The 57671-nt window shown below is 65.1% G+C and carries 38 protein-coding genes (1 of these 38 cut by a window edge); 22 read left to right on the forward strand and 16 right to left on the reverse strand.

The genetic code is table 11. The features are described 5' to 3' along the window. The first annotated feature begins 141 nt into the window (after positions 1-141). From VFG17_RS10200 to VFG17_RS10220, 5 genes are all read left to right on the forward strand, one after another. On the forward strand, positions 142-2892 hold the full coding sequence (locus tag VFG17_RS10200) for a TonB-dependent receptor (protein WP_325029358.1): 2751 nt from the start codon (positions 142-144) through the stop codon (positions 2890-2892). Positions 2893-2958: 66 nt separating this feature from the next. After that, complete coding sequence (locus VFG17_RS10205; protein WP_325029359.1) at positions 2959-4467, forward strand: tryptophan halogenase family protein; 1509 nt, start codon at positions 2959-2961, stop codon at positions 4465-4467. Then, the gene (locus tag VFG17_RS10210; protein WP_325029360.1) at positions 4464-6257 is read left to right on the forward strand and encodes an alpha-amylase family glycosyl hydrolase; all 1794 of its coding nucleotides are present in this window, start codon (positions 4464-4466) and stop codon (positions 6255-6257) included. Before VFG17_RS10205 ends, VFG17_RS10210 begins: the two co-directional genes overlap by 4 nt. 48 nt (positions 6258-6305) lie before the next feature. Further along, a complete protein-coding gene (locus VFG17_RS10215; RefSeq protein ID WP_325029361.1) occupies positions 6306-7922 on the forward strand; it encodes an alpha-amylase family glycosyl hydrolase in 1617 nt (538 codons plus the stop codon). After that, the gene (locus VFG17_RS10220) at positions 7915-9957 is read left to right on the forward strand and encodes a glycoside hydrolase family 97 protein (RefSeq protein ID WP_325029362.1); all 2043 of its coding nucleotides are present in this window, start codon (positions 7915-7917) and stop codon (positions 9955-9957) included. Before VFG17_RS10215 ends, VFG17_RS10220 begins: the two co-directional genes overlap by 8 nt. 164 nt (positions 9958-10121) lie before the next feature. On the opposite strand, the gene VFG17_RS10225 is transcribed toward VFG17_RS10220, so the two are convergent. The 7 genes from VFG17_RS10225 to dgcN form a co-directional block, all read right to left on the reverse strand. Further along, positions 10122-11366, reverse strand: coding sequence for a dicarboxylate/amino acid:cation symporter (locus tag VFG17_RS10225; protein ID WP_325029363.1), 1245 nt, complete (start codon positions 11364-11366; stop codon positions 10122-10124). Between the two features lie 113 nt (positions 11367-11479). Next, complete coding sequence (locus VFG17_RS10230; protein WP_325029539.1) at positions 11480-12364, reverse strand: LysR family transcriptional regulator; 885 nt, start codon at positions 12362-12364, stop codon at positions 11480-11482. 72 nt (positions 12365-12436) lie between these two features. Continuing rightward, positions 12437-14011, reverse strand: a complete 1575-nt coding sequence (locus tag VFG17_RS10235) for an N-acyl-D-amino-acid deacylase family protein (protein WP_325029364.1) — start codon at positions 14009-14011, stop codon at positions 12437-12439. A gap of 14 nt (positions 14012-14025) precedes the next feature. After that, positions 14026-16857: a TonB-dependent receptor domain-containing protein gene (locus tag VFG17_RS10240; protein WP_325029365.1), complete on the reverse strand. Its 2832-nt coding sequence runs from the start codon at positions 16855-16857 to the stop codon at positions 14026-14028. An 82-nt stretch (positions 16858-16939) separates the two neighbouring features. Then, complete coding sequence (locus tag VFG17_RS10245) at positions 16940-18574, reverse strand: N-acyl-D-amino-acid deacylase family protein (RefSeq protein WP_325029366.1); 1635 nt, start codon at positions 18572-18574, stop codon at positions 16940-16942. A gap of 37 nt (positions 18575-18611) precedes the next feature. Next, entirely contained in the window at positions 18612-19601 is a 990-nt protein-coding gene (gene dgcA / locus VFG17_RS10250; RefSeq protein WP_325029367.1) for an N-acetyl-D-Glu racemase DgcA, read from the reverse strand. Continuing rightward, a complete protein-coding gene (gene dgcN / locus VFG17_RS10255; RefSeq protein ID WP_325029368.1) occupies positions 19559-20596 on the reverse strand; it encodes an N-acetyltransferase DgcN in 1038 nt (345 codons plus the stop codon). The genes dgcA and dgcN overlap by 43 nt, the downstream gene beginning before the upstream one ends. A gap of 284 nt (positions 20597-20880) precedes the next feature. Here dgcN and VFG17_RS10260 point away from each other — a divergent pair, with 284 nt between their 5' ends. Further along, positions 20881-22629 (forward strand): arylsulfatase, encoded by a 1749-nt coding sequence (locus tag VFG17_RS10260; protein ID WP_325029369.1) that lies wholly within the window; start codon positions 20881-20883, stop codon positions 22627-22629. An 89-nt stretch (positions 22630-22718) separates the two neighbouring features. Here the strand turns inward: VFG17_RS10260 and VFG17_RS10265 are convergent, their stop codons facing one another. Both VFG17_RS10265 and VFG17_RS10270 read right to left on the reverse strand, forming a co-directional pair. After that, the gene (locus tag VFG17_RS10265) at positions 22719-25397 is read right to left on the reverse strand and encodes a TonB-dependent receptor (RefSeq protein ID WP_325029370.1); all 2679 of its coding nucleotides are present in this window, start codon (positions 25395-25397) and stop codon (positions 22719-22721) included. 131 nt (positions 25398-25528) lie between these two features. Further along, positions 25529-26986, reverse strand: coding sequence for a sulfatase family protein (locus VFG17_RS10270; protein ID WP_325029371.1), 1458 nt, complete (start codon positions 26984-26986; stop codon positions 25529-25531). 93 nt (positions 26987-27079) lie between these two features. Here VFG17_RS10270 and VFG17_RS10275 point away from each other — a divergent pair, with 93 nt between their 5' ends. The 4 genes from VFG17_RS10275 to VFG17_RS10290 all read left to right on the forward strand — a co-directional run bounded on the left by VFG17_RS10275 (position 27080) and on the right by VFG17_RS10290 (position 32924). Further along, complete coding sequence (locus tag VFG17_RS10275) at positions 27080-28204, forward strand: hypothetical protein (protein ID WP_325029372.1); 1125 nt, start codon at positions 27080-27082, stop codon at positions 28202-28204. Positions 28205-28295: 91 nt separating this feature from the next. Further along, positions 28296-29876, forward strand: a complete 1581-nt coding sequence (locus VFG17_RS10280) for an arylsulfatase (RefSeq protein ID WP_325029373.1) — start codon at positions 28296-28298, stop codon at positions 29874-29876. Between the two features lie 22 nt (positions 29877-29898). Beyond that, the gene (locus VFG17_RS10285) at positions 29899-31020 is read left to right on the forward strand and encodes a hypothetical protein (protein ID WP_325029374.1); all 1122 of its coding nucleotides are present in this window, start codon (positions 29899-29901) and stop codon (positions 31018-31020) included. Positions 31021-31028: 8 nt separating this feature from the next. Continuing rightward, positions 31029-32924, forward strand: coding sequence for a family 43 glycosylhydrolase (locus VFG17_RS10290; protein ID WP_325029375.1), 1896 nt, complete (start codon positions 31029-31031; stop codon positions 32922-32924). A gap of 93 nt (positions 32925-33017) precedes the next feature. On the opposite strand, the gene VFG17_RS10295 is transcribed toward VFG17_RS10290, so the two are convergent. After that, positions 33018-33935, reverse strand: a complete 918-nt coding sequence (locus tag VFG17_RS10295) for a Gfo/Idh/MocA family oxidoreductase (protein ID WP_325029376.1) — start codon at positions 33933-33935, stop codon at positions 33018-33020. A 112-nt stretch (positions 33936-34047) separates the two neighbouring features. Here VFG17_RS10295 and VFG17_RS10300 point away from each other — a divergent pair, with 112 nt between their 5' ends. The 3 genes from VFG17_RS10300 to VFG17_RS10310 are packed head-to-tail and all read left to right on the forward strand — an operon-like array spanning position 34048 to position 37872. Beyond that, a complete protein-coding gene (locus tag VFG17_RS10300) occupies positions 34048-35859 on the forward strand; it encodes an IlvD/Edd family dehydratase (RefSeq protein WP_325029377.1) in 1812 nt (603 codons plus the stop codon). Then, positions 35859-36713 (forward strand): SMP-30/gluconolactonase/LRE family protein, encoded by an 855-nt coding sequence (locus VFG17_RS10305; protein ID WP_325029378.1) that lies wholly within the window; start codon positions 35859-35861, stop codon positions 36711-36713. Before VFG17_RS10300 ends, VFG17_RS10305 begins: the two co-directional genes overlap by 1 nt. A gap of 13 nt (positions 36714-36726) precedes the next feature. Continuing rightward, positions 36727-37872, forward strand: a complete 1146-nt coding sequence (locus VFG17_RS10310) for an aldose epimerase family protein (protein WP_325029380.1) — start codon at positions 36727-36729, stop codon at positions 37870-37872. 15 nt (positions 37873-37887) lie between these two features. Here the strand turns inward: VFG17_RS10310 and VFG17_RS10315 are convergent, their stop codons facing one another. Beyond that, positions 37888-38628: a FadR/GntR family transcriptional regulator gene (locus VFG17_RS10315; RefSeq protein ID WP_325029540.1), complete on the reverse strand. Its 741-nt coding sequence runs from the start codon at positions 38626-38628 to the stop codon at positions 37888-37890. Positions 38629-38753: 125 nt separating this feature from the next. On the opposite strand from VFG17_RS10315, the gene VFG17_RS10320 reads away from it, so the two are divergent. From VFG17_RS10320 to VFG17_RS10345, 6 genes are all read left to right on the forward strand, one after another. Beyond that, positions 38754-40349, forward strand: coding sequence for a sodium/sugar symporter (locus tag VFG17_RS10320; protein WP_325029381.1), 1596 nt, complete (start codon positions 38754-38756; stop codon positions 40347-40349). Continuing rightward, positions 40340-41218, forward strand: a complete 879-nt coding sequence (locus tag VFG17_RS10325; protein WP_325029541.1) for a 2-dehydro-3-deoxygalactonokinase — start codon at positions 40340-40342, stop codon at positions 41216-41218. Before VFG17_RS10320 ends, VFG17_RS10325 begins: the two co-directional genes overlap by 10 nt. Beyond that, positions 41215-41844: a 2-dehydro-3-deoxy-6-phosphogalactonate aldolase gene (locus VFG17_RS10330; RefSeq protein ID WP_325029382.1), complete on the forward strand. Its 630-nt coding sequence runs from the start codon at positions 41215-41217 to the stop codon at positions 41842-41844. The genes VFG17_RS10325 and VFG17_RS10330 overlap by 4 nt, the downstream gene beginning before the upstream one ends. Positions 41845-41870: 26 nt before the next feature. Beyond that, positions 41871-43295 (forward strand): sulfatase, encoded by a 1425-nt coding sequence (locus VFG17_RS10335; protein ID WP_325029383.1) that lies wholly within the window; start codon positions 41871-41873, stop codon positions 43293-43295. 192 nt (positions 43296-43487) lie between these two features. Continuing rightward, positions 43488-46301 carry a TonB-dependent receptor gene (locus VFG17_RS10340; RefSeq protein ID WP_325029384.1) on the forward strand — a complete coding sequence of 938 codons (2814 nt, stop codon included), beginning with the start codon at positions 43488-43490 and terminating at the stop codon, positions 46299-46301. 17 nt (positions 46302-46318) lie between these two features. Further along, the gene (locus VFG17_RS10345) at positions 46319-47407 is read left to right on the forward strand and encodes a glycoside hydrolase family 43 protein (protein ID WP_325029385.1); all 1089 of its coding nucleotides are present in this window, start codon (positions 46319-46321) and stop codon (positions 47405-47407) included. Between the two features lie 71 nt (positions 47408-47478). On the opposite strand, the gene VFG17_RS10350 is transcribed toward VFG17_RS10345, so the two are convergent. From VFG17_RS10350 to VFG17_RS10360, 3 genes are all read right to left on the reverse strand, one after another. Next, on the reverse strand, positions 47479-49044 hold the full coding sequence (locus VFG17_RS10350; RefSeq protein ID WP_325029386.1) for a sulfatase: 1566 nt from the start codon (positions 49042-49044) through the stop codon (positions 47479-47481). A gap of 2 nt (positions 49045-49046) precedes the next feature. After that, positions 49047-49967: a formylglycine-generating enzyme family protein gene (locus VFG17_RS10355; RefSeq protein WP_325029542.1), complete on the reverse strand. Its 921-nt coding sequence runs from the start codon at positions 49965-49967 to the stop codon at positions 49047-49049. A gap of 97 nt (positions 49968-50064) precedes the next feature. Continuing rightward, positions 50065-51495: a sulfatase-like hydrolase/transferase gene (locus tag VFG17_RS10360; protein ID WP_325029387.1), complete on the reverse strand. Its 1431-nt coding sequence runs from the start codon at positions 51493-51495 to the stop codon at positions 50065-50067. Between the two features lie 197 nt (positions 51496-51692). On the opposite strand from VFG17_RS10360, the gene VFG17_RS10365 reads away from it, so the two are divergent. After that, positions 51693-52424, forward strand: a complete 732-nt coding sequence (locus VFG17_RS10365; protein WP_235211465.1) for a FadR/GntR family transcriptional regulator — start codon at positions 51693-51695, stop codon at positions 52422-52424. A 1-nt stretch (position 52425) separates the two neighbouring features. Here the strand turns inward: VFG17_RS10365 and VFG17_RS10370 are convergent, their stop codons facing one another. Then, positions 52426-53367 carry a family 43 glycosylhydrolase gene (locus tag VFG17_RS10370; RefSeq protein WP_325029388.1) on the reverse strand — a complete coding sequence of 314 codons (942 nt, stop codon included), beginning with the start codon at positions 53365-53367 and terminating at the stop codon, positions 52426-52428. After that, positions 53364-54518 (reverse strand): 1,4-beta-xylanase, encoded by a 1155-nt coding sequence (locus VFG17_RS10375; RefSeq protein ID WP_325029389.1) that lies wholly within the window; start codon positions 54516-54518, stop codon positions 53364-53366. The genes VFG17_RS10370 and VFG17_RS10375 overlap by 4 nt, the downstream gene beginning before the upstream one ends. Positions 54519-54660: 142 nt before the next feature. On the opposite strand from VFG17_RS10375, the gene VFG17_RS10380 reads away from it, so the two are divergent. Both VFG17_RS10380 and VFG17_RS10385 read left to right on the forward strand, forming a co-directional pair. After that, entirely contained in the window at positions 54661-55998 is a 1338-nt protein-coding gene (locus VFG17_RS10380; RefSeq protein WP_325029390.1) for an MFS transporter, read from the forward strand. Positions 55999-56030: 32 nt separating this feature from the next. Then, on the forward strand, positions 56031-57671 hold the 5' portion of the coding sequence (locus VFG17_RS10385; protein ID WP_325029391.1) for a glycoside hydrolase family 2 protein. It continues 363 nt past the right edge of the window; only the first 1641 of its 2004 coding nucleotides appear in the window; the start codon lies at positions 56031-56033; the stop codon falls past the right edge of the window.

Raw genomic sequence — 57671 nt, forward strand, 5'->3', positions numbered from 1 at the left:
ATGGCGGCACGCCGCGATTGGTTTCAATTGCGAGGCTCAAGATGGGAAAGCCCACGCATCGGAGAGGAGCCTGACGGACGCTTCGCGTCCCCGGTCCGATGCACGGGTCAAGACCGCCCGTCCGTGCCAGGGGAGCCACATATGACCATGCCGACCAAGTTTCGCCGGGATGCCAGCGCCATCGCGCTCGGCCTCGCTCTGTCCGTCTTCGTACCCGGCGCCGCGATGGCGCAGGATGCGGACACCGCACCCGTTGGCGAAGTACCGGCCGAGGACGCCATCGTCGTCACCGGCATCCGCGGCGCGATCAACAATTCGGTGCAGGCGAAGAAGGCGAACACCTCGATCGTCGAAGTGATTTCGGCCGAGGACATCGGCAAGCTGCCCGACCTGTCGATCGCCGAATCGCTGTCGCGCCTGCCGGGGCTCGCGACGCAGCGGCTCGACGGCCGCGCCAATGTCGTCTCGATCCGCGGTCTCGCCCCCGACTTCACCACGACTTTGCTCAACGGCCGCGAACAGGTTTCGGCGGGCAACAACCGCGGCGTCGAACTCGACCAATATCCATCGGAGCTCCTGAACGGTGCGGTCGTCTACAAGACCCCCGACGCGTCGCTGATCGGGCAGGCGCTCGGCGGCACGATCGACATGCGGACGGTGCGTCCGCTCGCTTATGGCCGCCGCGCGATCGCGGCGGGCGCGCGGTTCGAGGTCAACGACCTCGGCAAGCTCAATCCCGATATTTCGAACAAGGGCTATCGCGCCAACATTTCCTACATCGACCAGAATGCCGACGGCACGCTGGGCTGGGCGATCGGCTATGCGCGCATGCAGTCGCCGACCGCCGAGGAACGGTTCAACGCCTGGGGCTATCCCGAGGTCACCGACGGAACCAACACCGCCTTCCTGATCGGCGGCGCCAAGCCCTATGTGAAATCGAACGAGCTCAAGCGCGACGGCGTGATGGCGGTCGTCGAATGGGAGCCCAGCGACCGTTTCCACACGACGATCGACGCCTATTGGTCGAAATTCAAGGATGACCAGCGCCTGCGCGGTATCGAACTGCCGCTGGCGTGGGGTAATTCGACGCTGCAGCCCGGCTTTACCGTCGAAGACGGTCTGGTGACCGAGGGCGTCTGGACGGGCACCGAAGCCGTGATGCGCAATGACGTTGTTCATCGCACCTCGACGATCATCGCTGGCGGCTGGAACAGTCAGTTCAAGCCCAACGACCGGCTGACGCTCGAACTCGATCTCGGCTATTCGCGGCTCAAGAAGACCGAGGAAAATCTGGAAATCTACCTCGGCACCGGCCGCGGCGCGGGTGTCGGCGCGCGCGAAACCGCGCTCGGGTTCCAGCTGCGGCCGAAGGGCGGCATCATCCTCGATCCGTCGCTCGACTATGCCGATCCGAACCTCTTCCTGATCACCGATCCGCAGGGCTGGAATAGCTGCGGCGGCGCGGTTCCCAACTGTCAGGACGGCTTCGTCAACACTCCGAAGATCAAGGACGAGCTGAAATCGCTGCGCCTGCAGGCGACGCAGGAACTGGACGGCGTGCTCAGCAGCATTCGCGTCGGCGCCAATTATTCGGACCGCGAAAAGAGCCTCGACGATCGCGGCTTCGTGCTGACCGGCAATGATTATCCGGCGAACACCGCGGTGCCCGCCGATTATCTTTACGATCCGGTGTCGCTCGACTTCATCGGCATTCCCGGCATGGTCGCGTTCGACAGCTGGCGCTACTACAACGACGGCAACTATGTGCTCACCGACGAAGCCGGCTGGACGCCGGGGCGCATCTTCAACGACTATAACGTCCGCGAAAAGGTGCTGACGGGCTTCATTCAGGCCAATTTCGACGCCGACACGGGCAGCACGCCCATTCGCGGCAATGTCGGCATCCAGATCGTCCACAGCGACCAGTCGGCGTCGAGCTTCTATGCGCAGGTCGTCGGCGGGCAGGTGCAATCGACGCCGGTGACCGACGGCGCGACCTACACCGATTTTCTGCCCAGCCTGAACCTGACGGTCGAATTCGCCGACAACACCTTCCTCCGCTTCGGCGCCGCGCGCATGCTGGCGCGGGCGCGCATGGATCAGCTGAAGCCGGGCGGCGGCGTCAATTTCGATGCGTCGAAGCGCAACAACACCGACATCGAAGCGTCGCCCTGGTCGCTCGATCTCGGCAATGCGAAGCTGCGGCCGCTGATGGCCGACACCGTCGACGTCTCGCTCGAGAAATATTTCGGTCAGGGCGCCTATGTGTCGCTCGGCGGTTTCTACAAATATCTCGAAAATTACATCTACCGCCAAAGCGACGCGTTCGACTTCACCGGCTTCGAAATTCCGGACGGCGGAACGGTCGCGACCTATCAGGGGTTGGCCAACCAGTGGCGCAACGGCAATGGCGGGCGCGTCTATGGCGCTGAAGCCGCGCTCTCGCTGCCCTTCGCGACCTTCACCCCGGCGCTCGACGGCTTCGGCGTGCTGGCAAGCGGCTCCTATACCAAGAGCCGCGTCCGCGAAGGCAGCGCCGACCCGATCGCGATGCCCGGCCTGTCGCGCTGGGTCGTGAACGGCACCGCCTATTTTGAAAAGGCCGGTTTCCAGGCACGCATTTCGGGACGTTATCGCTCGAAATTCCTCGCCGAAGTGTCGGGCCTCAGCCTTAAGCGCGACCTGGTGACGGCCAAGAGCGAAATGGTCGTCGATGCGCAGATCGGCTATACTTTCCAGAGCGGCGCGCTTGAGGGGCTAGGCATCCTGCTCCAGGCGTCGAACCTCACCAACGAGCCGTTCGTGACCTATTACAACAATGATCCGCGCCAGATCCGCGACTATCAGAATTATGGTCGCAACTTCATGGCCGGTGTCACCTACAAGTTCTGATCCGATGCGCGGGCCGGCACGTCCGGCCCGCTTGTCGAAGGCGTCGGACGAGAGGGAAGGAACAGCGTGGGCGATAGTCGCATCACGAAGGTGGTGATCGTCGGAGGCGGCACCGCGGGCTGGATGGCCGCCGCGGCGCTGTCGCGGACGATGGACAATCTGTCGATCCGGCTCGTCGAGAGCGACGAAATCGGCACCGTCGGCGTCGGCGAGGCGACGATCCCGGCGATCCGCCTGTTCAACGCCCTGATTGGCATCGACGAGGATGAATTCGTCCGCGAAACGCGCGGGACGTTCAAGCTCGGCATCGAATTTCGCGACTGGGGACGGATCGGCGACGTTTATATGCACGCCTTCGGGCAGATCGGACGCAGCCTCGGCATGCTCCAGTTTCCGCAATATTGGCTGCGCGGCCGTGCAGAGGGTGTTGCGGGGCGGCTCGGCGATTATTCTCTGAACGGTACCGCGGCGCATCAGGGCCGCTTCGCGCGGCTGCCGCAGATCCCGAACACGGGCCTCGACGGTATCGCCTATGCCTTTCATTTCGACGCCGCGCTCTATGCCGCCTATCTGCGCAAGGTTGCAGAGGGTGCAGGCGTCGTGCGGACCGAGGGCAAGATCGAAAGCGTCAAACGCAATGGCGCGAGCGGCCATGTCGAAGCCGTTGTCCTCGAAAATGGCGAGGAAATCGGCGGCGAGCTTTTCATCGACTGCTCGGGCTTTCGCGCGCTGCTGATCGAGGAGGCGCTCGAAACGGGCTTCGAGGACTGGACGCACTGGCTTCCGTGCGACCGCGCGATCGCGGTGCCGAGCGAAAACGCCGGTCCGGCGCGGCCCTATACGCAGGCCATCGCGCACCGGAGCGGCTGGCAATGGCGCATCCCGCTCCAGCATCGAACCGGCAACGGCCATGTGTTTTGCAGCGACTTCATCAGCGAGGACGAGGCGACTGCGATCCTGCTCGCCCATATCGAAGGGCGTCCGCTCGCCGAACCGCGGACGCTGCGCTTCAAGACGGGCATGCGCAAGCAGGCCTGGAACGCCAATGTCGTCGCGCTCGGGCTCGCTTCGGGTTTCCTCGAACCGCTCGAATCGACGAGCATCCATCTGATCCAGAACGGCATCGCCAAGCTGCTCGCGCATTTTCCGGACCGCGATTTCGATGCCGCCAATATCGACGCCTATAACCGCCGGGTCCGCTTCGATTACGAGCGCATCCGCGACTTCATCATCCTCCACTATCACGCGAACGAGCGCACCGACGCGCCCTTCTGGATCCGCTGCCGCGAGATGGGCATGCCCGAAACGCTCGCGCACAAGATCGCGCTGTTCCGCGGTCAGGGCCAGATCGTTCGCGAAGCCGACGAGTTGTTCGTCGAAATCGGCTGGTTCCAGGTGCTGACCGGACAGAATGTCGAGCCCAAGACCTATCATCCGATGGCGGACCAGCTGACGCGTGAGGAACTCGCGGGCTTTTTCGCCGACATCGAAACGATCGTCGCGCGCACCGCGTCGCATCTGCCCACCCACGACGATTTCATCGCGCAGCATTGCGCGGCAGGAGTGCCCGCATGAGCCTGTTCGCCTCGTTGATCGCGCTGAGCCTCGCCGGCGCCGCGTCCGCCGCCGATTACCGCGAGCGCCCGCCCGAGGAGGAAATCATCTATTTCGTCCTCCCCGACCGCTTCGAAAATGGCGATCCGAAGAATGATAAGGGCGGGCTGAAGGGCGATCGGCTCGCGACGGGCTACGACCCCACGGCCAAGGGCTTCTTTCATGGCGGCGATCTTGCGGGCCTCACCCAGCGGCTCGACTATATCGAGGGACTGGGCGCCACCGCGATCTGGTTCGCGCCGATCTTCAAGAACAAGCCGGTGCAGGGCCCGAAGGGCGAGGAGAGCGCGGGCTATCACGGCTATTGGGTCACCGACTTCACGCAGGTCGATCCGCATTTCGGCACCAATGAAGAATTCAAGGCCTTCGTCGACGCCGCGCACGCGCGCGGGATGAAGGTCTATATGGACATCATCGCCAACCACACCGCCGACGTGATCCGTTATGCGGAGGACGAGGCGGGCGGCTATCGCTATCGCGGCCTCGCCGACTATCCCTTCGCGCGCCGGGGCGGGACGGACGGCGCGCCGATCAATCCGGGCTTCGCGGGCGACCATATCCCGGACGCCGAAAACTGGACGAAGCTGACCGACCCGGCCTTCGCCTACACCCCCGTCGTCCCGAAGGGTGAGGAGAAGGTGAAGGTCCCCGCCTGGCTCAATGAGCCGATCTATTATCACAATCGCGGCAACAGCGACTGGGCGGGCGAGTCCGCGCTCTACGGCGACTTTTCGGGGCTCGACGATCTCGCGACCGAACATCCGCGCGTCGCCCAAGGCTTCATCGACATCTACGGCCGCTGGATCGACGAGTTCGGCATCGACGGCTTTCGCATCGACACCGCCAAGCATGTGAACCCCGAATTCTGGCAGGCGTTCGTGCCCGCGATGCAGGCACGGGCGAAGGCGCGCGGCATCCCCAATTTCCACATCTTCGGCGAAGTCTATGTCGACGCGGTCGATCCGGGCGCGCTCGCCTGGTACACGCACGCGGCGGGGCTGCCCGCGGTGCTCGACTTCGGCTTCGCGCGTGCCGCGATCGATGCGGTGAGCGGCACGACGGGGACGGATCAGTTCGCGAAGCTGTTCGAAGGCGACGCGCTATACAAGGGCGGGACCGGCGCCGCGCTCGGCCTGCCGACCTTCCTCGGCAATCACGACATGGGCCGCTTGTCGATGTTCGTGAAGGCCGCGAACCCTCAGGCGAGCGAGGCCGAACTGCTCCAGCGCGTGATGCTCGGCCATGCGATGCTGCTGACGCTGCGCGGCGTGCCGACCATCTATTATGGCGACGAGCAGGGGTTCGTCTCGGACGACAAGGATCAGCTCGCGCGCGAGGACATGTTCGCCTCACAGGTCGCGGCCTATAACGACAACGATCTGATCGGCAGCGACGCGACGACCGCGGCCGCCAATTTCGATCGCGCGCACCCGCTCTATCGCCATATCGCGGTGCTCGCCGAAATCCGGCGCAAGACCCCCGCGCTCGCTCGCGGCGCCACCAAGGTCCGCGCTTTCTCGGACAAGCCCGGCCTGCTCGCGGTGTCGCGCTTCGACCCCGACACCGGGCGCGAAGTCCTGCTCGCCTTCAACACGTCGGCGGCGCCGCTGTCGGCGAATATTGCCATCGATATGAAAAGTGCGGGCTTTACCGCACTCCACGGCGATTGTCCGGCCGCACCCGCCGCGCCGGGCAGCCTCCATCTTTCTCTCCCCGCCTTCGGCACGATCATCTGCCAGGCCAGCGAATAAGCGAAAGCACGCGTGACGACGAACAGCCCCCTCGTTCAGGACCAGCCCATGACCGCCGCGGCGACCCCGCCATGGTGGAAGGGCGCGGTGATCTATCAGGTCTATCCGCGCAGCTTCGCCGATTCGAACGGCGACGGCATCGGCGACCTCGCCGGCATCACCGCGCGGCTCGACTATATCGCCTCATTGGGCGTCGACGCGATCTGGCTGTCGCCCTTCTACCCCTCGCCGATGGACGATTTCGGCTATGACATCGCCGATTATCAGGGCGTCGACCCGATCTTCGGCACGCTCGCTGATTTCGACGCGCTGGTGGCGCGCGCGCATGCGCTCGGGTTGAAGGTCACCACCGACCTCGTCTTCTCGCACACCTCCGACCGCCACGTCTGGTTCGCGGAAAGCCGCGCGAGCAAGCACGGCGACAAGGCCGACTGGTATGTCTGGGCCGATGCCAAGGCCGACGGCTCGCCGCCGACCAACTGGCAGTCGGTGTTCGGCGGTCCCGCCTGGACGTGGGACGCGCGGCGCGGCCAATATTATCTGCACAATTTCCTCGGCACCCAGCCGCAGCTCAACGTCCATAACCCCGACGTGCAGGACGCGCTGCTCGATGTCGTGCGCTTCTGGCTCGACCGCGGGGTCGACGGCTTCCGCATCGATGCGATCAACTTTTCGATGCACGACCCCGAACTGCGCGACAATCCGCCGGCACCGCCGTCGAACAAGCCGCGCACCCGGCCGTTCGATTTCCAGCAGAAAATCTACAACCAGTCGCACCCCGACATTCCGCTGTTCCTCGAACGGATCCGCGCGCTGACCGATCAATATCCGGGCCGCTTCACCGTCGCCGAGGTCGGCGGCGACGATGCGGCGCGCGAGATGAAGCTGTTCACCGCGGGCAACCGGCGCCTCAACAGCGCCTATGGCTTCGACTTCCTCTATGCCGACCGGCTGACGCCGCAGCTCGTGCGCGAGGCGGCCGAGGGCTGGCCCGACGCGGCGGGGATCGGCTGGCCGAGCTGGGCGTTCGAAAATCACGATGCGCCGCGCGCGCTGTCGCGCTGGACCCCCGAAGGCGTCGCGCCCGCCGCCTTCGCGCGCATGAAGATGGCGCTGCTCTGCGCGCTGCGCGGCAATATCATCATCTATAATGGCGAGGAGCTCGGGCTCGATCAGGTCGAGATTCCGTTCGAATTGGTGAAGGATCCCGAGGCGCTCAAGAATTGGCCGCTCACCCTGTCGCGCGACGGCGCGCGGACGCCGCTGCCCTGGGCGGCGGGCGAAAATCACGCGGGTTTTTCGAGCGTCGACCCGTGGCTGCCGGTCGGCGCCGCGCATAGCGACCTCGCGGTCGACCGGCAGCACGACGACCCCGCCTCGCTGCTCAACCTAACGCGCCATCTGGTCGCGCTGCGCGCGGCGCACCCGGCGCTGCGGCTGGGCGCCAACGCGAACTGGATCGCCGAGGGCGACCTGCTCGGTTTCGATCGCGTCGCGGACGGCGAGCATGTCCGCTGCCTCTTCAATCTCGGCGGCACGGCGATCGACATCGCCTCCCATGGCGCCGGCGCCGAACCGATCGTCGCACTGAACGGCGCCGATCCGGCGCACCTGCCGTCCTGCGGCGCCCTCTGGCTGAAACTCGAAGGAAAAAATGATGCGTAGCCTGTTCGTCGCCCTCCCGCTGCTCGCCGCCGCGGTTCCCGCCGCGGCGCAGGAAACGCGGCCGGAGCAGACCGCCGCGTCGCCCGACGGCAGCATCGTCCTCACCGTTTCGACCGACAACGACCAGCGGCCGACCTGGTCGCTGTCGCGCAAAGGCAAGCTGCTGATCGCGCCGTCGAAACTCGGTTTCCTGCTGACCGACGGCATCGCGCTCCAGCGCGGTTTCGCGATCGAGAGCGTCGAGCGCGCGAAGAGCGACACGCGCTGGGAACAGCCGTGGGGCGAGCGGCGCTTCGTGCGCGATCGCCACAATGAACTGCTCGTCCGCTTCCGTCAGAATGAAAGCTGGGGCGGGCATGCGATGAACGTGCGCTTCCGCCTGTTCGACGACGGCATCGGCTTCCGCTATGAACTGCCCGAGCAGGCGGGGCTCCAGACCGCGAAGATCGCCGACGAAATTACCGAATTCGACATCGTGCCGAAGGGCACCGCTTGGTGGATCACCGGCGGCGAATGGAACCGATACGAACAGATTTACCAACAGACCCCGATCGACGCGGTGTCGACCGCGCACACGCCGATCACGATGCGCCTCGATGACGGCACGCACCTCGCGTTCCATGAAGCTGCGCTCGTCGATTATGCGGGCATGTGGTTCAAGCGCGTCGAGGGGCGGAAGTTCCGCGCCACCCTGTCGCCGTCGTCGCAGGGGCCGCGCGTCGTTCGCGACCTGCCGTTCGCGACCCCGTGGCGGACGATCCGTATTGCCGATAATGCGGCGGGCCTCGTCGAAAGCGATCTCGAACTCAACCTCAACGAACCCAACAAGCTGGGCGATGTCAGCTGGGTTAAGCCGATGAAATATATCGGCATCTGGTGGGGCATGATCCGCGGCCCATGGAGCTGGGCCGAAGGGCCGCAGCATGGCGCGACCACCGAACGCACCAAGCAATATATCGACTTCGCGGCAAAGCACGGCTTCGGCGGCGTGCTCGTCGAGGGCTGGAACAAGGGCTGGAACGGCAATTGGTTCGGCCATGGCGACGAGTTCAGCTTCACCGAGGCCTATCCCGATTTCGACCTGAAGGCGGTCACCGATTACGCGCGAAAGAAGGGCGTGACGCTGATCGGCCATCATGAAACCGGCGGCAATATCGCGGTATACGAAGCGCAGCTCGACGATGCGATGAAGCTTTATGGGCAGCTTGGCGTCAAGGCGGTGAAGACAGGTTATGTCGCCGACGCCGGCGGCATCATCGCGCCGGGCGACGCACCGGGCGAAACGCGCATGGAATGGCACGACGGCCAGCGCCAGGTGCAACACCATCTGAAGGTCGTCCAGACCGCCGCGAAGTACAAGGTCGCGGTCAACCCGCACGAACCGGTCAAGGACACCGGGCTCCGCCGGACCTATCCGAACTGGGTTGCGCGTGAGGGTGCGCGCGGCATGGAATATAATGCCTGGAGCGATTTCGGCAGCGGCCCCGACCATGAACCGACGCTCGTCTACACGCGCATGCTCTCGGGACCGATGGACTATACGCCGGGGGTGCTCAGCCTCGAAGGCTCCAACAAGGCCCGCTTCGCATCGACGCTCGCCAAGCAGCTCGGCCTCTATCTCGCCATTTATTCGCCGATCCAGATGGCGGCCGACTTCATCGAGAATCTCGAAGCGCATCCGCGCGAGCTCGAATTCATCAAGATGGTCCCGGCCGACTGGTCCGAAAGCAGGCTGATCGCGGGCGAGGTGGGCGATTATGCGATCTTCGCTCGCAAGGACCGCAAAAGCGCCGACTGGTATGTCGGCGGGGTCAACGACGCGACCGCGCGCACGCTGACGCTGACCTTCGATTTCCTCGATCCGGGCAAGACCTATACGGCGACGATCTGGAAGGATGGCGACGGCGCCACCTATCTGACCGACGCGCGGCACCGCATCGCCTATGAAACGATCAAGGTGAAGAAGGGCGACACCTATGAACTATGGCTAGCCCCGGGCGGCGGCGCCGCGATGCGCGTCGCGCCGGGGAAATAGGCGGGCAAACCGCGGAGCATCATCTTTGACTAAATAAGCCGTGTGCTCCCGCGAAGGCGGGAGCCCATCACCGACCGGCGCTATTTCGAGCCGGCAGGAGATGGGTCCCCGCCTTCGCGGGGACACGGGGATTTATCAAATGCTTCAGCCCAACCCAACCACCTCTAGCGCCGGGGCGGCGCGCGATAGACCGCCTGATCGAGCTCGCCCTCCCACCGCGCGACGGTGGTCGCGACGGTCAGGTTGGCGCTGGCGCTCGGCACCGTGCGCGTCATGTCGAGCAACCGGTCGAAGGGAAGCACGAAGCCGACGATCAGCGCGGTCTGTTCGGGCGGAACGCCGACCGCCGAAAGCACCGCGGCGAGCATGAAGAGCGACGCCGACGGCACGGGGGCGGTGCCGAAGGCCGCGAGCGCGCCGGTCAGCAGCACGATCGCGAGCACGCTCGCGTCGATCGGCACACCGAAGGCTTGCAGGCTGAAAATGCTGAGCAGCCCGACATACATGGCGGTGCCGTCCTTGCCGATGCTCGCGCCGAGCGGCAGCACGGTCGAATAGACGCTCGATGATATGCCGAGGTTCTTGCCCGCGACGGTCATCGCGACGGGCAGGGTCGCCGATGAGGAGGCGGTCGAGAAGGCGACGACGAGTGCGTCGACGATACCGCGAAAGAAGGTGAGGACCGGCAGGCGCGCGAGGAGCCGCAGAATGAGGCTGTGGACGAGGACGATCTGGATCGCCGAGCCGAGGACGACGGCGAGCGCTAGCCAGCCGATATTGACGAAGACCGCGGCGCCGTTGGCGGCGACGGCGTTGGCGATCAGCGCGAACACGCCGATCGGGGTCGCCTCCATCACCAGCCCGACGATCTTCAGCAGCACCGCAGACAGCGACTGCAACAGGCCGGCAAAGGGCTTGCCCGCCTCGCCGGTCAGCACGGTGCCGACGCCGACGAGGATCGCGACGAAGATCAGCGCGAGCATGTCGCCTTTCGCCAAGGCGTCGACGATGTTGAGCGGGATGATGCCGACGAGCTGGTCATAGAGCGGCACCGGGTCGCCGAGCGCCTTGGGCGCCGCGGTGCCGACGGGGGCGGCGACGCCGGGCTCGACGATCAGCGCGACCGCCATGCCGACCGATACCGCGATCGCCGTCGTCAGCGCGAACAGCCCGACCGTCCGCCCGCCGAGCGGCCCGAGGCGTTTCGGATCGGCGAGCGAGGTGATCCCGGCGGCGATGGTGACGAGGACGATCGGCGCGACGAGCATCCGGATCGCGCGCACGAAAAGATCGCCGAACACCGCGACCTTCGGCGCCGCTTCGGGCCAGACGAGCGCGAGCAGCAATCCGAGGACAAGGCCGCCGAGCACGCGCTTCCACAGCGGGATGGCGAACCAGCGGCGCATCATCGCCCGGCCGTCCGTCGGGCGGGGTGGGAGGAAAGACAAATCATGGCCCGCAAGCCTAGTCGGAGGTGCGGCCCCAACCGCATAGCATATGTGCCTCTATCCATAACCCGTCGCTATATCCCGTCGATGACCTCCGCCACGACTTTCAGGAAATCGGTCGTCAGCGCGGTGGGGGGGCGGTTGTGATAATACATCGCGTAAAGGTCGAAGGTCAGCGGCGGCGTCAGCGGACGGATCGCGAGGCCCGGCGCCAGCGCGGCCTGCGCGGTAAAGCTGTCGACCACTGTCAGCCCGACCCCCGCGCGAACGAGCGCGGTCGCGATATAAAAGGTGCGCGCCGACATCGCATGGTCGAACTCGAGCCCGAGCCGGCGCTGTTCCTCGACGAATATCTCGCCGATCGGTCCGCTCGCCGCGACGCTGATAAAGCGATGTTCGCGTAAGTTCCCGAGCGCGAGGCGCGGCGGCGCATCGGGCAGGTCGGCCTCGCGATAGAGGACGACCAGTTCGCCCTCGCCGAGCCAGCGGCTGCCGATCGGCGCGTTCTGCGGCACCTCGACCGCGATCGCGATGTCGGTTTCGCGCTCGTGGAGCTTGCGGACCAGATCGTCGTGGTGGACCGTCTGCAGGTCGAAATTGACGTTGGGATGGCTGGTGAGAAAGCGCGCGACGGCTTCGGGCAGGACGCCGAGCGCCAGCGACGGGAGCGCCGAGATGCGCAGCTTCATGCCCGCGCCGCGCCGCAGGTTGCGCGCGCCTTCGCGCAGCGCGTGGACGCGGTCCTGGATTTCGCTGACCTCGGCGAACAGCGCGTGCGCGTCGTCGGTCGCGACAAGGCGTCCGGCCGAGCGTTCGAACAGCGGAAAGCCGAGGATCGATTCGGCGTGGCGCAGCGTCTTCGACACCGATGGCTGCGAAATATTGAGCGCGCGCGCGGCGGCGCTGACCGACCCGTTGGTGTAGACCGCGTGGAATATCTCGATATGGCGCAGGTTCATCCCCGCCATGGTTAGCCGCGCCCCGCCCGGCGGCAAGATGTTTCGCATCGCGGCAAGGCGGGGCTCCCGGCGTCAGCGCGGCCGCAGCAGCACGCGGCCGTGGCGATCGGCGGTGGGTTTGCCCTCCGCCAGCGCCGCCTTTCCGTTGACGAAGACGTAATCGACTCCGACCGAATAGGCGTGCGGCCGTTCATAGGTCGCAAGGTCGCGGATGGTTTCGGGGTCGAAAACGATCACGTCGGCGAAAGCGCCTTCGCGCAGCAGGCCGCGATCGGGGACGCCGAGGATTTTCGCGGGCAGACCGGTCGCGGCGTGGATCGCCTGCGCCATCGGGATCACCGGCTTGTCGAGCACATAATTGCGCAGCTTGCGCGGGAAGGCGCCATAGGCGCGCGGATGCTCGGACGTCTTGCCGAAATGCGGCAGCCCGCCGTCGGTCGAGGTCATCGTCCACGGCTGGCGCATGAAAGCTTCGACATCGGCATCGCTCATGTTGAACGAGACCGTCGGCGCGCCGCCCGCGATCAGCATCTCGATCGCGGCGTCGAGCGGGTCCATGCCCTTGATCCGCCCGACCTCGTCGAGCCTCTTGCCCTCGAGCGACGGATCGGGCGCGAAGCTGCGGATCATCAGCGCGTGCGGCCCGGCGCGCCGTTCGAGGTTCGGCACCATCTCCGCCCGGATCTTCGCGCGCATCGCCGGATCCTGAAGCCGCTTGGCGAGCGCCGCCGCGCCGCCTTCCTGCGCCCAGCCGGGGACGAGCGAGGCCATCAGGCTCGATCCCGAGGCCGAATAGGGATATTGATCGGCCCAGATTTCAAGCCCCTCGGCGCGTGCCTGGTCGATGCGGGCGATGACGTCGGCCGACTTGCCCCAGACCTGCGGCCCCAGCACCTTGATATGGGTGACGACGCCCGGAATTTTCGCCTCGCGCGCGACGGTGATGACCTCGTCGACCGCGGCGACGACGCCGATGTCGTAATTGCCCTCGTCGCGGATATGGCTGATGTAGAAGGCGCCGGGGAAGCGCGCCGCGGCCTTCGCGAGCCCGACGATTTCGGCGGTGTTCGAATATTTGCCGGGAATGTAGAAGGGGCCGTCGGACATGCCATAGGCGCCCGCCGCCATCGCCGCGGTGACGAGCCCTTCCATTTTCGCCTGCTCGTCGGCGGTCGCGAGCCGTGCGACGTCGCCCATCACCGCGCGCCGCACCGCGTTGTGACCGATCAGCGGGATGACGTTGACCCCGGGGATGTTGGTATTGAGGTCGGCGATCTGCGGGCCGAGTTCGGCCGGCCCGCCGCCGTCGGGATTGATCGCCAGCGTCGTGATCCCCTGGTGCAGCATCGGCAGCGCGGCGGCGAGTTCCTTCGTCTGGATATTCGGCGCCGCGTGCGAATGGGGGTCGATGAAGCCCGGCGCGACGATCCGGCCGGCCGCATCGATCAGCGTCGTCGCGGTGGCGCCGTCCGGGATCGATCCGACCGCCGCGATGCGGTCGCCCGCGATGGCAACGTCGGCGGTGCGGGCGGGACCGCCCGTTCCGTCATAGAGCGTGCCGCCGCGGATCAGCACGTCATAATGCTGGGCGAGGGCGGGCGCGGTGGTGGTGAGCAATGCGCCGATTGCGAGCGTCAGGCGTTTCATCGACCGTCCTTTCGTCACAGCTTGAAGCGGATGCCGACGCGATAGGTGCGCCCGAGCAGGTCATAGAGCGACTGGTTGGTCGCCGGCGTCGCATAGGCGCTGCCCGCCGGCCCCGGCGCGACGATCGCCGGATCCTTGTTCAAGAGGTTGTTCACCGCGAGATAGAATTCGAGCTCCTTGCCCGCCATCGCGACGTCGAAGGTCAGCGAGGTGTCGAGATAGAAGGCGCCCGCGATGTGATTGTCGTTGATCGTCCGGTTGGTGACCGTCGAGGCAGGGCAGCCCGAGGTGCATTCGACGAAGCTATTGTCATAGACCCCGCTCGAAATGCCGCGCCCCGTCAGGTTGAAGTTGAAGTCGTCGGTCGCCCAATTGGCCTGGATGCGATACAGCCATTTGGGCGTTCCGCCGGGCGCATTCTGCCCCACCGTGTCGGTCGGCGCGTCGATGCCATTGTCGAAATAATTCTTGATATAGCGCGTCGCCATCGCGCGGAGCGTCAGGTCGCCGCTGCCCACGGGCAGGCGATACGATCCTTCGAAGTCGATCCCCGTCGCGCGCTGGACCGCGAAGTTGAACGGGCTTTCGAAGACCTGCAGATTGTTGCCGAAATCATTGGGGCCGCGCACGACCGCCGAGCAAAAGGCCTGCACGCCTTCGGCGCAGCGGTCGACGATCGTTTGCGCCGCGACGGTGCCGATCGCGCCGTTGATCTTGATGTCATAATAGTCGGCCGAGAACGCGAGGCCGGGGATGAAACGCGGCTGCAGCACGACCCCGACGCCCCATTGGTCGGCCTTTTCGGGGTCGAGCAGCGGGTTGCCGCGCGTCGTTCCGGCGAATTGCACCGACGCATCATTCTGCGTCGGGTCGATCAGCACGTTGATGCGCGTCGATCCCGCGGTGAACAATTCGCCCAGATTGGGCGCGCGGATGTCGCGCGACCGCGTCGCGCGGAAGCGGATATCGGGAATGGGTTCCCAGGTCAGCCCCGCCTTCCACGTCGTGACATAGCCCGACGTCGAATAGTCGGTGCCGCGGATCGCGCCGTTGAGGTCGAAGCCTTCGAACACCGGAACCGCGAGTTCGAGATAGGCCTCGCTGACATTATAGGAGCCGAAACTGGGCAGGAAATTGCCGACGAACCAGCCCGTCTGAAATTCTTCGTCAACCTCGCCCGACACTTTCTCGCGCCGGTGCTCGCCGCCGATCGCGACCGACACCGGACCTGCGGGTAGCTCGAAGGCGTCGAACGACAGGTTCGCGGCGAACACGTCCTGCTGGAATTTCTGGCGGCGGAACGGGTTGCCGATCACATAATCGAGCCCTTCCTGGCTCGCGGTGCCGATGCCGATGCGGTTGAACGGCACGCAGCCATTGTCGGGGCTGGTGAGCGACGAGCGGCAGACGATCGTGCCCTCGGGCACGCCGAGCGCATTGCCCGCGGGAGCGAACACCGCGTCCTGCGCGAGCGCGAGGCGCGCATTGTTACTGATGTCGCGCGCCATTTCGCGCGTGCGGCTGATCCCCTTCTGATAATAGACGTCCCAGCGCGCGCTTGACCCGAAAAGATCGAACTCGCCGTTGGCGCCGACGACATAGCGTTGCAATTCGCGCCGCGTGTCATTCTTGCGGACCGGCAGATTGGCGTTGGTGGTGCCGAGCTTGAACTCGTCGATACCCCGCAGCGCCAGCTCGTCGCGCACCGACTGCGGCAGGAAGGCATTATCCGACTGGATCGTGACATTCGCCTGGTTGAGCTGGATGCCGAGGTTGCCGAGATTCTTCGACTTGGCGTAGGACGCCTGGACGAAGAGGTTGAGCCCGTCGGAGACCTCGAAGCTGAGGCGCCCGAACAGGCTCTTGCGGTTTTCGGCCGGGTCGAGCGACTGGAAGCTGTTCACTTGCGTCGATTCCCAGTCGCCGCCGATCATCCACGGGTTGCGGACGGTGCCATAATCGAACTGGCCGACCGCGCCGCCGGGGCCGAAGACGGTGCCGCGCAGCGCGGTATCGGTTATGATCCCGCCGGGCGTCGCGAGGCTGAGGCCCGCACCCGACACGACGAGCCGTTCGGGGGCGCCGTTGCCCTCCGCATAGGCGGGGTTGTTGATCATGTACCAGCCCTGCTGGTTCCATTCGCGCGGCACGCTGTGCAGCCCGTCCTTGATCGCGATCTCACCGTTGAGCAGCAAATGCCCGCGTCCGCCGGCAAAGGCGGTGCCGGCGGTCAGCGTCGCGCGATAGCTGGGCGCGTCGCCATAGGTGGTGATGCCATATTCGGCCGATCCCTTGATCCCCGTATAATCCTTGTCGAGGATGAAGTTGACGACCCCCGAAACGGCGTCGGAGCCATAGGCGGCCGATGCGCCGCCGGTGACGATCTCGACGCTCTTGATCAGGCCTTGCGGAAAGGTGTTCACGTCGACGAGCCCGGTCATCGTCGATCCGACCGAACGCTGGCCGTCGAGCAGCACAAGCGTGCGCGCGGTGCCGAGCGCGCGCAGGTTGAGCGCGTTGACTCCGGCGGTGCCCGCGCTGATGTTGAGGTTCGAGCTGGCCGGCGTGACGCTGCCGACGAGCGAGGGGATGTCGTTGACATAGTCGGCGATATTCGCCGGCGCCGAGCTTTCGATATCCTCCGAATTGAGCACGGTGAGCGGGGTCGGGGCGCGGAAACCGTCGCGCTGGATGCGGCTGCCGGTCACGGTGATTTCGGCGTCGGCATAGGTCTCGGCGGTTGGCGCCGCGGGCGCGGGCGGCGCGTCCTGCGCCAGCGCGGGTGCGCTCCAGAGCAGCGCGGTGGCGAGCGCCGCGGTCGATACGATCGGCGTTGATCTGGTCATCTGTCTTACCCCTTTGTTTTGTTTGTTATTGTGCGTGAAGGACGCCTCCGTTTCGCCGGCGCGGCCGGCGCATTTTCCCTGATTATTTGCAGCTTCCCGCCGCCGGCGTGCGCGGCAGCGGCGTCCCGCCCGCGGCGCCGGTCGGCTCGCCGTTCTCGAGCGCGAGCACCCCGTTGACGAGAACGAAGCGCATCCCGGTCGAAAAGAGCGCGGGATGCGCATAGTCGGCGCGCGGCGCGAAGGTCGCGGGGTCGAAGGCGATGACGTCGGCGAAGGCGCCCGCCTTGAGCTCGCCGCGCCCCTCCAGCCCGAACAGGCGCGCGGTGACCGTCGTGCTCTGCGCGATGAAGCTCTTGAGGTCGAGCACGCGCTTGTCCTTCACATAGGTCGCATATTTGCGCGCGTAGGAGGCGTAGTAACGCGGGTGGCCGCGCGAGGCGTCCGAACTGGTGACGACCCACGGGCGGGTCATGAAGGCCGCGATGTCGGCCTCGGTCTGGTTGAATGAGGCGACCCCGGCTTCGCGCTGGCGGAGTATCGCGATCGCGGCATCGACGGGATCGACGCCGCGTTCCTTGGCGACGTCTTCGAGCGTCTTGTTCTCGACCCCGGCCGGGCCCGAGGTGATCAGGAGCGATGCGGGGCCGCCGCGGCGGCGCAGATTTTCGGCGATCTCGGGCCGCATCCGCGCCATCGTCGCGCTGTCGTCGAACCGCTTCAGCATCGCCGCGCGCCCGCCGTCCTGCGCCCAGCGCGGGAGGAGCGCGGCGGACAGGCCGGTGCCCGACGCCGACCAGGGATATTGGTCGGCGTGGACGATCTGTCCGGCCTTTTGCGCCTTCTCGATCTGCGCGATGATCGCGGGCGCCTGGCCATGGACATCGACGCCGAGCGCCTTGATATGCGCGATATGCACCGGAATGTTCGCGTCGCGGCCGATCGACAGGGCTTCGTCGACCGCGGCGGTCAGGCCGATCGTATAGCTCGATTCGTCGCGCAAATGGCTGTCGTAGATGCCGCCCTTGGCCGCCGCGGCCTTGGCGAGCGCGACCACTTCGTCGCGCTTGGCGAAGCTTTGCGGAGCGTAAAAAAGCCCGGTCGAAAGGCCGAGCGCGCCATCGCACATCGCCTTGTCGACCAGGCCGGTCATCTGACCGAGTTCGGCGGGCGTCGGCGCGCGGTCGGCGGCGCCGATGACTTTCGAACGCACGGCGCCGAGGCCGACAAAGGCGGCGAAATTGATCCCGAAGTCGCGCGTCGACTGGCCGAGGCCCGCTTCGCCTTCGCCGCCCGCGCCCGCCTTTGCGGTGCCGAAGGTGCGGGCGATGTCGGGATCGCCGCCGCCATCGACGCCGATGAACGCGGTGGTGACGCCCTGCGTCAGGAAGGGGAGCACGAGCCGCGCGGCGGGATCGGAGGAGGCGAGCGCCTCGCCCACATGGGTATGCGGATCGATGAAGCCGGGCGCGACGATCAGCCCGGTGGCGTCGATCGTTCGCGTCGCGGTTCCCGGCGCCTTGGGGCCGACATAGGTGATGCGGTCGCCGCGGATCGCGACATCGCCGCGAAACGGTTCGGCCTCGCCGCTATAGATGGTGCCGCCGCGCAGGATCAGGTCGGCGGCGCCTTCGGACTGCGCGGCACCCGGCGATACCATGGCGCCGCCCGCAGCGAAAAGCGCGGCCACCGCGGCTGTTGTCCTCAAAGAACGGATCATGTGCGACACCCCTTTTTTACTTACATGGCTAAGGACTTTATGCCGTTCCCCAAAAGCCTCGTGCGGGCGGCGTCAAGACACCTGTGCCGTGTCCGACGCCGCCCGGCCGATCGTTCGCCAGCCACAACGGGCCGTCGAGATCGACGAAGGCCGATCGCGCCGCGATTATCAACGCGGGCGCGATCGACAGGGACGAGGAAATCATGCTGCCGGTCATCACGCCGAGCCCCGCGGCGGTGGCGGCATCGGCGAGCGCGAGCGCGCCGGTCAGCCCGCCCGTCTTGTCGAGCTTGATATTGATGACCTGATATTTCTCCGCGAGCGCGCCGACGTCGCCCGCGACATGCGCCGATTCATCGGCGGCGATCGGGACGAGCGGGACGAAGCCGGCAAGTGCCGCGTCGTCTTCGGCCGGCAGCGGCTGTTCGAGAAGATCGATCCGCAGCTCGGCGAGCAGCGGCTGGAGCCGCTCGACCTCGGCGAAGGTCCAGCTTTCATTGGGGTCGACGATGACGCGCGGCGCGGGTGCTGCATTGCGCACGGTGCGAATCTGCGCTTCGGGATCGCTGCGGTCGACCTTGATCTTGATCAGCGGGGAGCGGGCGAGCGCGCGGGCGGCGGCACCCATCGCGGCGGGATCGTCGAGGCTGACGGTGATCGCGGTCGGGGTGGCGCCAAGCGGCGGGCGGCCGAGGCGGTCGGTGACGCTCTGCCCCGATGCCTTGGCTTCGAGGTCCCACAGCGCGCAGTCGACCGCGTTGCGCGCCGCGCCCGCGGGCATGATTTCGGCCAGTTCCTCGCGCGTCGCGCCCGCTTCGATCGCGCCGCGCGCCGCCTCGATCGCCGCCAGCGCACCCGCGATCGATTCGCCATAGCGCGGATAGGGCACGCCTTCGCCGCGTCCGGTGACGCCGTCGCGCCCGATTTCGACCGTCACCACATCCGCGACGGTCTTGACCCCGCGCGAGATGCGGAACGGCCGGGCTAGAGGGAAAGCGTCGCTTTGCGCGGCGAGGGTTCGAAGCATTTGACGATCCAGTCGATGATGGGGTCGACGCCCATGGAAAAGGGGTCGGTGCAGGGCAGGCCGAGCGCGTCGGCGGTCTCGGCGCACAGCCGTTCGGCCTCGGCGGCGGGCAGCTTCGACGTGTTGAGTGCGACGCCGACCGCGCGGACGTCGGGGTTGGTGAGCCGCGCGACCTGAAGGTTCGCGTCGAGCGTCTCGCGAAGGCCGGGCATCGGATAATGGGGTAGCCCGCGCATGTGGGGACGCACAGGGTCGTGGCATAGCACTAGGGCGTCGGGCTGCGCGCCGTGGAGGAGGCCGGTCGAAACGCCGGCGAAGGAGGGGTGGAAGAGCGATCCCTGACCCTCGATCAGGTCCCAGCCATCGTCTTCGCGGGGCGGCGACAGTTGTTCGATCGCGCCCGAGATGAAATCGGCGATCACCGCGTCGAGCGGCACGCCGCTGCCCGCGATCAGGATGCCGGTCTGCCCCGTCGCGCGAAAATCGGCGGTCATGCCGCGCGCGCGCATCGCGCGTTCGAGGCAGAGGGTCGCATACATTTTGCCGACCGAACAGTCGGTGCCGACCGCGAGCAGGCGCTTGCCCGCGCGGCGCTTGCCGTTGCCGATCGGGATGTCGGGGCGCGGGTCGCGCACGTCGTGGAGCGCGCGGCCGTGGCGTCTCGCCGCTTCGACCAGGGCCGGCTCGTCGCGCAACCGGTTGTGGAGGCCCGAGGCGACGTCGAGCCCGGCCTCGATCGCCGCGACGGCGTCGCGAACCAGATCGTCGCCGAGCTTGCCCCCGGCGTTGGCGATGCCGAGGACGAGCGTCCGGGCGCCCGCGGCGACCGCCTCGGCAAAGCCCATGCGGGGAAGGCCCAGCGTCAGCTCGCAATCGTCGTGGCGAAATTCGCCGACGCAATCGTCGGGCCGGAAAACCGCAAGGCCGCGCGAGGTCTTGATGCCGACTTCGTCGTTCACATGGCCAAGATAGAGGAGATAGGGGCTGGCGATCATGAAAGGCCTCTCAGGTGGGGACGGGGGCATCATGCTCGAAGCCCCCGGCGCGCGCGTCTTCAAAGGCGAGGGAAGGCCATAACTCGTGGCTATGGGGATGGGGCGGCGGCCGCCGGCTTGTCCGGCGACGGGTGAACAGGCCCAGGGCCGCCACCCTGCGGGGCCAAACCGTAGGGACGGGCTCGGTCATCGGACGGACTAACATACTTCTGCGACAATCATTGTCAGATAAATAGGCCAATTCAATCGCGATTAGGGGAATATGTATGAAGATCGTGAAGTCCATGAAGCGCACTCTGCGCGGCGCCGCGACGACCGCCACCGCGCTGGCGCTGCTCGCGGGGCCCTGCGCGCTTCCGGCGACCGCGCAGACCCCGGCCCCCGCCGCGCCCGCCGCGGCCGAGCAGGCGAAGCGCCCCAATGTGATCGTCATCCTCGTTGACGACATGGGATTTTCGGACATCGGCCCCTATGGAAGCGAGATCCCGACCCCCAACCTCGACGCGCTGGCCGCGAACGGCCTCCGCTTCACGCAATTCTACAATAGCGCGCGTTGCAGCCCGTCGCGCGCCTCGCTGCTAACCGGTCTCTATCCGCACGAAGCGGGCGTGGGCTATCTCGACAATGTTGTCCGCCCCGACGGCGCCGGCGGCTTGCAGGGCCGTATCGCCGACCGAGCGGTGACGATCGCCGAGGTGCTGAAGCCCGCGGGCTATTTCACCGGAATGGCCGGCAAATGGCATGTCGGCGCGCAGCATGGCACGCCGCCGAAAGTGGTAGGCTTCGACCGGTCGATGTTCCAGAAAGGCGGGACCTATTTCCCCGACCAGCCGGGTAAGGGGCGGACCTTCGTGACGATCGACGGGCGACAGGTGCGGCTCGACTCGCCTGAGGTGGGCACGGGCGAATGGTATGCGTCGGACATGCTGGTCGATTGGACCGTGCGCTTCGTCGACGAAGCGAAAGCGGCGGGAAAGCCCTTCTTTCTCTATCTGCCGTTCACCGCGGTCCATTTTCCGGTGATGGCCCCGGCCGAGGATATCGCGAAGTTCAAAGGCAAATATATGGCGGGCTGGGATCAACTGCGCCGCGACCGGTTTGAGCGTCAGAAGAAGATGGGATTGATCGCTGCCGATGCGCAGCTACCGGGCGTGCTGCCCGAGGCCTATGACTGGGACAAGGTGCCTGCCGCCGACAAGGAGCGGTTCGACACGATCATGGCGGTCTATGCCGCCGCCGTTTCGCGGATGGACAAGGCGATCGGGACGCTGGTCGCCGATTTGAAGGCGCGCGGCGAGTTCGACAACACGCTGATCCTGTTCATGTCGGACAATGGCGGCAACGCAGAGAGCGGTCCCGACGGGCGCACCGGCGCGGCGCCATGGGGCGGCAAATATTCGAACGTCTTCGTCGGGCTCAATTGGGCGACGCTCCAGAATACGCCGTTCCGCTATTTCAAACATTATACCGAGGAAGGCGGAATCGCGACGCCGCTGATCGCCTCGTGGCCCGCCGGGATCGATACGAAGGTTCGCGGCACGATGGTGCGCGAGCCCGGCCATCTCGTCGATGTCATGCCGACGCTCGCCGAACTCGCCGGCGCCAGATATCCCGCACGTTTCGACGGGCACGACATCCGTCCGATGTCGGGGCGCAGCTTCGCCGGCGCGTTCGAGGGCGAGCCGCTGACGCGCAGCGTGCCGATCTTCTGGGAGCATGAAGGCAACAAGGCGGTGCGCGACGGCAAATGGAAGCTGGTCGCCCAGTTCGGCGCCCCCTGGCAGCTTTACGACATGAGCACCGACCGGACCGAGACTCGCGACCTTGCCGCCGCGCACCCCGACATCGCCGCGCGCATGGCGAAGCAGTGGGACGACTGGGCGGCGACGAGCTTCGTCGATCCCTGGCCGAACAAGATCGACGGCGGCGTGGTCAAGGGCCGACTGGAAGGCGGCAAGGCCCCGGGCCCCGGCAAAGGCAAGCGCGGTAAGGGCAAGCGCAAGCGCGCCGCGCAGGCTACGACAGGCGAATGAGGCGCACGGCGTTCCGTGCGCTCCAAAAAAGAGAAGCCCGCAATCGCCGGTTGGCGATTGCGGGCCAATGGATTCCGTGGAGGATGGGATCAGAAGCGGAAGCGGACGCCGACGCGGTAGATCGTCTCGAGGAAACGCGTCTGCCACGGATAGGTGTTGCCGTCGGCGTCATATTGCCGTCGGTTGGTCGCCGCCGCGCCGAGCAGGTTCGTCGCGCTGAATGCGATGGTCACATTCTTGGTCGGATCGAGCGTGGCGTTGAAGTCGAGGCTGCCGCGGCCGTCTTCGACTACCGGCAGCGTCGGGCCGAGCACCGCCGCGCCGAGCGACGGGTCGTTCACGCGGTTGTACACGACCACGAAGTCCGACCGGTAATTATACGAAAGCCGCGCCGAGAAAGACTGGTTTTCGTAAAAGACCGATGCGTTCGCGATATGGTTCGATACCCCGGCGATCCGTTGCTTGCCCGGCAGAGTCTCCGCCAGCGCCTCGGGCAATTCGGTGCCATGGTCGATGTAGGTATAATTCGCGAGCACCCCGAAATTCTGCAGCCATTCGGGCAGTTGCGGGAAGCGCAGGAAGGTGCGGAATGCGGCTTCGATGCCGCGCAGTCGGCCTTCGCCGCCGTTGAACGGCCGCGTGACGCGCAAACGGCCGAATTCGGCATCCTCGACATCGGTGGTGAAGTCGGAGATGAAACCGGTCACGTCGCGCTGGAAAAGGCCGAGCGTGAACGAACCGCCGCGCGAGAAATACCATTCGAGCGACGCGTCGTAATTCTGCGACTTGATCGGGTCGAGGTCGGCATTGCCGCCCGAAGCGTTGCGGACGCATTCGGGATCGTTCGGGTCGGTGTTGCAGACCGCCGAGGGCGCACCAATGGTCAACGACGGGTTGAGGTCGCCGAACCCGGGGCGCGTGCGCGTTTCGGTGAAGGCGAGGCGAAGCTGCAGCTTGGGCGTCAGGCGCAGACGCGCGCTGACGTTGGGCAGAAAGTCGGTATAGGACTTCGACTGGGACACGGGCGTCACTGTGGTTACACCGCCCGTTGTCACGCGGTTGAACCCGTTGATCTCGGTCTCGGTGCGTACGGCGCGCAGGCCGACGAGACCATCGACGGTCATGCTGCCGAGGTCGAAGGCATAGCGGCCCTGGACATAGCCCGCATATCCCTTTTCATTCCCGAAATAGACCCGGTCGAACGGCGGTACTTCGGTGCGGTCGCCCGTGAGATCGCGCAGGAAGTCCAGATTCCCCATGATGCTGTCGGTGGTCGGGGTCAGGAAGACGCGCGTGATCGGAACCTTGTCGCCGCGGAAGCCGGGCGCGACGGTTTGATAGTCGAGCGGCAGCAGCGAATAGAATTGACCGGCGGGCGCGTTGCCGCTTTCCGAATAATTGGCGAAGTCGAAATCGCGGGTGTTGAAGCGGACACCCGCCTGGACGTTGGTGATTCCCGTCGGTCCCATGCGGTAATCGAGGTCGAGCCGTCCCTGCCAATCGCGGCCGTGGTTGCGCTCGCCATTTTCGCCGAGCCCCACCATGCGATAGCGCGCCGGATCGTTGACCGGGAAATCGGACACCACGACACCGCCGCCGCCGGCGCCGATGTCGGTGTCGAAATCATAGGTGCGCGTCGGCTGCGGCACGACGAGCGAATAGTTGAACTGCGTCGTTTGCCGCGTGAAGGTCGAATCGGTGAAGGCGACGTCGCCGGTGATCTTCAGGCCGTCGCGCTTCCAGATGAAGCCGGTGCCCGCCTGATAGGTGTCGGTCTTGCCGGTGACGATGTTCTGGTTGCCCGTCGGGATGCCGCCGGCGCTTGCGGTCATGCTCTTGACCTTGTTGGTGCCGGGGAACAACTCGATGTCGGTCAGATTGGCCTGCACGCCCGAGTTGATCTGGAGGTTGCTGCCGTACCCGCTGCTCCGATAGCCCTGAAACAGGAAGTCGGCATAGAGTTCGAGTTCGTTGCTCGGGCGCCATTGCAGCGCGGTCGCCACCGACGGCCGGTAGCGGTCGGCGGTGTTATAGTTGATGTTCACGAACGAGGGATAGCGGATCGTGCCGAGGCCCGCGACGTTGCGGCTGAGAATCGCCTGTGCGACGTTGCGCGAGGAATCGAGGAATTTGAGGTCGGTGTAGGATCCTTCGATCAGGAAGCCGATGTCGCCGATGCCGGTTTCCCAGCGCTTGCTGAGCAGAAGGTTCGCGTCGACGCCCAGCTTTTGCGACTGTTTCCAGTGCACGCCGCTGACCCCGCCCGCGATACGATCGCCCTTGAAGTCGAGCGGTTTGCGTGCGCGCACGTCGATCAGACCCGCAACGCCGGGTTCTAGCAGATTGGCGCTGCCCGACTTATAGACGTCGATGCGCGCGATGCTGCTCGACGGAAAGTCCTGAAGCGCGACCGCCGGGCCCTGGCCGGTGAAAAGTTCGCGGCCATTATAGGTGGTGGCGATATTGGGAAGGCCGCGGACGCGCGTGCCCGCGGCGGTACCATTCGCGTAATCGACTTGCACACCGGTGATGCGCGCGAGCGATTCGGTCGCGGTCACGTCGGGCAGCTTGCCGATATCCTCGGCGACGATCGAGTCGACGATCTGATCCGAATCCTCCTTGATCGCCTGCGACGTTTGGAGGCTGCGCTGGATCGCGGTGACGACGATCGCGTCATCGGTCGTCGGATCTTCAGGCGCCGAGTCGACGGTGACCTGTCCATCCTGATCCTGCGCCAGCGCCGCCGACGGCATGGCGACGATCGCCAAGGCCGATGTCGTACACGCCAGGATTATTCGGTTTCGCATGATAATCTCCCCCTTCAAAATCGGTCAGATATAGAATTAATATGATAAAATAAAGTGCGCTGGGCGCGGCCGGCCGGCCGTCTATGTTTCCGTCACTTTGGCCGCCGTTTCGGCATGGCCGGGGCGGGCAGGCTGGCGATCCATTTCGCGAGTTTGGCCGACAGCGTCTTGATGATTGCCGCCTCGTCGGCCATCCGATTCTGCCGCTCCTGCGGATCGCGCTCGATATGGTAGAGTTCGGGGCTGCTACCGTCGGCGTTCATCAGCAGTTTCCACGGGCCCGACCGGATCGAATAGAGCGGTCCGAAGGCTTCGCCGCCTGGGCGGGCGATGTGGCTGTAGATATCGGGACGCGAGGCGATGGGTCTGCCGCGCCATGCCGCGGACATGTCGATGCCATCGATCCCCGCCGGTTTCGGCGCGCCGGTTATCGCGGCGAGCGTGGGCAGCAGGTCGACCGCTTGCACCACGCTTTTCGCATCGTGTCCGCCGCCGGCGATATGGTCGGGCCAGCGGACGATCAGCGGCTGGCGCACCCCGCCTTCGTACAGGCTTGCTTTCCGGCCGCGATAGGGCGCAGCCGACCCGGGCGTGTTGGCGCCGATGGTGGGGCCATTGTCCGAGGTGAAGACGATCAGCGTGTCATCGAGTTCGCCGGCCCGCCGCAGTCCGTCGACGAGGCGGCCGATCTCGGCATCCATTGCGACGAGCACGGCAAGGAACTGATCCTCGCGTGGCGTGGCGCCTTTGCCTTTGGTTGCCGCGAGTTGCTCCGCGTTCGGAACCCACGGCGTATGCATGTCAGTCAGCCAGAGCTGCGCAAACCAGGGCTTTGCCTTGCTGCGCCCGACGAAATCGAGCGTCTTGTCGACGAAACGGCGGGTGATCTCCGCGCGCGGCAGCCATTCGACCGGCCCCTTGCCGAGTTCGGCGCTCTGCTGCCCAAGCCGGTTGGTGAGGTCGGTCGGCAGGACGCGCGGGCCGAGACCTTCCCACTGCGTATAGCTTTCGTCAAAGCCGTAAGCCGACGGGAGCGGCGCATCGCCGATGTCGCGTCCGCCGCCCAGGTGCCATTTGCCGAAATGGCCGGTGGCATAGCCCGCCTTTCGCATCATGCGCGGCAGGACGGGAAGCGACGGGTCGAGCCAGTCGGCCTGGCCGAAGGCACGATTGCGCTTGCGGTCGTGGATATAGGTAACGAAGCGGTCGCGCGCGGGGAAGCGGCCCGTCATGAAGCCGGCGCGCGACGGCGAACAGATCGGCGCGGCGTCGTAGAATTGCGTCATCACCATGCCGTCGCGGGCGAGCGCATCGATGTTCGGCGTCGCGACCAGCTTGTTCCCGGTCAGCGACAGGTCGGCATAGCCCATGTCGTCGATCAGGATGAACAGGATGTTCGGTTGCTGCGCCGGCGCGCGCGGGGCCGTTTCTTCCGGCCTCGGGGCGGATGTGGAGCCATGGGCGGGAAGGATGCCGGCACCGAGCATTGCAAAAAGGGCGGCCCCTGCCGCCCCGATCGCCCATCGCCGCCCGATCTTCGCCGATTTCATCCATTCCTCCTTGCCCGGGTCTGCGCCTTCGTTATATCTGTATTATCGTATAATTCAGATGAGTCAAGTTTGCGTCGAATGCGGGAGGGTGAGATGTCGAGGAAATGGATCGGAGTTGCAGGTGCGGTGTTGGCGCTGCAGCCGGGCGCGGCGATGGCACAGGGCGCGCTCGGCGCCAATTTCAACGAGCATTATGAAGATGTCGATTATCGCGAACTCGATAGCGCGGGCGCGACATGGATTCGCCTGTTCCTGCCGATGCCGCAGGTCGATCGCGGGGCGGCCGAACATGGCGCGATCCGCACCACGCTGGAGGCTGGCGCGCGTGGCTACAAGACGATCTTCACATTGAAATGGCCGCAAAACGACCGTGATTTCCCCAAGGCGGGGAGCGCGGAGTTCGTGCGCGAACTCGCGCGGCTCGATGCCGTGCTGCCGCTGGTGATGGGCAAGGTCGACATATTGGTGATCGGCAACGAGCCCTATTTCGAAACGCGCGAGCAGGACCGTGACCTCGACCTCAACGCCTTTTACGAGGCGATGGCGGGCCGTATCATCGCCTATCGCGAGGTCAATTGCGGCAGCGACTGCAAGACAAAGCTCTATATGGGCGCGCTCAACCGCCTCGACCTCAAGAAGAACCGGACGGCGTCGACCGAGCGCTGGCTGGCCTTCGTGAAAGCAACACCAGAGATCGACGGCGTCAACATCCACCCCCATGTCCCCAGGATCGAACTGTCGAAGGCGTTTCTCGACTATATTCTGCCGCGGATGCGTCCCGAGCAGACATTCATCGTCACCGAATTTTCGCTGGTGGGCTGGTGGCAGCAAAATCTGACCAAGCCGGTCGCCCCCGCCTTCGCCGACAAATATCAGGCGCCGCGCAACGCACAGAACTGGCAGATCATCAAGGCCGCGCTCGAGACGCCTTTCCCGAAGGAACAGTGGGACGATTTCCTGCGGATGAGTCCGTGGTTCGAAAACCGCAAACATTATATCGCCAACCAGATGAAGATATTCCGCGACGCGGGGCGGCTCGCGGTCGCGACCTATGGTTTCAAGCAGGGCAGTTCGATGTCGAACAATTTCGGCCCGAAGAAGACGCCATGGCTGCTTAACAGCGTCTATGCGGGGCGAACGATCCGGCCGAATGCCGATGGTAGCGCGGCATTCAACTATGCGTGGATCGATGATTTCCGGCGGATGCAGGCGCAATAGCCTCCGCGTTGCATGATCCTAATAAATAAGATATATCCTACTTCATCGGGATAATCGTTCGAATATGGACCCGGGCGGATAGGAGGGGCGGTTGAAATTTGCGTTGTCACGTCGGGCGCTCCTGCTGGCGGGCGCGGGGGCTGCCGTCATGCCGCGCGTCGCGGCATCGGCCGCCGCGGCACGACCCAAGCCGAATATCATCGTCATCTATGCTGACGATCTCGGCTATGGTGACCTCGGCTGTTATGGTGCGACGGCGCTCAAGACGCCCAATGTCGATCGCCTCGCGTCGCGCGGAACGCGCTTCGTCAATGCGCACTCGCCCTCGGCGACCTGTACGCCGTCGCGTTATGCCTTGCTGACCGGCGATTATGCCTGGCGCGCGTCGGGAACGCAGATATTGCCGGGAGACGCACCCGCGCTGATCCGGCCGGGGCAATTCACCTTGCCGCTCATGCTGAAGAAGGCGGGTTATACCACCGGCGTAGTCGGCAAATGGCATCTGGGCCTCGGCGACGGCAAAGTCGACTGGAACGGCGCGATCGCGCCCGGGCCGCTCGATATCGGCTTCGACTATGGCTATTTCATGCCCGCGACGCTCGACCGCGTCCCGACGGTGCTGATCGAGAACCGGCGCGTCGTGAATCTCGATCCCGCCGACCCGATCCGCGTCGATTACAAGGCCAAGGTCGGCGACGAGCCGACCGGCGCCGACCATCCCGAACAGCTGAAGTTCAAGGGCGATCCCGAACATTCGAACACGATCGTCAACGGCATCAGCCGCATCGGTTATATGACCGGTGGCAAGGCGGCACGCTGGAAGGATGAAGAGCTCACCGACCAGCTGCTCGGCAAGGCGATCGATTTCGTGACCGAGCGGAAGAACAATCCCTTCTTCCTCTATTTCGCGATGAACGAGCCGCATGTTCCGCGCGCGCCGCATCCGCGCTTCGTCGGGGCGTCGGGCATGGGGCCGCGCGGCGACACCATCGTCCAGTTCGACTGGACCGTCGGTGCGCTGATGGACAAGCTCGCCGAACTTGGCATCGCCGACGACACGCTGGTGATCCTCAGCAGCGACAATGGACCGATCCTGTTCGACGGCTATGACGATCGCGCGGTCGAGCTTGCCGGCGGTCACAAACCATCGGGCCCCTACCGCAGCGGAAAATACAGCATCTACGAAGGCGGCACGCGCGTGCCGATGATCGTCGCCTGGCCGGGGCATGTGCGCGAAGGCCATGTGTCCGAAGCGCTGGTCGACCATGTCGATATGGTCGCCTCGCTTGCCGCTCTCGTGGGACAGGCGCTCCCGCGCGATGCAGCGGTCGACAGCTTCGACATGCTGATGCCGCTGATGGGACGGAGCGAACGCGGGCGCGATCATGTGATCGAGGATACCAAGCTGATGGTCACAACGGGGTCGACGGTCGCGAGTAGCGGTGCGCGCATCCTCGCGTTGCGCGCCGGCGACTGGAAATTCATTCGCGGCAGCGTGAAGCCGCATGAATTCCACGGCAACGCGATCGGCACGCTGCCACGGCACCAGCTTTACAATCTGGCGCGCGATCCGGGCGAGCGCGAGGATCTCGCCGCGAAGATGCCAGACCTGACCGCCAAGCTCGCGGCGCGGCTCGATAAAATCGAAAAGGACGGCCGCAGCCGGCCATGATCAGAATCAAGAGGAGAGGATGATGCGGGGACTGTTGACCGCCGTTGCGGCGCTCGCCTGCCTGCCCGGGATGGCGCAGGCGCAGGGGGCGCTTGGCGCGAATTTCAACGAGCATTATGAGGATGTCGATTACCGCGACCTCGAAAAGGCAGGTGCGCGTTGGGTTCGCCTGTTCGTGCCGATGCCGCAGCTCGACCGCGGCGCCGCCGAGCATGGGGCGGTCAAGGCGATCCTCGACGCGCGCACGCGCGGCTACAAGACGATCCTGACGCTGAAGTTTCCTTATAATCGCGGCGATTTTCCGAAGGCAGGCACCCCGGCATTTGCGCGCGACCTCGCGCGCGTCGATGCGGTGCTGCCGCTCGTGGTCGGCAAGGTCGATATCCTCGTCGTCGGCAACGAGCCTTATATCGAGAGCCGCGAGAAGGATCGCGACCTCGACCTCAACGCCTTTTACGAAGCGATGGCGAAGCGCGTGATCGCCTATCGCGCCAAGGCGTGTCCGGATGACTGCAAGACGCGTCTTTATATGGGCGCGCTCAACCGGATGGATCTCAAGAAGAACCGGACGGCATCGACCGAGCGCTGGATGGCGTTCGTGAAGGCGACGCCCGAACTCGACGGCGTCAACATCCACCCGCATATCCCCGCGATCCAGGCGTCGAAGCCCTTCCTCGACTATATCCTGCCGCGCATGCGGCCCGAGCAGAAATTCATCGTCACCGAATTTTCGCTCGTGTGGTGGTGGAAGCCGAATATGAAGGGCGTCGTGGCGCCCGCCTTTGCCGATAAATATGCGGCCCCGCGTAATGCGCAGAACTGGCAGATCATCAAGGCCGCGCTCGAAACGCCATTCCCCAAGGAGCAATGGGACGATTTCCTGCGGATGAGCCCGTGGTTCGAGAACCGCAAACATTATGTCGCAAACCAGATGAAGATGTTCCGCGACACCGGTCGTCTCGCGGTCGCCACCTATGGCTTCAAACAGGGGCGCTCGATGTCGAACAATTTCGGGCCCGACAAGACGCCTTGGCTGATCAACAGCGTGTTCGCGCCGGCGACGATCCGCAGGAATGCGGACGGCAGCGCGGCGCCCAACTATATGATATTCGACGATTTCAAGGCACTCCAGAAGGGTAAATGATCGTGCAAATGAAAAGCTGGATCGCTGGCCTGTCGCTGGTTGCGCTGTCGATGGCGCCCTCGGTCGACGCGCAGCAGAAACTGAAAGCCGCCGTCGCCGACGATATTTTCGCCGACCATCCGTCGATGGACAAGAATGCGACGGTGATGCCCGCGCCCGACGCGAAGCCCGTCGCGCCGATCTTCTCCGAACGGCCGATCGGCGACGCATCGATCGCGCGGTTGCCGGGCGGCGAATGGATCCTGACCGGGACGTCGCTGCGCACCGGCGCGCGCCATAGCGTCGAACTGTGGACCTCGCCCGATGCGAAAAAATGGACACGCATCGGACCGGCCAAGATCTCGGGCAACGGGATTACGCAGGGTGACCTGTCCGAACGCTATCTGGCGCCGTCGGTAACGGTCACGGACGACAAGCTTTATCTCGCTTTCTCCGACAAGACAGGCTGCGCGCGTGTCGCGACGGGGCGGGCGGCGCAGCCGGGCGGCGCGTTCAAGGCTTCGCCCTGTATCGTCGAGGACGCGTCCGACGTGTCGCTGTTCGTCGACGAGGACGGCACCGGCTATCTTCTATGGGGCGGCGGCTATATCGCGAAGCTCGCATCCGGTTTTGCCAAGCTTGCCGAGGCGCCGCGCTTCCTGAAACCCGATCAGGCGCTGTTCGCCAAGCACCCGCCGGTCGGCAAGGACTGGCCGGTGCGCACGCGCGTCGGCACGCGCGGCGCGACGATGTTTCGCGACGGCGAGCGCTATGTCCTTGCCGCAAGCGAGGTTACGGGACGAATGCGCACCGCGACCGAAGATCTGTTCGTGGCCGAAGCCCCGACGCCCTACGGCCCGTTCACGATGCGCGCGCTCGCGGTGCCGCACGCCGGACGTGGCTCGATCGTGCAGTTGGACGGCGGAAAGCTCGCCGCGGCTTATAACCCGAAATGCGACGACAGCTTCGCGATGTTCTGCGAGCAGGTCGGACTGGTGCCGCTCGAACGTTCGCCCGACGGCCGGCTGCGGCAGGCCGCATCGGTGATCACCGAGGACAGCGCGGTCGCGGCACGGCAAGCGCTGGTGACCAGCGAGACGATGCGCGACCCGTCAGTGACGCTCGGCGGCGACGGTTATTATTATCTCGTCGGGACGCTCGATGGCTATGGTTACCACAAACCTGACGGCGGGGTGAAACTATGGCGCTCGTCGGACCTCAAGCAGTGGGACGAGGTCGGCTTCATCTGGAAATGGGAAGGCATGGGCTATGATTTCGGCAAGAATATCGCCGAACTCTGGGCGCCCGAAATCATGTGGTCGGCGCGCGACAAGACCTATTATCTCGCTTTCTCGGTGATGGAAAAGGGCGTGGGCGGCAAGACCTGGTTCTATCGCTCAAAGACCGGAAAGGCGGGTGGTCCCTATGAGAATGTGACGAAAAGCTTCTTCGTCAAAGGCATCGACGGATTTCCGTTCGAGGATGACGATGGTCTCTATTTCCTGTGGGGCGGCGGTAATATCGCCAAGCTCAACGCCGCGCGCAGCGGTTTCGAGGGACCGGTGCGCCAGCTTGTCGACGCCGACGGCGACCATGTCGGTTATGAAGGCAACGGGCTGATCAAGGCGAACGGCGTCTATTTCCTGACCGGCGCCGAATGGCACGGCCCGCTGCGCACGCACGGCACCTACGACATGATGTACGGCACGTCGAAGAAGCTGTTCGGGCCCTATACGCAGCGCCGCATGGGCGCGCCGCACGGCGGCCATGGGACGGCGTTCCGCGATAAACAGGGGCGTTACTGGTACACGATGTTCGGCAACGACCCGACCGCGCCGTGGCGCATGCAGTTCGGGTTGGTGCCGATCGACATCGGCGATGCCGAATCGATCGGTATTCCGCGGATCGACGCCGCGCGCGACTAGGCGCACGCTTTCTCTGCTCTCCCCGATGCCCGCTACCCCTTTACGGGGTGGCGGGTTTTTTTTGCCCAGCGTGAGTGGACGGGCCGGGAGTCGTCAGAACTGGAACGGCGCGACGCTGCGCCGCTCGGCGACGAGGAAGGCGTCGGCGACGAGCTGGAGCGGGCGGATATCAACATCGCTCTTGCCCGCCGCGACCAGCTCGGCGAAGCGCGTGTAGAGGCGGGGATATTCGCGGTCTTCGCGCGTGATCGGCTCGCCGTCAGGCAGCTCGAGCACGCTGCCGCCCATCGACAGCCGCAAAGTGCCCGCGTCGGTCTCGACCTCGATATCCCAGCTTTGCGGGCCGGTTTGCAGGAAGTCGAGGTCGGCGGTCACCGCGGCATCGCCGCTCCGCATCGTCATCGTCGCGGCGATCGGCGAACTGCGCCCCTCGGGAATGTCGATCCGCGCCGCGTCGAGCAGCAGCGGGGCGGGGAGGATCGCGGTCATGATCGACAGCGCGTTGATGCCGGGATCGAAGACGCCGAAGCCGCCGGCGTCGAGAATCCATTCCTGTCCCGGATGCCAGCGGCGGATATCTTCCTTCCAGCGGATATGCGCCGCGCGAATCCGCTTGTCGCGCAGCCATTCGCGTGCTGCGGCAACCCCGGCGGCTTCGCGCGAATGCCAGGTCGCGAACAGGGTGACCCCGCGGGCGCGGGCGTGATCGGCGAGCGCGCTGATCTCGGTCGTGGTCGCGGCGGGCGGTTTTTCGAGCATGACATGCAGTCCCGCGTCGATCGCCGCCGCCGCGATCGCGTGGCGGCCCACCGGCGGGGTGCAGATCGACACGGCGTTGAGGCGGTGATCGCCCGCGATCATCGCGGCGATGTCGGCATGTCCCGGCACCCCGTCGAGCTGCGCGTGACGGCTGGCGGTGGCGACAAGCTCGTATCGATCGTCCGCACGGATGGCCGGAAGATGCTGGTCGCGCGCGATTTTTCCGATTCCGACCAATCCCAAGCGAATCATTATTCTTCACCCCATTTTCATTTGTCTGATATATATGCTTCCTATCGGTCGTGGTTCAGGTTATCAACCGATTCCGGCCATGGCCTGAAATTGTGCATCGAGAAGGATATATATGGGAGACGGGGCGAAAACGCGGCCAGAAGGCAAGGAAGGGCTGCGGTCGCGTGCCTGGTTCGATAACCCGGATAATCCGGACATGACGGCGCTCTATCTCGAACGCTATCTGAACTATGGTTTCAGCATCGACGAACTGCAATCGGGCCGCCCGATCATCGGCATCGCCCAGACCGGCAGCGACCTGACCCCTTGCAACCGCCACCATCTCGAACTCGCGAAGCGCGTGCGCGACGGGATTCGCGACGCGGGCGGCATCGCGATCGAATTTCCGACGCACCCGATTCAGGAAACCGGCAAGCGGCCGACTGCGGGGCTCGACCGCAACCTCCAGTATCTGAGCCTCGTCGAAGCGATCCACGGCTATCCGCTCGACGGCGTGGTGCTGACGGTCGGCTGCGACAAGACGACGCCGGCGTGCCTGATGGCGGCGGCGACGGTGAATATTCCGGCGATCGCGCTATCGGTCGGCCCGATGCTCAACGGCTGGTTCAAGGGCGAACGGACCGGATCGGGAACGATCGTCTGGCGCGCGCGTGAAATGCTCGCGGCGGGCGAGATCGATTATAAGGGCTTCCTCGAACTCGTCGCCTCGTCGGCGCCGTCGACCGGCTGGTGCAACACGATGGGCACCGCGACGACGATGAATTCGCTGACCGAGGCGCTCGGCATGTCACTGCCGGGCTCGGCGGCGATCCCGGCGCCCTATCGCGACCGGCAGGAATGCGCCTATCGCACCGGGATGCAGATCGTCGAGATGGTTCACGCCGACCGCAAGCCGAGCGACATATTGACGCGGACCGCCTTTTTGAACGCGATCCGCGTCAATTCGGCGATCGGCGGGTCGACCAACGCGCCGATCCACCTCAACGCCATCGCGCGCCATATCGGGGTCGAACTTACGCTGGAAGATTGGGAGGCGCAGGGCGCCGATGTGCCGCTGATCGTCAATCTGCAGCCGGCGGGCGCCTATCTGGCCGAGGATTTCTATCGCGCCGGCGGGGTCCCCGCGGTGATGGGGCAATTGCTGCGCGCCGGATTGATCGAGGGCGAGGCGCTGACCGCCAATGGGCAGACGGTCGCCGCGAATATCGGCGAGGCCGATACGCAGGACGTCGACGTCATCCGCACGCTCGACGCGCCGTTGAAGCCCGCGGCGGGGCTCACCGTGCTGCGCGGCAATTTGTTCGACAATGCGGTGATGAAGCTCAGCGTCATCTCGCCCGAGTTTCGCGAGCGTTATCTGAGCAATGCGGCCGACCCCGATGCGTTCGAGGGCATTGCGATCGTGTTCGACGGGCCTGAGGATTATCACAGCCGCATCGACGATCCGGCGCTCGGCGCCGATGCCAATTCGATCCTGATCATGCGCGGTGCGGGTCCGATCGGCTATCCCGGCGGCGCCGAAGTCGTGAACATGCGCCCGCCCGCCGCGCTGATCCAGGCGGGCGTGCACGCGCTGCCGTGCATCGGCGACGGGCGCCAGTCGGGGACGAGCGGCAGCCCGTCGATCCTGAACGCCGCGCCCGAAGCCGTCGTCGGCGGCGGGCTGGCGTTGGTGCGGACGGGGGATCGCATCCGTATCGACTTGGCCAAGCGCACCGCGAACATGCTCGTCGACGACGCCGAACTCGATCGGCGCCGCGCGGAGCTCAAGGCTGAGCCCGATTATATGCCGCCCGCACAGACGCCGTGGCAGGAAATCCACCGCGCGCTGACCGGCCAGTTCGACAGCGGCGCTGTCCTCGAAATGGCGGTCAAATATCAGCGCGTCGCGCAGGCGCACGGCTTGCCGCGAGACAGCCACTGATGTCCGACGTGCGGGTGATTGCGCGCGAGCGTCGCGATCGGCTGGGCGAGGGGCCGATGTGGTCGGCGCGGCACGATGCGCTGTTCTGGGTCGACATTTTGGGCCGCCGGATCAACCGTATGGCATTGGCCGACGGGCGCGTCGACAGCTTTGAGCAGCCCCATTATGCGGCCTGGATCGTCGAGCGGGAGGCGGGCGGCTTCGTCGCGGGGGTCGGCCGCGATATTGTCCGTATCGACCTCGACGCCGATGTTCGCGAACCGATCGTTTCGGTCGATCCGCGCAACGCCGGCAACCGGCTGAACGATGCCAAGGCCGATGCGGCGGGGCGGATCTGGGCAGGGACGATGCCCGTTACCTGCGACCGTCCCTCGGGCGCCTTTTACCGCCTCGATCCCGATGGCACGCTCGCGCAGGTCGATGGCCCCTATACGATCGCCAATGGTCCGGCGATCGCCGCCGACAACAGCTTCCTTCTCCATACCGACACCGCGCGCGGGACGATCTTTCGTTTCGATATCCACGACGACGGCTCGCTCGGCGAAGCGGCGCCGTTCATCAAATTCGAGGAGGCATGGGGCAATCCCGACGGAATGACCTTCGACGCCGAAGGCGGCTTGTGGGTCGCTTGCTGGGGCGCCTCGCGCGTCATGCGCTTCACGCCCGACGGCACGCCCGATCGGCATATCCCGCTTCCGGCGTCGCAAATCACCAGCTGCACTTTTGCGGGGCCCGGCCTCGACAGGATGTTCGTGACCTCGGCGTCCGATGGCGTGACCGAGGAGCATGGCGGGGCGCTGTTCGAAGTCGATCCGGGATGCCGCGGGCTGCCGGCGCAGAAATATAAGGGTTAGAGGAGTGAAGAAGATGACGAAACTGGCATGGGGAGCCGCCGCGGCGGCCTTGGTTGCGGCAACGCCGGCGCTGGGTGCCGAGGCGTCGCAATCGACCTTTGGCAAGATGCCCGATGGGCGCAGCGTGCCCGCGGTGACGCTGACCAACGCCAACGGCATTTCGGCAAAGGTCATCGCGCTCGGCGCGACGCTGCAATCGGTCGTGATGCCCGATCGCGACGGCAAGAAGGCCGATGTCGCGCTCGGTTACGACAATCTATCGGACTATATCGACACGCCGCAATATTTCGGCTCGACGGTTGGGCGCTTCGCCAACCGGCTCGCGGGCGGGCGCTTCAAGCTCGACGGCAAGACGTGGCAGACGCCGATCAACAATGGCGCGAACGCGCTGCACGGCGGCACGCTCGGCTTCGACAAGGTTTTGTGGGAAGTGACGTCGGTCAAGAGCGGGCCGACCGCGTCGGTCACGCTGCGCTATGTCAGCCCCGACGGCGATCAGGGCTATCCCGGGACGATGACGGTCGATGCGATCTATTCGCTCGACGAGAATAATGATCTCCGGATCGAATATGTCGCGACTACCGACCGGCCGACGATCGCGAACATCACCAACCATGCCTATTGGAACCTGTCGGGCGAAGGCTCGGCGAACGGCGCGATGGGGCATGTCGTGACGATCCCGGCGGAAAGCTATCTGCCCACCGATTCGGGCGCGATCCCGACCGGCGAATATCGCCCGGTCGCCGGCACGGTGTTCGATTTCCGCAAGCCGACCGCGATCGGCGACCGCGTCCGCGACGCCAGCGACGAGCAGATCGTCTTCGGCCGCGGCTACGATCATAATTGGGTGATCGGGCGCAAGGTCACCGCCGACCAGCATCTGATGGCGCGGGTCGAGGATCCGGCATCGGGCCGCGGGTTCGAACTCTGGTCGAACCAGCCGGGACTGCAGATGTATTCGGGCAATTTCTTCGACGCGACGAGCCACGGCAAGAGTAAGAAAATCTATCGCATGGGCGACGCGCTGGTCATGGAGCCGCAGATTTTTCCTGACGCCCCGAACCAGAAGAATTTCCCGAATGCGCGCCTCGCGCCCGGCGAAACCTATCGCAACGTCATGACCTATCGCCTCACGACGGGAGCGAAAGCGAAGAAATAGGCGCCGCCGGTGCCGTCACCGCCCGGGGGCGGCGCCGTCGGGATTGGCCGTGTCGATCAGTTCGAGCACGTCGCTGATCAACGCGCGCATCGCCTTGCGCGCCTTGTCGGAATTGCCGGCGACGATTGCGTCGCGCACCGCCGCATGGTCGGCGACATTGGCGGTCCGGCCCTTGACGCGGTTGGTGAAACGGATCGATGTGCGCAGCGCTGTGCTGACGACGTCGCGGAACTGGGCGTAGAACGGGTTCCGCGACGCGCGAAGCACCGCGATATGGAAGGCGATGTCGCTTTCCAGCGTGTCGTCTTCGCCGCGCTCGGCCCTCTCCATCCGCTTGAGGCCCGCATTCACCCGCTCGATATCGTCCGCCGTCGCGACGCGTGCCGCGAGCGCCGCCGCTTCGGGCTCGATCGCGACGCGCAACTCGTTGAACTGGCGCAGCAGGTCGATCGAGAATTGCCGCTCGAGCAGCCAGCGAAGGACGTCGGTGTCGAAGAGGTTCCAGGAGGTCGTTGGCTGGACGGTCGTCCCCTGGCGGGGACGGGCGCTGAGCAGCCCTTTGGCGGTGAGCATCTTCACCGCTTCGCGCGTCACCGAGCGGCTGACGCCATGCTGCTTGGCGAGTTCGGCTTCGGTTGGAAAGGTCGCGCCGTCATAATCGCCGACGACGATCGCGCGCCCGATCGCATCGAGCATGCCATAGGTCAAATTCCGGCCAAGCTGCGGCCCCGCATCCTCTATTCCCAATCCCGACATGTTCGCCACGTTCGTCTCCATGCATTATTTTCACGGGCCTTATCACTGATTCCGCACAGGAAGCTAGACAAGCCGTTTAAATCAGATAAATGTGATTTCAATAATCAGCCAAGGGGAGAGTCCGTATGTCGGGCCTGTCGCAAATCGATATCATCGTCATCGTCATATATGCCATCGGCATTTTCGGCCTCGCGCAATGGGTGAGCCGCGAAAAAGCGGGCCATGCCAAGGACACGTCGGACTATTTTCTCGCCTCGAAATCGCTCCCCTGGTGGGCGATCGGCGCGTCGCTGATCGCGGCGAACATTTCGGCCGAACAGATCGTCGGCATGTCGGGTTCGGGCTATGCGCTCGGCCTCGCGATCGCGTCCTATGAATGGATGGCGGCGCTGACGCTGCTGATCGTCGGCAAATATTTTCTGCCGATCTTCCTCGAAAACAAAATCTACACGATGCCGCAGTTTCTCGAGCAGCGGTATGGCAAGACGCTGCCGGTGATCATGGCGGTCTTCTGGCTCGCGCTCTACATCTTCGTGAACCTGACCTCGATCATCTGGCTGGGTTCGATCGCGGTCAACAAGGTTGCCGGCGTCGACCAGAATGTCGCGCTGATCGTGCTCGGTGCCTTCGCGCTGCTCTATCAGCTCTATGGCGGGCTCAAGGCGGTCGCGCTCACCGATATCGTGCAGGTGACCCTGCTCGTCATGGGCGGCCTGATCATCTCCTATCTGACGCTCAACGAGATCAGCGACGGGCAGGGCGTGCTCGCCGGCTTCTCGATCCTGACCGAGCGCGTTCCGGGCCATTTCGACATGATCCTCGCGCCTGACCATCCCTTCTACAAGGATCTGCCGGGCATCGCGGTGCTCGTCGGCGGCATGTGGATCGCGAACCTCAGCTATTGGGGTTTCAACCAATATATCATCCAGCGCGCGCTCGCCGCGAAGGATTTGGGTGAGGCGCAGAAGGGCGTCATCTTCGCGGCCTTTCTCAAGCTCTTGATGCCCGTGATCATCGTGCTGCCGGGCATCGCCGCGGTCGTGCTCGCGCCCGAGCTCGCCAAGCCCGACGAAGCCTATCCGACGATGATGCGCCTGCTGCCCCCGGGGCTGCTCGGTCTCGTCTTCGCCGCGTTGATCGCCGCGATCATCGCGTCGACCGCGAGCAAGATCAATTCGATCGCCACCATCTTCACGCTCGATCTTTATGCGAAGGCACGCGGCATTGCGAGCGAGGCCGAGGATGAGCGGCGCGGCGGACGAGAAAAGCATCTGGTGCTCGTCGGCCGTGTCACGGCCACGATCGCCGTGATCATCGCGCTGCTCACTGCGCGTCCGCTGCTCGGCAATTCGGATCAGGCCTTCCAGTTCATCCAGGAATTCTCGGGCTTCTTTACGCCGGGCATCACCGTGATCTTCCTGCTCGGCCTGTTCTGGAAAAAGGCGAGCGAAGCGGGCGCCATCGCCGCTGCCATCGCGTCGGTCGTGCTGTCCTATGCCTTCAAGGTCGGGATGCCCGATTTCCCCTTCATGAACCGCATGGGCCTCGTCTTCCTGATCAGCTTCGCGCTGGCGGTGGGAATCAGCCTGATGTTCAAGGGGCGCGGCGACGCGAACCGCATCACGATGCAGGGCGTCAGCTTTGCCACCCCGACGACCTTCAACGTCGCGGGCGTCGGCGTGATCCTGATCCTCATCGCGCTCTACGCGACCTGGTGGTGAGCGCGCCGTCCGCCTTTCTCGCCGTCGACTGGGGCACGACCAACCGGCGCGTGTTCCGTTTCGAGAACGGCGCGGTCGCGCATACCGAGCGCGACGACCGGGGCGCCGCGTCGGTCACCGACTTCGCGGGCGAGGTCGCGGCGATCCGCGATCGCTTCGGCGACCTGCCGATGCTGCTCGCGGGCATGGTCGGCTCGACCGTCGGCTGGCGTGTCGTCCCTTATGTCACGGCGCCGGCGGGGATCGACCAACTCGTGGCCGGGCTCGACTGGATCGATGACCGCACCGCGATCGTGCCGGGGGTGTCCTGTGCCAAGGACGGCCGCGCTGATGTGATGCGCGGCGAGGAAGTGCAGTTGCTCGGCGCGGTCGCGGGCTGGATGGTTCCGCCCGACGCGCTGCTCGCGCAGCCCGGAACCCATTGCAAGTGGGCGACGATGGCGGATGGCCGGATTAGCGGCTTTACGACCGCGATGACCGGCGAATTGTTCGCGCTGCTGCGCGGACACAGCCTGCTCGCGGGGACGCTGACCGCCGACGTGACCGACGGCGATGCCTTCCGCGAAGGTCTTGCCGAGGGCGCGCGGCGCGACCTCGCCGCATCGCTCTTCGGCATCCGCGCCGCTTCGGTGCTCGGCCTTCGCAATGACGCCGATGCGGCGTCCTTCGCGAGCGGGGTGCTGATCGGCAGCGACGTCGCCGCGCGCATGGACGATTGTCCGTTCGAGCAGATCCATATTCTCGCCGATCCCCAGCTCGGCAATCTTTACGCCGCCGCCGTCGCGGCGACCGGCCGCGAGCCGGTCATCGTCGACAGCCATAGCGCCTTCGCGCGCGGCATTCTCGCCATCGGAGAAAAAGCCCTGTGACCCATGTAGCCGCCTTCGACGCCGCCTTTGCGCGCTGCCCGCTGATCGCGATCCTGCGCGGGGTGAAGCCGGGCGAGGTCGAGACGATCGGGGAAACGCTGGTCGAGGCCGGCTTCACGCTGATCGAGGTGCCGCTGAACTCACCCGATCCGCTGGACAGCATCGGCCGCCTTGCCGGCGGGCTGAAAGGACGCGCGGTCGTCGGCGCCGGGACGGTGCTGACGACCGCCGATGTCGCCGCCGTCGCCGACGCCGGTGGGACGATGATCATTTCGCCAAACACCAATATCGATGTCGTCGCTGCGGCCGCCGGAGCGGGTCTCGTGTCGCTGCCGGGCTTCGCGACGCCGAGCGAGGCCTTTGCCGCGCTGGCGGCGGGTGCGACGGCGCTCAAGCTCTTTCCGGCCGAAGCCGCCAGCCCGGCGGTGCTCAAGGCGATGCGCGCGGTGGTTCCCGCGGGGACGCGCCTGCTGCCCGTCGGCGGCATCGCGCCCGAGACCATGGCGCCATGGCTCGCCGCCGGCGCGGCGGGTTTCGGGCTCGGCTCGGCGCTCTACCGGCCGGGCATGGCGGCGAGCGAAGTCGGCGACCGCGCGCGCGCCTTCGTTGCGGCGCTCGGCCGATAAGAATCTTGTAATCCGGGAGATATCCGATGTCTAAATTCAGCCGGCGCAGCCTGGTGCTCGCATCGAGCATCATCGCCTTTTCGTTCGCGTCCGCTGCGCCTGGCTATGCGCAGGATCGTGGTGCGAAACAGGCCAAAAAGCCCAATATCGTGATCTTCCTCGCCGACGATCTGAGCTATGCCGACGTTCCGCTCGGCGGCGATGCGAATGTCCGGACGCCGGCGCTGCAACGCCTCGCGTCCGAAGGCATGTCGTTCGACCGCGCCTTCGTCGCCTCGCCGGCGTGCGCCCCCAGCCGCGCCGCACTGCTGACCGGAATGATGCCCGCGCGCAATGGGGCCGAGGCGAACCACGACCGCGCCAATGCGGCGATCCGCAAGCTGCCCTCCTATCTGCAGGAACAGGGGTATGAGGTCGTCGCCTTCGGCAAGGTCGCGCATTACCAGCACACCGGAACCTATGGGTTCGATTATTATGCCAACGATACCTTCCACGATCACAAGGGCATCCCCGCCGCCGCCGAATGGCTGAAGGCGCGCAAGGACAAGCGCCCGCTCGCGCTGTTCGTCGGCACGAACTGGCCGCATGTGCCGTGGCCGCGGACGACCGAGGGCTATGACCCCGCCGCGATGAAGCTGCCGCCGAAGACGGTCGATACGCCGATCACCCGCGATGCGCGCGCGCGTTTCTATGCCGCGGTGACGCGGATGGATCAGGATCTCGCATCGACGATGGACGCGGTCGACGCGGTGCTGGGTAAGGATACGTTCGTCCTCTATTCGACCGACCATGGCACGCAGTGGCCCTTCGGCAAGTGGAACCTCTATGACACCGGCACCCGCGTGCCGATGGTCGTGCGCTGGAACGGTCACGTGAAGGCGGGAACGCGGACCGATGCGATGGTGAGCTGGGTCGATGTGCTGCCGACGCTGGTCGAACTGGCCGGCGGCAAGAAGCCCGAAGGCATCGACGGCCTTTCCTTTGCTGGCCTCTTCGGGGCCGGTAAGGAGGCGACGGGCCGCAAGGAGATCTTCACGACCCACAACAATGACGGCCGCGTCAACGTCTATCCGATGCGCAGCATTCGCACCGACCGCTGGAAATATATCCAGAATCTGCATCCCGACTGGACCTATACGACGCACATCGACCTGAAGGTGATGCGCACCGATTCGGGCGCCTATTTCCCGTCGTGGCGTGAGGCGGCCGACAAGGATCCCGCCGCCAAGGCGATCGTCGACAGCTATTACAAGCGGCCCGCCGAGGAACTCTATGACTTGAAGGCGGACCCTGATGAAAAGGTGAACCTTGCGGGCGATCCGCGTTATGCCAAGCAATTGGCCGATCTTCGTGGTCGCCTTGCAGCTTGGCGAAAATCGCAGGGCGATAGCGGATCGGTCGCCGTCAAACCTCGCTTCGAACGCGGGGCCATGAGCGGCGAGGGCGATTGATTCGCGGCCACGGTTCGAACCTGTGAGATAATGCGCCGGGGCCTGGCTCCGGCGCATTTTTTATCGATCACGTGCTGCATGTCGCTATCGCGCGTTGATCTATTCTCCGTTTTATATTATTTATCCTCTAAGAGTCGCCCTAGATCGGGGTTGGTGACGAGCGCGCGCAACGCGTCGAACAGGGAGAGGATTATGCGTAAGACTTTGTTGGGCGCCGCATCGGCGACGGCTGTGTTTGTTTCGATGCCGGCTGTCGCGCAGGATGCACCGCCGCCGGCGGCGCAGGATCCGGCCCCGCAAGCCGAAAGCACCGACGGGGATATCGTCGTCACCGGCGTGCGCCAGTCGCTCGAACGCGCGGCGGAGGTCAAGCGCAACGCGACGCAGGTCGTCGATTCGATCGTCGCGACCGACATCGGCAAATTGCCCGACCCGACCGTTGCTGCGGCGCTGCAGCGCGTTCCCGGCATTCAGGTTCAGAACGACCGCAATAACGAACTTTCGACCGTCCGCATCCGCGGCCTCACCGACATTTTGACGACGGTGAACGGGCGCGAAGTGGTGACCACGACGGGGCGCGGCTTCGACCTGCAGGATGTGCCCGCCGAGGCGCTCGCGCGGATCGACGCGTTCAAGTCGCAGACCGCCGACCAGATCGAGGGCGGCGTCGCCGGCGCGCTCGACCTGCGGCTCAACCGTCCCTTCGACTTTCGCGATCCGACCTTCGTCCTGACCGCGCGCCAGAATTACGCGACGATCGCCGACGCGAGCAATCCGCAGTTGGGCGCGCTCGCCGCAGCGAAGACAGATTCCTCGATCGGCGAGATCGGCGCGCTGGTCAATGTGACCTGGTCGCAGGCCGAGAATATCCGCAGCGTGACCAATCTCGGCGAGCGCCGCTTCGTTTCCGGCGCGCCTTTCGGCACCGCCGACATCATGATGCCGCAGGTGCTGCGCAACATGCCCGACGTCGGTGACATCAAGCGTTTCCAGGCAAATGCCGCGCTGCAATGGCAGGCGACCCCGTCGCTGCAATTCTATGCCGACGGCCTTTATACCTATTTCAACAGCACCACGGGTTTCGCCGGCTTCAACCCCCAGCCTTTCACCAATGGTTCGCAGATTTCGGAGGTGACCCTCAGCGATTACTGCATCGACGCGCGCGTCAACGGCGCCGGGACGAATCCGCAGATCGTCACCAATGTCGATCCGGATACCGGGGAAGTGAAGCAAACGCTTCAGCCGGTGGACGTCAAAACCATGTGCGAGCCCACGAGCGCGCGCTTCGACAATGTCGTGGTCAACCAGAACAGCTCGTCCGAAGAGGTGACGCAGCGGAACAAGATGATCGCCGGCGGCCTGATTTTCGAACAGGATCGCGGCGTGCTCAAGGTCGACGTCGCTTATCAGACGTCGCGCTCGGTGACCGAGAATTTCAACGCCGAGGTGGGGCAGCGCGTGCCGACCGTCTTCGTCGAATTCGACGATAACGATGGTCCGTCCTTCACGATCGACCCGTCGATCCCGCTCAGTTCTGAAAATGTCTCGCTGCGCAATTCGATCAACCAGAACTTCTCGGCGGGCGAAGGCAGTCTGTTTCAGGCGCGGCTCGACAGCGAATATGAATTCGACGGCATCCTGACCAAGCTTCGCGGCGGCCTGCGCTATGCCAAGCGCGAGGCGCTGTTCCAGCAAGTGCGCCAGACCAATACCGTGCAGTCGATCGGTTTCGGCAATATCGGCACGCCGTCGGAGGCGAATGCGCGGCTGATTTCCAGCCTGCCGCTATCGCCCGATTTTCTGGGCGTTATCGGCGTCGCGCCGCGGCTCAACGGCGGGCAGGCGTTTCTCGGCGTGAACCCCGCCTATCTGCGGTCCGAACGCGGGCGTAACGAGCTTCGCGATCTGTTCGGCCTGCCGCTCGCGGCGCCGGCTTATGATCCGACCAAGGAATTCAACGCCAGCGAGGCGACTTATGCAGCCTATATGGAAGGCAGCTATGAAATCCCGATCGGTGCGCTCACCCTCGACGGCGTGGTCGGCACCCGCGTCGTCAAGACCGACCGCACCATCTCGGGCTTCGAGCGCGTCGGGGACAGCGACACCTTCAGCCCGATCGTCGCCAAGCGGTCCGACGTCGATATCCTGCCTTCGGCGACCGCACGTCTGAAATTCCCCGGCTCGTTCCAGACCCGCCTGACCTATTCGCGGTCGATGCGGCGCCCCGATTTCGGTTCGCTCAATCCGGCGGAATCACTGACCGTCGTTGGCAATGTGTTTCTGATCAACAACGGCACGCGCGGCAATCCAGACCTGCGCCCGCAAAAATCGGACAGCATCGATCTGACCGCCGAATATTATTTCGACAGCGGCTATGTCGCGGTCACCGGCTATTATCGCTCGATCAAGGACCGCGTCGTCACGGCGAACCGGCAGGAGGAGATCGGGGGCGAAAATTACCTGATCTCCACCCCGCGCAACGTCGGATCGGTCGACCTCAAAGGCATCGAGGTCAGCGCGCAATATTTCTTCGACTTCCTGCCAGGCGCGCTTTCGGGCTTCGGCGTGCAGGGGGCGTTCACGCTGGCGGATTCGAAGGTCAAGGGCGACGATCCGCTCGCCGGCAACCCGCTGGTCGGCGTCTCCAAATATAATTACACCGCCGGGCTGCTCTATGACAAAAAGGGCTTGAGCGGCCGCCTGATCTGGACCTTCCGCTCCAAATATATCAACGGCGACAACACCGGCGGCGTCGCGGTGCGGCCTTATGACGAGAGCCGGCCGGTCAACGATCCCTATCTCCCGGTGTTCCTGTCCTATGTCCGCCCCGCCGGCCGTCTCGACTTCAGCATCGGCTATGACGTGACCGACGCACTGCGGCTCGACATCGGCGGCACCAACATCCTGCGCAACAAGACATCGACCTATTGGGGCGACAAGCGGGTCGTGTTCGCGCTGCAAGGCGATGAGACGGTCTACAGCATCGGCGCCCGGGTAAAATTCTGAACTGACAAGGAAATCAAATGAATGACGCCTGCAAAAAAGGGGCGGCGGGTTCGATCCGTCGCCTCGGCAAGCCGCATGAGGGACGCATCCGGCGGTCGGTCGCGCTGCTAGCGGCAGCGCTTCTCGTCGGCATGGCCGCTCCGGCAGGCGGAGCGGAAGCGCCGGCGGCGACCTTCACCAACCCCTTGCTCATCTCGGGCCCAGATCCGTGGATCACGCAGGTAGGCGGCGTCTATTATTACACGCATACACTCGGCGACCGCCTGATGCTCTGGCGGACCGATAATATCGCCGACCTTGCGAAAGCGGAGAAGCGCGTCGTTTGGACGCCGCCCGCGAAGGGGCCCAACGCGCACAGCATCTGGGCGCCCGAACTCCATCGCCTCGACGGAAAATGGTATCTCTATTATTCGGCGACCGCGAGCGGCTTCAAGGACGACAAGCACCGCGCGGTCTTCGTCCTCGAGAACAGCGGCGCCGATCCGATGCAGGGCGAATGGGTCGACAGGGGACGCGTCAATACCGCACATGCCGGGATCGACGGGACCGTCTTCGAGCATGGCGGCAAACGCTATTTCGCTTATTCGCCCTATATCGGTGCCGACAGCGGTTTGGCGATCGCGGAAATGGCCAATCCCTGGACGCTTACCGGGCCCGAAAGCGTGATCGCGATGCCCGACAAAGTCTGGGAAAAGCAGGGCGGGCGCCAGATTCTCGAAGGTCCCGAATTCTTGCGAGGGCCGAAGGGCGACCTGTTCCTGACCTATTCGGCGAGCGCCTGCTGGTCCGACGATTATGCGCTCGGTCTGCTGCATGCGTCCGCAGGATCGGATATGCTCGATCCCAAGGCCTGGACCAAGACCGCCCAGCCGGTCTTCAAGAGCGCGAACGGCGTCTTTGCAACGGGGCACAACGGCTTTTTCACTTCGCCCGACAGCAAGGAAAGCTGGATCATCTATCACGCCAATCCGGGGCCGGGCATGAAATGCACGTCCGCGCGCGCGCCGCATATCCAGCGTTTCGGGTGGAGCGAGGCGGGCTGGCCCGAGTTCGGCGAGCCGGTCGCCAGCGACACGCCGCTTCCGGTGCCCTCGCGCGGGCGCTGACCGCTCAGTTCGTAGCGCATAAAGAAAAGGCCGCGGAGTTCCGCGGCCTTTTCTTTGTCTTCGAAACCTCCTCAGTTCCTGCGAGGCTTGCCATTGATCGGCTGCGCCGCCGGCTGGCTGTCGAGGATCGCGTCGAGTTCGGCGCGCACCTTGGGCAAAGCGTTCGCCTGGTTGCGCGTCTCCTGGGGGTCGGCGACCAGATCATAAAGTTCATAGTCGCGCGCGCCGGTCTTTTCCTGCGTCCAGCGGACGAGGCGATAACGCTCGGTGCGGATCGCCTGCCCCAGCCGCCCCGGGCGCGGATAGGTGTGATAGGCATAGCCGCGCACGCGCGCCGCCGGGTCGTGCAGCACCGGCGCCAATGAGGTGCCGTCGATCGGTTGCGGGCCGGTGGGGGCGGGCAGGGCTGCGAGCGCGGCAAGCGTCGGATAGATGTCGACCGTCTCGGCGAGCTGGTCGGTCGAGCGTCCCTTGACGATGCCCGGCCCCGCAAAGATCAGCGGGATGTGCGTCGCCTGCTCCATATTGGTGTGCTTGGTCCAGATGCCATGGTCGCCGAGATGATAGCCATGATCGCCCCACAGGACGACGACGGTGTTGTCGGCAAGCCCTTCGCGTTCGAGCGCCTCGAGCACCTTGCCGATCTGGACATCGACGTAGGAGACGCCAGCATAATAGCCGTGCAGCAGCTGGCGTTTGAGTTCAGGCGGAAACTGGTCGCCGCGGACGTTCCGCGGCGGCTCGCGATAGGCGTTGATCTCGCCGCCCTGCTTGTCGGTATAGGCGGGCGCGCCTGCGGGCAGCTGTTCGAATTCGGGCATCGGCAGCTTTGCCGGATCATACATGTCCCAATAGCGCTTCGGAACCGAGAAGGGCAGGTGCGGACGCGCGAAGCCGACGGCGAGGAAGAAGGGCTGCTTGCTGTTCTTCAGCGCCTTCAGCCGTTCCCCGGCGCGCTTGGCGGTGCGGCCGTCGGCATAGGCGTCGTCGGCGACATCGGGCATTTCCCACGCGGCGCCGCGCGCGAGCGTGCGGGCATAGGCGAAGGGGTTGCCCTCGGGCACCGGAACTTCCTCGAACAGAGCCTCTTCCTGTGTCGGCTTGCCGCCGGTGCTCGCGGGATCGACATATTCGATCACCTTTTCCTTGTGGTGCGGGACCGACCAGCCGGCGGTGTCGCCGACGGTGCCGTGGCCGATGTGATAGACCTTGCCCATGCTTTCGGTGTGATAACCCGCGCGCATGAAATATTGCGGCAGCGTCACCGCGTCCGGCATATAATCGCGCAGGTTCATCCCGAAATTATAGATGCCGCTGCTCGTCGAGCGCGCCCCGCTCATCAGATTGATTCGGCTCGGCGCGCAGACGGCCTGATTGGCGTAGGCGAGGTCGAAACGCACCCCGCGCGCCGCGAGGCGATCCATGTTCGGGGTGATCGCCGTCCGGTCGCCATAGGTGCCGAGCGCGGGCTTGAGATCGTCGATAAGGATCAGGAGGACATTGGGGCGCTGCGCCGTGACGGGGGCCGGTGCGGGCGCCACGCCTGCGCGCGGCGCGGGTGTCTGGCTGCATGCCGACGTCGCGGTGATCAGCAGGGCGAGCAGGGCCCTGCGGGTCCAGTGCGCGGTACGTGGCATGTTCATTCTCCCTTTCGTCGCGACACGCAGCGAAAGCCAATGTGGCTCGTCGCGCTGTCGACATGTTGCGGATGCCGCGCCGCCGGGCGGTAGCGCTGGCAATAGTTCACGGCGCACAGGTGCGATCCGCCCTTCATGACCTTGCGGCCGATGCGCGCGCCGGGCGTCGCATCGTCATAGCTTTGCGCGAGCGTCGCGCCGCGCGGATTGGCGATAGCGCAGCACGGCGATTTACTCTTTGCCGCCTGCGGCGCCGCATACCAGTCGCGCGTCCATTCCCAGACGTTGCCGATCATGTCGAAAAGCCCGTAGCCATTGGCCGGAAAGCTACCGACCGGCGTGGTGCGGTAATTCCCGTCGGCCTTGGCCGTCGAAACGGGAAACAGGCCGAGCCAGTAATTGGCGAGGATGGCGCCCTCCGGCGCCAGTTCGTCGCCCCAGGCATAGTCCTGTCCGTCGACGCCGCCGCGCGCGGCATATTCCCATTCGGCCTCGGTGGGCAGCGCCTTGCCAGCCCATTTGGCATAGGCCTCGGCATCGCAATGCGCGACATGGACGACGGGGTGGTCTTCCAGTCTTTCGATCGAGCTGTCGGGGCCGGTCGGATGGCGCCAGTCGACGCCGGGGACAAAGGCCCACCACCCCGATGGATCGTCGAGCGGGACGAGGCCATCGGCTTTTTGGAACAGCAGCGATCCGGGCTCGACGCCCTCCAAGTCGGCGCCCGGATAGAGTTTGGGATCGGGCGGCAGTTCGGCGAGGGTGCGATAGCCCGTTACCGCGACGAATTCGGCGAAGGCGCGATTGGTCACCGGCGTTTCATCGATCCAGAAGCTGTCGACCTTGACGCGGCGCAGCGGCTGCTCCTCGGGATAGAAGCGGTCGGACCCCATGGTGAAGCTGCCGCCCTCGATGAAGCGCATGCCGTCGAGCGACGGAGCAGGGGCGGCGGGGCGCGATGCGGCTTTCATGGTCGGGAACTCATCTCGTTCGGTGGTGGCTCGGCGCTTCGCTGCACGCTCATTGGGGCAACTGGGCAAGCCATTTCTTGAGCTTCGCCAGCAAGCGCCCGCGCACTTCGGGCTCGCTCGCCGCCATATCCTGTTTTTCCATCGGATCGCGCGCAAGGTTGTAGAGCTCAACGTCGGCGCCGCCATCGTTGGCGAGCAGTTTCCAGTCGCCTTCGCGCACGGCGAAGCGCGGCGAAACGTCGATCGGCTGGCTGGGCTTGCCCAACAGAGGGCGGCCTTCCTTGCCATAGGCCCAGAACAGGTCGGGGCGCTTGGTGACCGGTTGGCCCCGCAGCGCCGGCGACAGGTCGATCCCGACGCTGCCCGCAGGCTTCTTGACGCCCAGGATGCCGGCAAAGGTCGGCAAGAGGTCGACGCCCTGCGCGACCGTCTGCTCGTCGCGCGTCCCGGCTTTCATATGGCCGCGCCAGTATAGGATCAGCGGCTGACGGATGCCGCCTTCGTACAGGCTGAACTTGCGGCCGCGCAGCCCCTCGGTGCTTCCTGGCGCGGTCTCACCGCGTTCATGATAGCGCGCGAGCGGCGATGGCCCGTTGTCGGAGGTGAAGAGGATCAGCGTATTGTCCATTTCACCCATCTGGTCGAGGCGCTCCACCAGCCGGCCGAGCGTCTTGTCCATCTTGACCAGCGAGGCGAGCATCCGGTCGTCGTCGGAGGATTCGCCCTTGCCCATGACGTCGGAGAGGCTTTCATCGTCGGGCGCCCAGGGGTCGTGGATGTCGTTGAGCCACAGGTTCACGAACCATGGCTTCTCCGAATTCTGGGCGACGAAATCGACCGTCATGTCGGCATAAAGCCCGGTGAGGTTGGTCTTGAGTTCCCAGAAGCGCGGGCCTTCACCCAGCTTGTCCGACTGCTGGGCAAGGAAGCGTTCCTCATCCGACACGAGCACGCGCGGGCCGAGCCCTTCGAAGGTCGTGAAACTCTTGTCGAAGCCATAGGCGGTCGGCCACGGCGCATCGCCGATGTCGCGTCCGCCGCCGAGATGCCATTTTCCGATATGCGCGGTCTTGTAGCCATTCTTCTGGAGCAGGCGTGCGATCGTCGGCAGCTTCGGATCGAGCCAGTCGACCTGCCCGATTTCGGCGTTGCGCGCGCGGCTTGCAGTGATGCCGACGAAGCCGACATCGGCCGGAAAGCGCCCGGTCAGCAAACCCGCGCGCGACGAGGAGCAGATCGGCGCTGCGTCGTAGAATTTGGTGAGTAGCACGCCTTCGCGAGCGAGGCGGTCGAGGTTCGGCGTCCGGACCTTCTTGTTCCCCATCACCGACAGGTCGCCGAAGCCCATGTCGTCGACGAGAATGAACAGGATGTTGGGCCGGCGCTCGGCTTGCTTGCCGGCTTCGGCGACGCGCGCCGGGGGCGATCCCTGCGCTAACGCCGCTCCGGCAGGCACGGCCGCGATCGCCGCCAAACTCATTGCGGCCGTCGCGAAAAATCTTTTGGCGGCCGGGAGCGGGGCGGTGGATGACCGATTGAACATATTCTCTCCCAACTCCCGATTCCCCGTCGGCATGAATACATATTTATCGTATTAATTAAGCTTGTCTACTTTTCTGTTCCGCCTAACATTGGCGCAAGGCCGCTTCGCGGCTTCTCGAAAAGGAGGCGAACGCCGTGTCGTGGGAACAATCGGGACTGGGACAGGATGATGCCCCCGCTTCGCTCGGGCGCAACCTGACCTATGGTCTGCTCGACAATCTGGGGCGCGCGATCGTTACCGGTCAGTTCGACGATGAAGCCTTTCCGACCGAAGCCGAACTGACCAAGCGCCACGGCGTCAGCCGGTCGGTGACGCGCGAGGCGGTGAAGATGCTGACCGCCAAAGGGCTGCTCAGCGCGCGGCCGCGGCAGGGGACGGTGGTGCAGCCGACCTCGTCGTGGAACCTGTTCGACACCGATGTGCTGCGCTGGCTGCTCGAGCGGCAATTTTCGATCGAGCTGCTCAAACAGTTCAACCAGCTGCGTGTCGCGATCGAGCCCGAGGCGGCGGCGCTCGCGGCCCAGTTCGGACGCGACGAAGAGCTCAAGCGGATAGGCGATGGTCTCGATCGCATGGCCGCGGCCGAACGCGGCGAGGACGATACGCTGGAGGCCGACATCGCCTTTCACGTCGCCGTGCTGCGCGCGTCGAACAATCCCTTCTATGCCCAGTTCCGCGATGTGGTGAGCACGGCGTTACGCACGTCGATCCGCTTTACCAACCGGATCAAGGGCCGCACCGCCAGCGTCGCCGATCATGCCGCGGTCCGCGATGCGATCGCGGCGCACGATCCCGATGCGGCGCGCAGCGCGATGCGCCACCTGATCGGCGATGTGCTGACGCTGATCGACGACGCCGAGAAATAGCCTAGCGCATCTCCAAGGGAACGATCGTGCCGTCGGCGCGATAGGCGATCGGCTGCACGATGAACTTGCGGCTGCCCTTATAGGGGCCGGGACCCGTTTGCCCTTCCCAGCGGTGATAGGCGATATACCAGCCGCCATCGGCGGGATCGTGCAGGAAGGCGTGATGCCCGGGACCCTTGAAGCGCGCGTCGCTCTCGACGATCTTGCCGCGCCAGGTCCAGGGTCCCGTCGGCGACGGCGCGGTTGCATAATGGACCTGATAGCTGTCGTGACGATAGCTGCCCGACGAATAGGACAGATAATAGGTGCCGCCGCGTTCGTGCATGAACGCGCCTTCGGTGAAATGCGGCGGCGTTTCGACGGTAATCTCGCGGTCGATCGTCACCATGTCGGGCCCCAGCGTCCAGACGCGCAGTTTCGCGCCCGCGCTGCCGCCGGCATAGAGATAGGGCGTCTTGCTGGCGGGGTCGACGAAGACCGCGGGGTCGATCGCCTCGAACCCGTTGCCGCCGGTGATCAGCGGCTTGCCGCTGTCGGTGCAGGGTCCTTCGAGGCTCGCGCAGGTCGCAACGCCGATCCGGCTCGGTGTCGGATTCTGCGGCCCGACCGAGAAATAGAGATAATGGCGGCCGTTCGCCGCGACCATGTCGGGCGCCCACAGCGCGTGACGCGGCGCGCCATCGTCGCCGATCCACGCGATCCGGTCGAGCGCAATCAGCTCGGCGCCCTTTTGCCAATGCTGGCGGTCGGGCGAGGTCCAGACGTGCAGCCGCCCGGTCCCGCCCGAATTGGTCGGATAGATATAATAGCGCCCGTCGGCGGCCTCAATGTCGGGATCGGCGCCGTCGAACGAGAGCGGGGCCGGTGTTTCCGCCATCGCTGCCGCCGAACTGGCGAGCAGCGCGGCGAGCAGGGCGCGGCGGAGCACCGGCCGCCGGATCATTTGGCGTTCGCCATCGGAACCACGCCCTTCGGCGCCACGGCGAGGCGCTTGATCAGATCGACCTCGGCCTGGCGATAGGGCTTGCCATCGGCGCGGAAGACCTCGTGGAACCAGATCGTCGGCTCGTCATAGGTGTAGGGCTTTTTCCAGCTGTCCCACGGGAGGCGCGTCTGCGTCTTGCCGTCGACGAAACCCCAATTGTACATGCCGATGTTGTATTTCTTGCCGAGTGGCAGCGAGCCGTCGAAGGTCGATCCGTTGCCGCGCGCCATATATTCGGTGCAGAGCACCGGGCGGCCATAGCTCAGCATCTGCTTCGCGCGCTTATCGAACTTTTCGGGCCAGCTGTAGTCGTGAAAGCTGTTGATGTCCGACTGGGTCAGCTGAGTGCGCTCGACCGCGTCGAGCTTTTCCATATTGTCCCAATTTTCGCCGATCCAGACGCCCGCGGTCAGCGGCTGGCTGGGGTTCGCGCTGCGCGCCCATTCGAAGACCTGCGGCAGCAGCAGCGCGACGTATTTATTCTTGTCGGGGATGTGCTCGTAATTGCCGCCGCCCTTGTTGTTGGGCTCGTTCCACACGTCCCACACGATGACGCGCTTGTCGTTCGCAAAGGTGCCGACGATGTCTTTCACATAGGCTTCGAGCTTGTGATACTGGCTCGCATCCTTCAGCCGCGCTTCGCCGGGCGCCTGCACCCAGCGCGAGTTGTGGACGCCGGGAATCGGCGGGCTTTGCAGGCCGTAGACCGGGTTCGGGTCCCACACGCTGTCGAACAGCACGAACATGATCTTGATCTTGTGCTTGTCGGCGATCGCGAGAAACTCGTTCATCCGCTTCTTGAGGCCCTCGGGGTCGTTTTCCCACAGCAGATTGTGCAGGAAGACGCGCATCGTGTTCATGCCGATGCCCGCCGCCCAGCCGAGTTCCTTGTCGATCGTCGCGGGGTCGAAGGTCGCCTCGTGCCACATCTCGATTTCGTTGACCGCCGAGCCGGGGGCGTAGTTGGCGCCGACCAACCAGGGCTGCTTTTCATACCATGTGTTCGCTTGTTCCTTCGACCATTGCTCGCGCGCGGCTGCGGGCTGGGCGGCGGTGGCGGCGATGGTGAAAGCGGCGGCGGCGGTGAGCAGGAAGCTCCGTCGGATCATCTCTCTTCTCCCTCTTTTGGCGTCTTTGACGGGAGACGGCTCGTCCCCGCGTCACAACCGATGCGCCATTGATAGATTCGATTTGCTTCGATAGGAAGCATATATATCGTATAAATAACTTGAGGGCGATCGGAGCGCCCCGATGGCCCGCGATACGATGACGGAGAGGCTCGACATGAACGACATTGGCGCGGCAACCGTCCGGCGCATCACCTGGCGGTTGATGCCGCTGCTCTGCCTGCTCTATTTGGTCGCCTATATCGACCGGCAGAATGTCGCCTATGCCAAGTTGCAAATGGTCGGCGACTTGGGGCTCAGCGAAGCCGCCTATGGTCTGGGATCGGCACTGTTCTTCATCGGCTATTGCCTCTTCGAGGTTCCGAGCAACCTGATCCTCGAACGCGTCGGCCCGCGAATCTGGTTCGCGCGGATCATCGGGGCATGGGGTCTTGTCACGCTGGCGCTCGGCTTCGCGTGGACACCGACCAGCTTCTATATCCTGCGCTTCCTGCTCGGGGTGGCCGAGGCGGGCTTCTTCCCCGGCGTGCTCTATCTGCTCACCCTGTGGTTCCCGCAGACGGAGCGCGCGCGAGCGATCGGATTGTTCCTGATCGCGAGCGCGTTTGCCAATGCGGTGGGCGCGGCGCTCGGCGGTCTTTTGCTCGAGCTCGACGGTCTCGCGGGACTGCGCGGATGGCAATGGGTGTTCATCGTCACCGCGATCCCGGCGCTGCTGCTCGTTCCCGTCGTGCTCGCGCGCCTGCCACGCGGACCCGCCGAAGCGCAGTGGCTCACCGATGCGCAAAAGACATGGCTCGCCGACACGCTTGCTGCGGAGGGGGTCACGCGCGAGCACGCCAATCCACTGCGCGCGCTGGGCGACCTCCGCGTAATCCTGCTCTGCATCGCCTTCCTCGGCTTTCCGCTATCGGCCTATGGCCTCAGCTATTGGCTCCCGACGATCGTCCGGGGTTTCGGCGTCAGCGATGCCGTCAACGGCCTGCTCAACATCATCCCCTGGCTGACCGTCGCGGCGGCTTTGTGGTGGCTTCCACGCTGGGCGGCGCGGAGCGCCGGGTCGCGCCGCTTCATGGTCGGGCCGGCGCTCATCGGCGCACTAAGCCTCGTGCTGGCGGTGCTGCTGCCGTCGCCGGTGTTCCAGTTCGCCGCACTGTGCATCGCTGCCGCCGCGATCTTTGCCGGCCAGCCCTTTTTCTGGGTCCTGCCGGGACGGTTCCTGACCGGCGCCGCGGCGGCCGCGGGTTTCGCCGCGATCAATTCGGTCGGCAATCTCGGCGGCTTTGTTGCGCAGGCGGTCGTGCCGAAAATCCACGACGCGACCGGCAGCGACCTCGCGCCGATGTTCTTCCTAGCCGCGATGCTCGTCTTTTCGGCGGGAGCGATCTTCCTGATCGAGCGCCATATTCCGCGCGGCCTTTCAGACCGATTTCCGGTTGCCACATCGAGCGACTCTTTATAAAACACATTGATCATATAAATTGGGAGGGTCAGATGAAGTCTGTTTCGAAGCTGCTTGTGGTTGCCGCGCTCTTGGCGAGCAGCGCCAGCGCCGCCGCCTATGCGCAGACGGGAGCGCCGCCGCCCAAGAAGCCCGCCAATTCGACCGCCAACACCGCGGGCTACACCGCGCCCGGCAGCACCGAGGGCGGGCCCGCCTATGTCGGTCCGATCATGAGCGAGTGGGGCCGCAAGGTAACACCCGAAAATGCGTGGCGCAGCTATCCGCGCCCGCAGATGGAACGCGATACCTGGATGAACCTCAACGGGCATTGGGATTATGCGATCCGCCCCGCGAACGAGCCGCAGCCGGCGGCGATGGACGGCAAGATCCTCGTTCCCTTCGCGGTCGAATCGAGGCTGTCGGGGGTGGCGCGCAAGCTGATGCCCGACGACCGGCTCTGGTATAAGCGCAGCTTCACGCTGCCCGCGAAATGGCCGGGCCAGCGCACCTTGCTCCACTTCGGTGCCGTGGATTTCGAATCGACCGTGCTCGTCAACGGCGTCGTCGTCGGCAGCCACAAGGGCGGCTCCGACCCGTTCAGTTTCGACGTCACCCGCTATCTGCGGTCCGGCCCGAACGAGCTCGTCGTGCAGGTCACCGACCCGACCTCGACCGGCGACCAGCCGCGCGGCAAGCAAACGCTCGAACCGCGCGGCATCTGGTACACCGCGGTCAGCGGCATCTGGCAGACGGTGTGGCTCGAACCCGTCGCCGACCTTCATATCGCCGACCTGCGCGCGGTGCCCGATATCGACAAGGGCGAGCTGACGGTCGATGTCGCGCTCAGCAACACTGCGACGCCAAGCGACGCAGTCCGCATTACCGCGCGCGACAAGGGCAAGGTGATCGCGAGCACGATCATCCGCGGCAACCGGCAGGGGGTGCTCAAGATTCCGAACGCGCGGCTCTGGTCGCCCGACGATCCCTATCTCTATGACCTGACCGCCGAACTCGTGAAAGTGACCCCGCCGCAGGGGGCGGGCAACGACCGGACGGGGCTGCCGCCGATGACCGGGCGCGAGGTTCAGGCCTATGCTGCGGCGACCGTCACCGGTGCGCCCAGTGACAGCGTCAAAAGCTATTTCGGGATGCGCAAGATTTCGACCGGCATCGATCCCAAGACGGGGAAGATGGCGCTGCTGCTCAACAACAAGCCGCTCTTCCACAACGGCACGCTCGACCAGGGCTGGTGGCCCGAAAGCCTGCTGACTCCGCCGTCGGAGGAAGCCGCGCGCAGCGACATCATCTTCCTCAAAAAAGCCGGCTTCAACATGCTCCGCAAGCATATCAAGGTCGAGCCCGCGCAATATTATCACGACGCCGACCGGCTCGGCATATTGATCTGGCAGGACATGCCCTCGGGCGCGTTCGGCGATCAGGCGGTGCGGCGCCCGAGCGACCGCGAGGCGACCTTCACCTCGGCGGGCATGGCGCAATATCAGGCCGAACTGGCGCGGATGATCGGCGCGCTCCGCGCCTTCCCGTCGATCGTAATGTGGGTCACCAACAACGAAGGCTGGGGTCAGTATGACGTCAAGACCGTCGGCAGCATCGCCAAGAATATGGACCCGAGCCGCCTCGTCAACAATGCAAGCGGCTGGTTCGACGTCCCGGGCAGCGGGTCGGACGTC

The sequence above is a fragment of the Sphingopyxis sp. genome (genome assembly GCF_035686825.1).
In the GTDB taxonomy this organism is placed as follows: domain Bacteria; phylum Pseudomonadota; class Alphaproteobacteria; order Sphingomonadales; family Sphingomonadaceae; genus Sphingopyxis.

Excerpts from the sequence above, each read along its gene's own strand:
- VFG17_RS10200 (WP_325029358.1), top strand. The coding sequence starts at position 142 with ATGACCATGCCGACCAAGTTTCGCCGGGATGCCAGCGCCATCGCGCTC.
- VFG17_RS10210 (WP_325029360.1), top strand. The coding sequence starts at position 4,464 with ATGAGCCTGTTCGCCTCGTTGATCGCGCTGAGCCTCGCCGGCGCCGCG.
- VFG17_RS10215 (WP_325029361.1), top strand. The coding sequence starts at position 6,306 with ATGACCGCCGCGGCGACCCCGCCATGGTGGAAGGGCGCGGTGATCTAT.
- VFG17_RS10220 (WP_325029362.1), top strand. The coding sequence starts at position 7,915 with ATGCGTAGCCTGTTCGTCGCCCTCCCGCTGCTCGCCGCCGCGGTTCCC.
- VFG17_RS10225 (WP_325029363.1), bottom strand. The coding sequence starts at position 11,366 with ATGATGCGCCGCTGGTTCGCCATCCCGCTGTGGAAGCGCGTGCTCGGC.
- VFG17_RS10230 (WP_325029539.1), bottom strand. The coding sequence starts at position 12,364 with ATGAACCTGCGCCATATCGAGATATTCCACGCGGTCTACACCAACGGG.
- VFG17_RS10235 (WP_325029364.1), bottom strand. The coding sequence starts at position 14,011 with ATGAAACGCCTGACGCTCGCAATCGGCGCATTGCTCACCACCACCGCG.
- VFG17_RS10240 (WP_325029365.1), bottom strand. The coding sequence starts at position 16,857 with ATGACCAGATCAACGCCGATCGTATCGACCGCGGCGCTCGCCACCGCG.
- VFG17_RS10245 (WP_325029366.1), bottom strand. The coding sequence starts at position 18,574 with ATGATCCGTTCTTTGAGGACAACAGCCGCGGTGGCCGCGCTTTTCGCT.
- dgcA (WP_325029367.1), bottom strand. The coding sequence starts at position 19,601 with ATGCTTCGAACCCTCGCCGCGCAAAGCGACGCTTTCCCTCTAGCCCGG.
- dgcN (WP_325029368.1), bottom strand. The coding sequence starts at position 20,596 with ATGATCGCCAGCCCCTATCTCCTCTATCTTGGCCATGTGAACGACGAA.
- VFG17_RS10260 (WP_325029369.1), top strand. The coding sequence starts at position 20,881 with ATGAAGCGCACTCTGCGCGGCGCCGCGACGACCGCCACCGCGCTGGCG.
- VFG17_RS10270 (WP_325029371.1), bottom strand. The coding sequence starts at position 26,986 with ATGAAATCGGCGAAGATCGGGCGGCGATGGGCGATCGGGGCGGCAGGG.
- VFG17_RS10275 (WP_325029372.1), top strand. The coding sequence starts at position 27,080 with ATGTCGAGGAAATGGATCGGAGTTGCAGGTGCGGTGTTGGCGCTGCAG.
- VFG17_RS10285 (WP_325029374.1), top strand. The coding sequence starts at position 29,899 with ATGCGGGGACTGTTGACCGCCGTTGCGGCGCTCGCCTGCCTGCCCGGG.
- VFG17_RS10290 (WP_325029375.1), top strand. The coding sequence starts at position 31,029 with ATGAAAAGCTGGATCGCTGGCCTGTCGCTGGTTGCGCTGTCGATGGCG.
- VFG17_RS10295 (WP_325029376.1), bottom strand. The coding sequence starts at position 33,935 with ATGATTCGCTTGGGATTGGTCGGAATCGGAAAAATCGCGCGCGACCAG.
- VFG17_RS10300 (WP_325029377.1), top strand. The coding sequence starts at position 34,048 with ATGGGAGACGGGGCGAAAACGCGGCCAGAAGGCAAGGAAGGGCTGCGG.
- VFG17_RS10305 (WP_325029378.1), top strand. The coding sequence starts at position 35,859 with ATGTCCGACGTGCGGGTGATTGCGCGCGAGCGTCGCGATCGGCTGGGC.
- VFG17_RS10310 (WP_325029380.1), top strand. The coding sequence starts at position 36,727 with ATGACGAAACTGGCATGGGGAGCCGCCGCGGCGGCCTTGGTTGCGGCA.
- VFG17_RS10315 (WP_325029540.1), bottom strand. The coding sequence starts at position 38,628 with ATGTCGGGATTGGGAATAGAGGATGCGGGGCCGCAGCTTGGCCGGAAT.
- VFG17_RS10320 (WP_325029381.1), top strand. The coding sequence starts at position 38,754 with ATGTCGGGCCTGTCGCAAATCGATATCATCGTCATCGTCATATATGCC.
- VFG17_RS10335 (WP_325029383.1), top strand. The coding sequence starts at position 41,871 with ATGTCTAAATTCAGCCGGCGCAGCCTGGTGCTCGCATCGAGCATCATC.
- VFG17_RS10340 (WP_325029384.1), top strand. The coding sequence starts at position 43,488 with ATGCGTAAGACTTTGTTGGGCGCCGCATCGGCGACGGCTGTGTTTGTT.
- VFG17_RS10345 (WP_325029385.1), top strand. The coding sequence starts at position 46,319 with ATGAATGACGCCTGCAAAAAAGGGGCGGCGGGTTCGATCCGTCGCCTC.
- VFG17_RS10350 (WP_325029386.1), bottom strand. The coding sequence starts at position 49,044 with ATGCCACGTACCGCGCACTGGACCCGCAGGGCCCTGCTCGCCCTGCTG.
- VFG17_RS10355 (WP_325029542.1), bottom strand. The coding sequence starts at position 49,967 with ATGCGCTTCATCGAGGGCGGCAGCTTCACCATGGGGTCCGACCGCTTC.
- VFG17_RS10360 (WP_325029387.1), bottom strand. The coding sequence starts at position 51,495 with ATGAGTTTGGCGGCGATCGCGGCCGTGCCTGCCGGAGCGGCGTTAGCG.
- VFG17_RS10370 (WP_325029388.1), bottom strand. The coding sequence starts at position 53,367 with ATGATCCGGCGGCCGGTGCTCCGCCGCGCCCTGCTCGCCGCGCTGCTC.
- VFG17_RS10375 (WP_325029389.1), bottom strand. The coding sequence starts at position 54,518 with ATGATCCGACGGAGCTTCCTGCTCACCGCCGCCGCCGCTTTCACCATC.
- VFG17_RS10380 (WP_325029390.1), top strand. The coding sequence starts at position 54,661 with ATGGCCCGCGATACGATGACGGAGAGGCTCGACATGAACGACATTGGC.